Origin of the sequence: Bacillus litorisediminis (assembly GCF_022808645.1) — a bacterium.
Taxonomy (GTDB): domain Bacteria; phylum Bacillota; class Bacilli; order Bacillales; family JC228; genus Bacillus_BF; species Bacillus_BF litorisediminis.
In genome coordinates this window covers 57,672-115,342 of sequence record NZ_JAKZKT010000004.1, presented here as the reverse complement: position 1 = coordinate 115,342, position 57,671 = coordinate 57,672, and the positions used below count along the sequence as shown (strand labels likewise).

The 57,671-nt window shown below is 38.2% G+C and carries 65 protein-coding genes and 1 riboswitch (1 of these 66 only partly in view); of the genes, 62 read left to right on the top strand and 3 right to left on the bottom strand.

Annotation, left to right across the window (positions count from 1 at the left end; genetic code table 11):
* Window positions 1-100: 100 nt before the first annotated feature.
* The 18 genes from MLE14_RS03345 (at window position 101) to MLE14_RS03260 (ending at window position 17,223) form a co-directional block, all read left to right on the top strand.
* The gene (locus MLE14_RS03345) at window positions 101-835 is read left to right on the top strand and encodes a segregation/condensation protein A (protein ID WP_243296886.1); all 735 of its coding nucleotides are present in this window, start codon (window positions 101-103) and stop codon (window positions 833-835) included.
* Window positions 836-848: 13 nt separating this feature from the next.
* Window positions 849-1,433: an SMC-Scp complex subunit ScpB gene (gene scpB, locus MLE14_RS03340; protein WP_243296885.1), complete on the top strand. Its 585-nt coding sequence runs from the start codon at window positions 849-851 to the stop codon at window positions 1,431-1,433.
* 87 nt (window positions 1,434-1,520) lie between these two features.
* On the top strand, window positions 1,521-1,937 hold the full coding sequence (locus tag MLE14_RS03335) for a hypothetical protein (protein ID WP_243296884.1): 417 nt from the start codon (window positions 1,521-1,523) through the stop codon (window positions 1,935-1,937).
* 25 nt (window positions 1,938-1,962) lie between these two features.
* The gene (locus MLE14_RS03330) at window positions 1,963-2,451 is read left to right on the top strand and encodes a YpuI family protein (protein ID WP_243296883.1); all 489 of its coding nucleotides are present in this window, start codon (window positions 1,963-1,965) and stop codon (window positions 2,449-2,451) included.
* 142 nt (window positions 2,452-2,593) lie between these two features.
* Window positions 2,594-3,478 carry a superoxide dismutase gene (locus MLE14_RS03325; protein WP_243296952.1) on the top strand — a complete coding sequence of 295 codons (885 nt, stop codon included), beginning with the start codon at window positions 2,594-2,596 and terminating at the stop codon, window positions 3,476-3,478.
* A 183-nt stretch (window positions 3,479-3,661) separates the two neighbouring features.
* Complete coding sequence (locus tag MLE14_RS03320) at window positions 3,662-4,810, top strand: D-alanyl-D-alanine carboxypeptidase family protein (protein ID WP_243296882.1); 1,149 nt, start codon at window positions 3,662-3,664, stop codon at window positions 4,808-4,810.
* Window positions 4,803-5,399, top strand: a complete 597-nt coding sequence (locus tag MLE14_RS03315) for a nucleoside recognition domain-containing protein (protein WP_243296881.1) — start codon at window positions 4,803-4,805, stop codon at window positions 5,397-5,399. The genes MLE14_RS03320 and MLE14_RS03315 overlap by 8 nt, the downstream gene beginning before the upstream one ends.
* On the top strand, window positions 5,399-5,932 hold the full coding sequence (locus tag MLE14_RS03310) for a spore maturation protein (RefSeq protein WP_243296880.1): 534 nt from the start codon (window positions 5,399-5,401) through the stop codon (window positions 5,930-5,932). Before MLE14_RS03315 ends, MLE14_RS03310 begins: the two co-directional genes overlap by 1 nt.
* Before the next feature lie 175 nt (window positions 5,933-6,107).
* Entirely contained in the window at window positions 6,108-6,839 is a 732-nt protein-coding gene (locus MLE14_RS03305) for a pseudouridine synthase (RefSeq protein ID WP_243296879.1), read from the top strand.
* Between the two features lie 94 nt (window positions 6,840-6,933).
* Window positions 6,934-7,467, top strand: coding sequence for a thiol-disulfide oxidoreductase ResA (gene resA / locus MLE14_RS03300; protein ID WP_243296878.1), 534 nt, complete (start codon window positions 6,934-6,936; stop codon window positions 7,465-7,467).
* An 18-nt stretch (window positions 7,468-7,485) separates the two neighbouring features.
* On the top strand, window positions 7,486-9,123 hold the full coding sequence (resB, locus tag MLE14_RS03295; RefSeq protein WP_279326755.1) for a cytochrome c biogenesis protein ResB: 1,638 nt from the start codon (window positions 7,486-7,488) through the stop codon (window positions 9,121-9,123).
* 15 nt (window positions 9,124-9,138) lie between these two features.
* Entirely contained in the window at window positions 9,139-10,326 is a 1,188-nt protein-coding gene (gene ccsB, locus MLE14_RS03290; RefSeq protein WP_243296877.1) for a c-type cytochrome biogenesis protein CcsB, read from the top strand.
* A gap of 107 nt (window positions 10,327-10,433) precedes the next feature.
* Window positions 10,434-11,153: a response regulator transcription factor gene (locus MLE14_RS03285; protein WP_243296876.1), complete on the top strand. Its 720-nt coding sequence runs from the start codon at window positions 10,434-10,436 to the stop codon at window positions 11,151-11,153.
* Window positions 11,150-12,937 carry an ATP-binding protein gene (locus MLE14_RS03280; RefSeq protein ID WP_243296875.1) on the top strand — a complete coding sequence of 596 codons (1,788 nt, stop codon included), beginning with the start codon at window positions 11,150-11,152 and terminating at the stop codon, window positions 12,935-12,937. Before MLE14_RS03285 ends, MLE14_RS03280 begins: the two co-directional genes overlap by 4 nt.
* A gap of 161 nt (window positions 12,938-13,098) precedes the next feature.
* The gene (sigX, locus tag MLE14_RS03275; protein ID WP_243296874.1) at window positions 13,099-13,650 is read left to right on the top strand and encodes an RNA polymerase sigma factor SigX; all 552 of its coding nucleotides are present in this window, start codon (window positions 13,099-13,101) and stop codon (window positions 13,648-13,650) included.
* Complete coding sequence (locus MLE14_RS03270) at window positions 13,625-14,857, top strand: hypothetical protein (protein WP_243296873.1); 1,233 nt, start codon at window positions 13,625-13,627, stop codon at window positions 14,855-14,857. The genes sigX and MLE14_RS03270 overlap by 26 nt, the downstream gene beginning before the upstream one ends.
* Window positions 14,858-15,049: 192 nt before the next feature.
* Window positions 15,050-16,171 (top strand): M23 family metallopeptidase, encoded by a 1,122-nt coding sequence (locus MLE14_RS03265; protein ID WP_243296872.1) that lies wholly within the window; start codon window positions 15,050-15,052, stop codon window positions 16,169-16,171.
* A gap of 95 nt (window positions 16,172-16,266) precedes the next feature.
* A riboswitch (FMN riboswitch) is annotated at window positions 16,267-16,414 on the top strand.
* Window positions 16,415-16,647: 233 nt separating this feature from the next.
* Window positions 16,648-17,223, top strand: a complete 576-nt coding sequence (locus MLE14_RS03260; RefSeq protein WP_243296871.1) for an ECF transporter S component — start codon at window positions 16,648-16,650, stop codon at window positions 17,221-17,223.
* Between the two features lie 55 nt (window positions 17,224-17,278).
* On the opposite strand, the gene MLE14_RS03255 is transcribed toward MLE14_RS03260, so the two are convergent.
* Window positions 17,279-17,527, bottom strand: coding sequence for a ferredoxin (locus MLE14_RS03255; RefSeq protein WP_243296870.1), 249 nt, complete (start codon window positions 17,525-17,527; stop codon window positions 17,279-17,281).
* Window positions 17,528-17,780: 253 nt separating this feature from the next.
* Here MLE14_RS03255 and MLE14_RS03250 point away from each other — a divergent pair, with 253 nt between their 5' ends.
* The 11 genes from MLE14_RS03250 to MLE14_RS03200 all read left to right on the top strand — a co-directional run bounded on the left by MLE14_RS03250 (window position 17,781) and on the right by MLE14_RS03200 (window position 26,967).
* Window positions 17,781-18,854: a helix-turn-helix domain-containing protein gene (locus tag MLE14_RS03250; protein WP_243296869.1), complete on the top strand. Its 1,074-nt coding sequence runs from the start codon at window positions 17,781-17,783 to the stop codon at window positions 18,852-18,854.
* Window positions 18,844-20,328, top strand: a complete 1,485-nt coding sequence (locus MLE14_RS03245; RefSeq protein WP_243296868.1) for a RecQ family ATP-dependent DNA helicase — start codon at window positions 18,844-18,846, stop codon at window positions 20,326-20,328. The genes MLE14_RS03250 and MLE14_RS03245 overlap by 11 nt, the downstream gene beginning before the upstream one ends.
* Window positions 20,325-20,936, top strand: coding sequence for a CPBP family intramembrane glutamic endopeptidase (locus MLE14_RS03240; RefSeq protein ID WP_243296867.1), 612 nt, complete (start codon window positions 20,325-20,327; stop codon window positions 20,934-20,936). The genes MLE14_RS03245 and MLE14_RS03240 overlap by 4 nt, the downstream gene beginning before the upstream one ends.
* Window positions 20,920-21,252, top strand: a complete 333-nt coding sequence (locus tag MLE14_RS03235; RefSeq protein WP_243296866.1) for a hypothetical protein — start codon at window positions 20,920-20,922, stop codon at window positions 21,250-21,252. Before MLE14_RS03240 ends, MLE14_RS03235 begins: the two co-directional genes overlap by 17 nt.
* Window positions 21,253-21,329: 77 nt before the next feature.
* Window positions 21,330-21,788: a YpbF family protein gene (locus MLE14_RS03230; RefSeq protein WP_243296865.1), complete on the top strand. Its 459-nt coding sequence runs from the start codon at window positions 21,330-21,332 to the stop codon at window positions 21,786-21,788.
* Window positions 21,789-21,913: 125 nt separating this feature from the next.
* Window positions 21,914-22,549, top strand: coding sequence for a CBS domain-containing protein (locus MLE14_RS03225; protein ID WP_243296950.1), 636 nt, complete (start codon window positions 21,914-21,916; stop codon window positions 22,547-22,549).
* Between the two features lie 48 nt (window positions 22,550-22,597).
* Entirely contained in the window at window positions 22,598-22,972 is a 375-nt protein-coding gene (locus MLE14_RS03220) for a hypothetical protein (protein ID WP_243296864.1), read from the top strand.
* A 5-nt stretch (window positions 22,973-22,977) separates the two neighbouring features.
* The gene (locus MLE14_RS03215) at window positions 22,978-23,754 is read left to right on the top strand and encodes a metallophosphoesterase (protein WP_243296863.1); all 777 of its coding nucleotides are present in this window, start codon (window positions 22,978-22,980) and stop codon (window positions 23,752-23,754) included.
* A 77-nt stretch (window positions 23,755-23,831) separates the two neighbouring features.
* Window positions 23,832-24,371: an adaptor protein MecA gene (locus MLE14_RS03210; RefSeq protein WP_243296862.1), complete on the top strand. Its 540-nt coding sequence runs from the start codon at window positions 23,832-23,834 to the stop codon at window positions 24,369-24,371.
* Window positions 24,372-24,588: 217 nt separating this feature from the next.
* Entirely contained in the window at window positions 24,589-25,866 is a 1,278-nt protein-coding gene (locus MLE14_RS03205) for a Glu/Leu/Phe/Val family dehydrogenase (RefSeq protein ID WP_243296861.1), read from the top strand.
* 129 nt (window positions 25,867-25,995) lie between these two features.
* Window positions 25,996-26,967: a YpdA family putative bacillithiol disulfide reductase gene (locus MLE14_RS03200; protein WP_243296860.1), complete on the top strand. Its 972-nt coding sequence runs from the start codon at window positions 25,996-25,998 to the stop codon at window positions 26,965-26,967.
* 82 nt (window positions 26,968-27,049) lie between these two features.
* Here MLE14_RS03200 and MLE14_RS03195 read toward each other — a convergent pair whose 3' ends face one another.
* Window positions 27,050-28,036 (bottom strand): asparaginase, encoded by a 987-nt coding sequence (locus tag MLE14_RS03195; protein WP_279326195.1) that lies wholly within the window; start codon window positions 28,034-28,036, stop codon window positions 27,050-27,052.
* 107 nt (window positions 28,037-28,143) lie between these two features.
* Between MLE14_RS03195 and prsW the strand changes: the two genes are divergently transcribed.
* The 9 genes from prsW (at window position 28,144) to fni (ending at window position 35,980) form a co-directional block, all read left to right on the top strand.
* Entirely contained in the window at window positions 28,144-28,824 is a 681-nt protein-coding gene (gene prsW, locus MLE14_RS03190; protein ID WP_243296859.1) for a glutamic-type intramembrane protease PrsW, read from the top strand.
* Window positions 28,825-29,003: 179 nt separating this feature from the next.
* Window positions 29,004-29,825, top strand: coding sequence for a spore cortex-lytic enzyme (gene sleB / locus MLE14_RS03185; RefSeq protein WP_390628135.1), 822 nt, complete (start codon window positions 29,004-29,006; stop codon window positions 29,823-29,825).
* A 10-nt stretch (window positions 29,826-29,835) separates the two neighbouring features.
* A complete protein-coding gene (gene ypeB / locus MLE14_RS03180) occupies window positions 29,836-31,170 on the top strand; it encodes a germination protein YpeB (RefSeq protein ID WP_243296857.1) in 1,335 nt (444 codons plus the stop codon).
* A 165-nt stretch (window positions 31,171-31,335) separates the two neighbouring features.
* Window positions 31,336-31,995, top strand: a complete 660-nt coding sequence (locus MLE14_RS03175; RefSeq protein WP_243296856.1) for a flagellar brake protein — start codon at window positions 31,336-31,338, stop codon at window positions 31,993-31,995.
* Window positions 31,996-32,061: 66 nt separating this feature from the next.
* Window positions 32,062-32,241, top strand: coding sequence for a YpfB family protein (locus MLE14_RS03170; protein ID WP_243296855.1), 180 nt, complete (start codon window positions 32,062-32,064; stop codon window positions 32,239-32,241).
* An 86-nt stretch (window positions 32,242-32,327) separates the two neighbouring features.
* Window positions 32,328-32,990 (top strand): (d)CMP kinase, encoded by a 663-nt coding sequence (cmk, locus tag MLE14_RS03165; protein ID WP_243296854.1) that lies wholly within the window; start codon window positions 32,328-32,330, stop codon window positions 32,988-32,990.
* 2 nt (window positions 32,991-32,992) lie between these two features.
* Window positions 32,993-33,589, top strand: a complete 597-nt coding sequence (locus MLE14_RS03160) for a lysophospholipid acyltransferase family protein (RefSeq protein WP_243296853.1) — start codon at window positions 32,993-32,995, stop codon at window positions 33,587-33,589.
* Between the two features lie 181 nt (window positions 33,590-33,770).
* Window positions 33,771-34,904, top strand: a complete 1,134-nt coding sequence (gene rpsA / locus MLE14_RS03155) for a 30S ribosomal protein S1 (RefSeq protein ID WP_243296852.1) — start codon at window positions 33,771-33,773, stop codon at window positions 34,902-34,904.
* 17 nt (window positions 34,905-34,921) lie between these two features.
* A complete protein-coding gene (gene fni, locus MLE14_RS03150; RefSeq protein WP_243296851.1) occupies window positions 34,922-35,980 on the top strand; it encodes a type 2 isopentenyl-diphosphate Delta-isomerase in 1,059 nt (352 codons plus the stop codon).
* Window positions 35,981-36,039: 59 nt separating this feature from the next.
* Here fni and MLE14_RS03145 read toward each other — a convergent pair whose 3' ends face one another.
* Window positions 36,040-36,189 carry a YpzI family protein gene (locus MLE14_RS03145; protein ID WP_243296850.1) on the bottom strand — a complete coding sequence of 50 codons (150 nt, stop codon included), beginning with the start codon at window positions 36,187-36,189 and terminating at the stop codon, window positions 36,040-36,042.
* A gap of 115 nt (window positions 36,190-36,304) precedes the next feature.
* Here MLE14_RS03145 and MLE14_RS03140 point away from each other — a divergent pair, with 115 nt between their 5' ends.
* The 24 genes from MLE14_RS03140 to MLE14_RS03025 form a co-directional block, all read left to right on the top strand.
* Window positions 36,305-36,922: a YphA family membrane protein gene (locus tag MLE14_RS03140; RefSeq protein WP_243296849.1), complete on the top strand. Its 618-nt coding sequence runs from the start codon at window positions 36,305-36,307 to the stop codon at window positions 36,920-36,922.
* On the top strand, window positions 36,919-37,818 hold the full coding sequence (locus MLE14_RS03135) for a YIEGIA family protein (RefSeq protein WP_243296848.1): 900 nt from the start codon (window positions 36,919-36,921) through the stop codon (window positions 37,816-37,818). The genes MLE14_RS03140 and MLE14_RS03135 overlap by 4 nt, the downstream gene beginning before the upstream one ends.
* Window positions 37,815-38,000, top strand: a complete 186-nt coding sequence (locus MLE14_RS03130; RefSeq protein ID WP_243296847.1) for a capping complex subunit for YIEGIA — start codon at window positions 37,815-37,817, stop codon at window positions 37,998-38,000. Before MLE14_RS03135 ends, MLE14_RS03130 begins: the two co-directional genes overlap by 4 nt.
* 176 nt (window positions 38,001-38,176) lie before the next feature.
* Complete coding sequence (gene der / locus MLE14_RS03125) at window positions 38,177-39,487, top strand: ribosome biogenesis GTPase Der (protein ID WP_243296846.1); 1,311 nt, start codon at window positions 38,177-38,179, stop codon at window positions 39,485-39,487.
* Between the two features lie 18 nt (window positions 39,488-39,505).
* Window positions 39,506-40,552, top strand: a complete 1,047-nt coding sequence (locus MLE14_RS03120) for an NAD(P)H-dependent glycerol-3-phosphate dehydrogenase (RefSeq protein ID WP_243296845.1) — start codon at window positions 39,506-39,508, stop codon at window positions 40,550-40,552.
* 175 nt (window positions 40,553-40,727) lie between these two features.
* The gene (locus tag MLE14_RS03115; RefSeq protein WP_243296844.1) at window positions 40,728-40,928 is read left to right on the top strand and encodes a DUF2768 domain-containing protein; all 201 of its coding nucleotides are present in this window, start codon (window positions 40,728-40,730) and stop codon (window positions 40,926-40,928) included.
* A 12-nt stretch (window positions 40,929-40,940) separates the two neighbouring features.
* A complete protein-coding gene (locus tag MLE14_RS03110) occupies window positions 40,941-41,663 on the top strand; it encodes a hypothetical protein (protein ID WP_243296843.1) in 723 nt (240 codons plus the stop codon).
* Window positions 41,664-41,936: 273 nt separating this feature from the next.
* Window positions 41,937-43,415, top strand: coding sequence for a stage IV sporulation protein A (spoIVA, locus tag MLE14_RS03105; RefSeq protein WP_243296842.1), 1,479 nt, complete (start codon window positions 41,937-41,939; stop codon window positions 43,413-43,415).
* A gap of 311 nt (window positions 43,416-43,726) precedes the next feature.
* A complete protein-coding gene (locus MLE14_RS03100) occupies window positions 43,727-43,999 on the top strand; it encodes an HU family DNA-binding protein (RefSeq protein WP_243296841.1) in 273 nt (90 codons plus the stop codon).
* A gap of 333 nt (window positions 44,000-44,332) precedes the next feature.
* Entirely contained in the window at window positions 44,333-44,896 is a 564-nt protein-coding gene (folE, locus tag MLE14_RS03095) for a GTP cyclohydrolase I FolE (RefSeq protein WP_243296840.1), read from the top strand.
* Between the two features lie 51 nt (window positions 44,897-44,947).
* A complete protein-coding gene (gene mtrB, locus MLE14_RS03090; RefSeq protein WP_243296948.1) occupies window positions 44,948-45,172 on the top strand; it encodes a trp RNA-binding attenuation protein MtrB in 225 nt (74 codons plus the stop codon).
* 98 nt (window positions 45,173-45,270) lie between these two features.
* A complete protein-coding gene (locus MLE14_RS03085) occupies window positions 45,271-46,080 on the top strand; it encodes a heptaprenyl diphosphate synthase component 1 (protein ID WP_243296839.1) in 810 nt (269 codons plus the stop codon).
* Window positions 46,081-46,082: 2 nt separating this feature from the next.
* The gene (locus MLE14_RS03080) at window positions 46,083-46,787 is read left to right on the top strand and encodes a demethylmenaquinone methyltransferase (protein WP_243296838.1); all 705 of its coding nucleotides are present in this window, start codon (window positions 46,083-46,085) and stop codon (window positions 46,785-46,787) included.
* 20 nt (window positions 46,788-46,807) lie between these two features.
* On the top strand, window positions 46,808-47,770 hold the full coding sequence (gene hepT / locus MLE14_RS03075; protein WP_243296837.1) for a heptaprenyl diphosphate synthase component II: 963 nt from the start codon (window positions 46,808-46,810) through the stop codon (window positions 47,768-47,770).
* 125 nt (window positions 47,771-47,895) lie between these two features.
* Complete coding sequence (ndk, locus tag MLE14_RS03070) at window positions 47,896-48,342, top strand: nucleoside-diphosphate kinase (RefSeq protein ID WP_243296836.1); 447 nt, start codon at window positions 47,896-47,898, stop codon at window positions 48,340-48,342.
* Between the two features lie 81 nt (window positions 48,343-48,423).
* Window positions 48,424-49,197 carry a CheR family methyltransferase gene (locus tag MLE14_RS03065; RefSeq protein WP_243296835.1) on the top strand — a complete coding sequence of 258 codons (774 nt, stop codon included), beginning with the start codon at window positions 48,424-48,426 and terminating at the stop codon, window positions 49,195-49,197.
* A gap of 174 nt (window positions 49,198-49,371) precedes the next feature.
* Window positions 49,372-50,544: a chorismate synthase gene (gene aroC / locus MLE14_RS03060; RefSeq protein ID WP_243296834.1), complete on the top strand. Its 1,173-nt coding sequence runs from the start codon at window positions 49,372-49,374 to the stop codon at window positions 50,542-50,544.
* Window positions 50,544-51,623: a 3-dehydroquinate synthase gene (aroB, locus tag MLE14_RS03055; RefSeq protein WP_243296833.1), complete on the top strand. Its 1,080-nt coding sequence runs from the start codon at window positions 50,544-50,546 to the stop codon at window positions 51,621-51,623. Before aroC ends, aroB begins: the two co-directional genes overlap by 1 nt.
* Window positions 51,624-51,667: 44 nt before the next feature.
* Entirely contained in the window at window positions 51,668-52,753 is a 1,086-nt protein-coding gene (gene hisC, locus MLE14_RS03050; RefSeq protein WP_243296832.1) for a histidinol-phosphate transaminase, read from the top strand.
* A gap of 23 nt (window positions 52,754-52,776) precedes the next feature.
* Window positions 52,777-53,892, top strand: coding sequence for a prephenate dehydrogenase (locus MLE14_RS03045; RefSeq protein WP_243296831.1), 1,116 nt, complete (start codon window positions 52,777-52,779; stop codon window positions 53,890-53,892).
* A gap of 29 nt (window positions 53,893-53,921) precedes the next feature.
* Complete coding sequence (aroA, locus tag MLE14_RS03040) at window positions 53,922-55,211, top strand: 3-phosphoshikimate 1-carboxyvinyltransferase (protein ID WP_243296830.1); 1,290 nt, start codon at window positions 53,922-53,924, stop codon at window positions 55,209-55,211.
* 114 nt (window positions 55,212-55,325) lie between these two features.
* Complete coding sequence (locus MLE14_RS03035) at window positions 55,326-56,216, top strand: hypothetical protein (protein WP_243296829.1); 891 nt, start codon at window positions 55,326-55,328, stop codon at window positions 56,214-56,216.
* 16 nt (window positions 56,217-56,232) lie between these two features.
* Complete coding sequence (locus MLE14_RS03030) at window positions 56,233-57,489, top strand: tetratricopeptide repeat protein (RefSeq protein WP_243296828.1); 1,257 nt, start codon at window positions 56,233-56,235, stop codon at window positions 57,487-57,489.
* Window positions 57,490-57,520: 31 nt separating this feature from the next.
* Window positions 57,521-57,671 carry the 5' end (the start) of a ReoY family proteolytic degradation factor gene (locus tag MLE14_RS03025; protein ID WP_243296827.1) on the top strand. It continues 395 nt past the right edge of the window, so the window shows 151 of its 546 coding nt (coding positions 1-151); the start codon lies at window positions 57,521-57,523; its stop codon lies off the right edge, out of view.

Here is a 57,671-nt window from a genome sequence, read left to right as displayed (position 1 = left end):
GGAAATCTTTAATTGAATCAATTTTTTATTGGAGTAAAGGGAAGAATCCTCTATACTTAAGGGTAGTTTCTTTTGAAATATACAAGTAGGCGTGAGTATAATGGAATATTTAGTGAAAATTGATGCTTTTGAAGGACCTCTTGATTTATTATTACATTTAATTCAAAAGCTAGAAATTGATATATATGATATCCCGATGAAAGAAATAACAGAACAATACATGTCTTATATTCATACGATGCAAGAGCTTCAATTGGATGTGGCAAGTGAATATTTAGTGATGGCAGCAACCCTGCTTGCCATTAAAAGTAAAATGCTGCTCCCGAAACAAGATCCGGAATTGCTGATAGACGATGAATATCAGTACGAAGAAGATCCGCGGGAAGAATTAGTTGAACGCCTGATCGAATATAAAAAATATAAAGAAGTGGCTAAGGAGCTTAAAGACCGAGAAGAGGAAAGAAGTCTTATGTTTACAAGGCCGCCTATCGATTTATCTCAATACGAGAAAACAGAAATTACGGCTACAGCGGATTTGAATGTCAGTGTGTATGATATGATTGCAGCCTTTCAAAAATTATTAAGACGAAAACGGCTGCAGCGGCCGCTTTCAACAAGAATTACAAGACAAGATATTTCAATTGAGCAAAGAATGGATGACATCAGAGCATTGCTGCATCCATCTTTTCAAAAGCCGTTCAGTGAATTGTTTCCGTATTCCGATAAATCTCAAGTGGTTGTTACTTTTTTAGCTTTATTGGAACTGTTAAAACGAAATGAAATTACCGTCCAGCAGCAGGATAATTTTTCGGAATTATTTATTTTAGCTGTGTAAGGTGGGGTGAAGGATGATGTTTGTGAATTGGCATGGAATTATTGAAAGTCTTTTGTTTGCTGCAGGGGACGAAGGACTGACTTGTAAACAGATTGCTTCAGTTCTTGAAAAGCCCGAATCTGAAATTCGAACCTTTATCCAAGAGATGAAAAGGGAATATGACGAGTCCAATGGCGGCCTTACCATTGTACAATTTGGCGATACATATGAGTTAGTAACGAAAAAGGAATTTGCGGATTATTTAAAGAAGTTAGTGGAATCTCCAAGTCAACATTCTCTTTCGCAGGCTGCACTTGAGACACTCGCTATTATCGCCTATCGGCAGCCTATCACAAGGGTTGAAATTGAAGAAATTCGGGGAGTTAAAACAGAACGTCCTATACAAACACTAATGGCTAAAGGATTAATAGAAGAATGCGGCAGAGCAGAAGGAACCGGACGAGCCTATCTATATGGGACAACCAAGACATTTTTAGATGTTTTCGGTTTAAAGGATTTAAACGAACTGCCTAAACTTCCAGATGATATTGATGATCAAGATGTTCAAAATGAAGCTGATCTCTTTTTTGAAACCTTCCAAGAAAGATTAGATGTTTGATTTTTCAGACAAAAATATTTTTTCTTATGGTAGAATAGGATAAAGTACCAAGATGATAGTTCTGTCTGCCTGGAAGGAGGAATTGGTTTGGATATTGTAGCTCTTAGCGGGGTGGAATTGGAAAAGGCTCTACCTAATTCCCCAGAGGATGGCTTTTCAAGAAGTATAGTAACGTACATAGACAATAATAAGGAAAATACTTTTCAATTGCTTTATGTGAGGTACTTCGAAGAGATAATCATAGAAGAAATACCTTATTCTGGACAGCCCTTATTTATTTCAGGGAACACACCTTGTTATATTCGTGATCTTGCTGCTTGGATTTATTTAATGGCAAATCCAGAGGCAATCGGGAAAAAAGAAGTGTATCTCCATGACGATACCCCTTTAGTAGAAGCATTCAGACAAACAAACTGGGAGCAAGTCGAAAAAATGTTTAGTGAATTTTGTACAAATAAGAAAGCAACCGTCCGTTCTCCCATATTATTTATAAAACAGCCATGAAATCATTCATTTAGGAGGAATTAGTGTGGCTCATTCTTTAGTAAAGATACAAATTGAGAACGCAAATACATTCTTGCAAGAGTCTGTAGCAAGGATAGAGGAATTTTTAAATTCGACAACCCTTCAATCACTGCAGGGAGAAAAAGATGGGGATCCAGTTTTCTATAAAGGGATAGCATCAAACCTGCGAAGGTTATGCGTTTTTTGTGAAGAAAGCTTGGATACATGTCAATTGCTTTTAAACAAAGAAGATTTTTCAAAGCAGGCAGCTGAAAAAACACTTTACAGAATCTACCATCAATGTATTGAGGAATTTTTCTCGCCAAAATCTGACCTTTGGTATGAAGATAGCCGTTCTGCATATACAGGAAAGAATAGTATTAAATTTAGAAAAAGTGTCCCTTCATCTGTGGAACAATTAATGAGAGACTTAGAGCAGCCGTTTCAAAAAATGAGAGAAGAATTAGAGTACTATGAAACGGATTACGCTACAAAGATAACCCAAAATAAGTAAAGTGCAAGAAAGCAGACCAGTCAATCTGGTCTGCTTTTTTTCCGGTACAATCTCTGTAATTTTAAATATTTATTGGAAAAGGTAAATAGGATAGCCTCTTCTCATATGATAGGGATGAAAAAGAAGGAGAAGAGGGATGTATGTGACTAAAAACGAAGATTATGTGCAGGAAGCGAAAAAGTGGCTTGAAGAAGTTAGGGAATGGATTGATACTAATGACATTAGAGATGAACATATTGACCAGTACATTACTCTGATTCATAGTGAAACGGACCGTGAAGATGATGGAGAGGACCATGAATTCAGAGTGGGATCCATCCAAAATGCAGTTTGGCAATTGGATCATCTTCTGCAATCCGTATGGCATACGATCAGAAATGAATCGATGAGACAGCAAAATGCTGTTCCGCCCGGCAGACATGTTTTGCCGCCGCTCCCCTATTCCTATGATGCACTCGAGCCCTATATATCCCAACGGATTATGAGGCTGCACCATACGAAACATCATCAATCCTATGTGGATGGATTAAATAAAGCGGAAACAAAGCTTGAAGAAGCCCGAAGAACCAATAATTTTAAATTGGTTAAACATTGGGAAAGAGAATTGGCTTTCCACGGATCTGGACATTATTTACACACCATTTTTTGGAACAATATGACCCCTCGTGGCGGAGGCAGACCAAGAGGAGAGCTTGCTAGAGATATAGATGCCTATTTTGGTTCCTTTGATGCTTTTAAAAAACATTTCTCAGAAGCTGCCAAACAAGTAGAAGGGGTGGGATGGGCCATATTGGTATGGTCTCCAAGGTCGAGGCATCTAGAAATCCTCCAATCAGAGCGTCACATGATATTAACACAATGGGATACAATCCCTCTACTTGTACTTGATGTTTGGGAACATGCCTATTACCTTCAGTACGAAAACCGAAAAGCCGAATACGTAGATGCCTGGTGGAATGTGGTGAACTGGAGAGATGTTGAAAAGCGGTATGAAGAAGCTAAAAAGATAGTCTGGAAGCCATTTTAAAGAGATTAGCGTAATTCTAGTCTCTTTTTATTTTGCCTGTTTTCGCGGAAGATCTATAAAAACAACAAAGTATGCGGAAACAGCCTTTATTTTTGTTTAAAAGGCGGAATCTAAGAGCTTCTGTTCATATATGGACAGGTCCTGCATAAACTTGTACAAAGTAACAATAAAGGAGAAGAGAGAATGTACAAGTTAAAAAAAGTCTTGTTACTTATGTTCTGTTTCGTCTTCCTCATGAACATCTACCCAAATAAAGCTAAAGCTTTATCTGTCAGTGCATATAGTGCCATTTTAATAGATCAGGATACCGGTCGCGTTTTGTATGAAAAAAGGGCTCATGAAAAAAGGCGGATTGCTTCTATAACGAAAATAATGACAGCTATCATAGCGATAGAGTCAGGAAAGCTGGATGAGAATGTAACGGTTAGTGAACAGGCCGTCAGGACTGAGGGGTCTTCTCTTTATTTGAAAGCTGGAGAAAAAATTAAATTGCAAGATTTAGTATATGGACTCATGCTGCGCTCGGGAAATGATGCAGCCGTAGCTATTGCTGAGCACGTTGGGGGAAGTCTGGAGGGTTTTGTATTTTTAATGAACCAAAAAGCAGCAGAGCTGGGCATGAGGAATACTCATTTCGCCAACCCGCACGGATTAGATGATTCAGACGATCATTATTCAACCGCTTATGATATGGCGATTTTAACAAGTTATGCGATGAAAAACGAAGCGTATAAGAAAATTGCCGGTACAAAAGTGTATCGGGCTCCGAACCCTTATGAAAAGTGGGACAGGGTTTGGAGAAATAAGAACAAGCTGCTGACCAGATTATACGAACACAGTACGGGAGGGAAAACTGGCTATACAAAATTGGCGGGCAGAACGCTTGTGTCAACAGCTTCCCTTGATAATATGAATCTGGTCGCTGTTACATTGAATGCTCCTAGTGATTGGAATGACCATATCAACATGTTTGAATATGCGTTTGATACTTTCGAAAATATAACACTTGTACATAAAGGAGAAGTTACTGAATTAGATGATAGTTTTTATGAAGGAAAAGCTACAATTAAACATCCGTTTTCCTATCCGGTAAAGGAGGAAGAGATAGAAGACTTTCGGGTTGAGTATCGAATGATTGAACCAAAAAAACAGTGGGAAAGACATCCGGAAGAAATACCGGAAGTTGTCGGGAAGGCAATTGTCTATTTTCATGAAGACATTATAAAAGAATTGCCGATCTATTATAGTACGGGATCAAAAGACGAAGAATCTTGGTTTGATTTGTTTAAGGGAATATTTACTGCATTCGTGGGCGTCGATCTATATGGTTAATTATATTTGGGTATCTCTCACTATAATAGGGATTGTATTTGCCATCATTAATGGGAAAATGGATGAAGTGAATAAAGCTTTATTTGATGGAGCAAAAGAAGCTGTTACGATTTCAATTGGTCTCATTAGTATTTTAGTATTTTGGCTGGGGATCATGAGAATTGCACAAGAAGCAGGACTGCTAAATTTATTTGGCCGGATTTTTAAACCGATTGTTAAGCGATTGTTCCCCGAAGTGCCTCCTGAACATCCGGCGATGGGCTATATTCTTTCTAATATGATGGCAAATATGTTTGGTCTGGGGAATGCTGCAACCCCATTAGGGATAAAGGCTATGGAGCAACTAAAGGAATTAAACGGGAATAAGCCGATAGCAAGCAGATCAATGATTACTTTTTTAGCGATTAATACTTCCAGTTTAACCTTAATTCCGACCACTGTTTTAGCAATAAGGATGAATTATCATTCAGCTAATCCGACAGAAATTGTATTTCCAACGATTATTGCAACGATTTGCTCTACTCTAGGGGCTATCATGATTGACCGCTATTATTATTGGCGGCGGATTAAAAAGGGGAGGGATCTTTAATGGAGCTGATTAGCACGATCTCTCTTTGGCTAATTCCGCTGATTGTCGGTGGAATTCTTATTTATGGAACCTGGAAAAGGGTACCCACTTACGAGACATTTGTCGAAGGCGGCAAAGATGGAATCCAAATTGCATTTTCAATTATTCCTTATTTAGTAGGAATGCTGGTAGCAATCACCGTCTTTCGTGCGTCCGGCGCCCTTGAATATTTCATGGGTTTATTGGAACCGTTACTGCTTCTGATAGGAATTCCGCCAGAAGTAGTTCCACTTGCCATCATCAGGCCAATTTCAGGAACAGCAGCTTTAGGCATGACAAGTGATTTAATAGCTACATATGGACCTGATTCCTTTATAGGAAGATTGGCATCCACTCTTCAGGGAAGTACGGATACTACGTTTTATGTCTTGACTGTCTATTTTGGTGCAGTCGGCATTAAAAAGATGGGAGATGCTTTAAAGGTAGGTCTTTGGGCAGATCTAGTCGGAATTGTCGCTTCAATTGTGATTGTAACCTTAGTGTTTGGAAAATAAAATATAGGGTTTAAAGAAAGACATGACCTTTTAAGGCATGTCTTTTTTTGATGAACTTGCCATTAAAAATTCCTATATTCGGAAAGAATGAAAATACGACAAATATTTAGGTACGATAATTGTTTTGCTTGTCTAGGCGCATAATTACAGGTAATATGATGGAGGGGTGAAAACGATGGAACGCCTGCAAAAAGTAATTGCACAAGCTGGAGTAGCATCAAGACGAAAAGCGGAAGAATTAATTACTTCTGGTAAAGTAAAAGTAAATGGACAAGTGGTCCTCGAACTTGGTACAAAGGTAAAACCGTCTGATGAAATAGAAGTAAATGGGATTCCGCTTGAAAAGGAAGAGCCTGTTTATTTTTTGTTTTATAAACCAAGAGGAGTTATTTCAAGTGTAAAGGATGATAAGGGAAGAAAGGTAGTTACGGACTTTTTTCCAGAACTTAAAGAAAGAATATTCCCTGTTGGGCGACTAGATTATGATACATCAGGGCTTCTTTTGATGACGAATGACGGGGAGTTCACAAATCAGATGACACACCCGCGTTATCATATCCCCAAAACATATATTGCAAAGGTAAAGGGGATACCAAGCAAGACTCAGATCATACAGCTTCAAAAAGGTATAAAACTCGAAGATGGTATGACTGCACCCGCTAAGGTGAAAATGCTATCGTTGGATAAACGAAAGAATAGTTCTATTTTTGAATTAACAATTTATGAGGGGAAAAACAGGCAGGTACGGCGTATGTTTGAAGCGATTGGACATCCTGTTTTAAAATTAAAAAGGGAGCGCTTTGCTTTTTTGACTTTGGATGGATTAAGTCCTGGAGATTCACGAGAGCTGACCCCGCATGAAGTAAAACAATTAAGACACCTGTCGCAAAACGGCAATCAGCGATAAGTGTCACATAACCTTCAAATTCTGATGCAAAGAGAGTCATTGAAAGTGCTATAATATCAATGATATAAAGGTCCCATAAGGAGGCAGCAATCCTATGGAAAAAAAGAAAAATAGACTCATTCTTCGAACTATTATATTAGTATTACTATTTTCAGCTGTTGGGTATTCACTATATTCAAATCTGACACAAGCTGATCGGGAAACGATTGGAGTAGGTGATAAAGCACCCAATTTTGCTTTAAAAGATATGGAAGGCAATATACATAAACTTTCAGATTATAAGGGACAAGGTGTTTTCTTGAATTTTTGGGGAACATGGTGTGAACCTTGTAAAGTAGAAATGCCTTATATGGAAAATCAATATTCTTATTATAAGGATGAAGGAGTTACGATTTTAGCTGTTAATGTCGGCGAATCGACAATGGCCATTGAAAATTTTGTGAAGGAATATAACATGAGTTTCCCGGTATTAAGAGACACAAAAAGCTCTGAGGTCCAGCGGGCATATAATATTTCTCCGCTTCCAACTACTATTTTAATTAACCCGGACGGGGTAATTGAAGAAATCATTACAACAACTATGACAGAAGAAAAAGTTCGTGAATCAATGGAGAAAATCAAACCTTGATTCTAGGGAGTTTTTATAATGAATCACGTAAAATGTGAATGTGGCCACGTGAATCCTCATGGAACTGTTCTGTGTGAATCATGTGGCAAAATTTTAGTAGAAGCAGAAGAAAAGAAAAAACTGGTAGATATGCGTTATGAGGGGAGTGCCAGAAGATCTCAAACATACAAAAAAACGGTGGTTGATCGGATCTGGAACTTCTTTTCTTCTGTAAAAGTAGGAATATGGTTAATTGTTGTTACTCTTAGTGTATCAGCCATAGGTACAATCCTGCCGCAAGAAGAATTTATCCCGCAAAATGTGCCTGCGGGTGATTATTATGAGAGTGAATACGGCTGGTTTGGACGATTATATTATTTATTGGGTTTCCATGATCTCTATGGTTCGTGGGTTTATCTTTTATTAATAGCATCAATAGGAGTTTCGCTGGTTATTTGCAGTCTTGACCGTGTCGTACCTCTTTACCGTGCACTGAAGCGCCAAAGTGTTATCAAGCACGAAGGCTTTATGAAGAGACAGCGCCTTTATACTATCGCACCAGGGGAAGCTTCTAAGCTTGAAGACACATTCGATCGTATTAAACAAAATTTAAAGAAAAAGAGATATCAGATTCGTGAAGAAAACGGAAGTTTATTGGCAGAAAAGGGACGGTTTTCCCGTTGGGGCCCTTATATTAATCATATCGGACTTATTATATTTTTAATCGGATGCATGCTGCGGTTTATTCCAGGAATGTACGTAGATCAGCAGCTTTGGATTGAAGAAGGAGAGATTAGTCCGATTCCAGGCACAAACCGTGAGTATTATCTAGGAAACAATCAATTTATAATTGATGTATATGATGGTTCGGAACGAAACGGTGTATTCGAGGAATCATTAGAGAGATCCAATGGAGATGTTGTAAGTAATTATCAAACAAATGTTACGCTCTATAAGCGATCCTCTGATACAGTTTTAGGGCAAACACCTGAATTGGAAAAAATAAAAGATTTTTCGATTCAGGTCAATAAACCTCTGCAATTTGAAGGATATTCCCTTTACCAAATGTCCTTTAATCAGGGTGAGTTTAAAGCCATGACCTTTACCCTCATCAATCAGGAAACTGGGGAAGCTTACGGTGACATAAGAATTGATTTAGAAGAGCCTCAACAAGTGTATGATTTAGGAAACGGATACAAAGTTGAAATTGTACGTTATTATCCGGATGTTGAATTTGATGAAAACTTAATTCCCAAAAATACATCACCTTATCCAAGGAATCCTGCTTTTATCTTTAATGTGATCTCTCCTGAAAATCAAGAAGGAGAATTAAGTATCGTTGCGATTCAGCAGACGTATGATCCATCCGGGCAGAACAAATACAAAATGAAGTTTTCGACGATGGAAAGCAAAGAGGTTTCTGGACTCACTGTTCGTAAAGATAACACAATCTGGATATTGGCGCTCGGTGGCCTGATTTTTATGATTGGTGTTGTTCAGGGAGCTTATTGGAACCATAGAAGGATTTGGATACAAAAACAAAAGGATCATGTATTAATAGCTGCCCATACCAATAAAAATTGGTACGGATTAAAGAGAGAATTAGAAAAAGTTTTCGAAGAAACCCCTCAATTTATTCCAGAGGATCAAATGGACAAGAATGAGGGCTCCGAATAGGGAGGTAGCCATTTCATGGTTGAATTAAGCGGAAATCTACTTTTTATAGCATTTATTCTTTATCTGTTAGGAACCTTCATTTTTGCAGGTTCCATCAGACAAAAGAAAAATATGGAAGTGCAAAAGAAGCCTGAGAGATGGTCTAAAGTCGGAATTATTGTGACCATCCTTGGTTTTATCGCCCAACTTGGGTATTTTATTACGAGATGGATTGCAGCAGGACATGCTCCAGTAAGTAATTTATTTGAATTTATCACATTCTTTGGCATGATGCTTGTTGCTGCTTTTATCGTTATCTTTTTTATTTATCGCAATGCCGTTCTGGGCTTGTTTTCTTTGCCGATTGCATTACTGATCATTGCATATGCAAGTATGTTTCCCAATGAAATCTCTCCTTTAGTGCCATCTTTAAAAAGCTACTGGCTTCATATTCACGTAACAACTGCTGCTACCGGTGAGGCTGTGCTGGCCATCAGTTTTGCAGCAGGTTTAATATACTTAATTAAGTCTATTGATCAAACCAAAAGCTCCAAGTCAAGCTTTTGGTTAGAAATTGTATTGTTTAGTTTGATTTCAGTACTAGGTTTTATTTTAACAACCTCAGCATTTGCCATTGCTGATTATGAAAGCCAATTTATTTATATCGATAAAGATGGAAAAACTGCAGAAACAACTTATACCCTGCCTGCACTGGTTGGTCCTCATGAAGGAGAACTGGCAACAGAAGGGCATATCGAACCTTTTGTTCAGGTTCCCGCTATTATTAATGCTAAGAAATTGAACACTGTTATATGGTCGCTTGGGGCAGGTGCTCTTCTCTATCTGCTAATTCGATTATTGACTAGAAGGAGAATTGGGGCTTTATTAAAGCCACTTACAAAGAATTCTAAATTAGAGCTATTAGATGAAATTGGCTATCGCTCTGTTTTAATAGGTTTTCCTATTTTTACTTTAGGTGCTCTTATCTTTGCGATGATTTGGGCACAGCTTGCCTGGAGCCGATTTTGGGGATGGGACCCGAAAGAGGTTTGGGCTTTGATTACCTGGTTATTTTATGCGGCCTTCTTGCATTTGCGTCTTTCAAGAGGATGGCATGGTGAAAAATCAGCATGGCTGGCAGTGATTGGATTTGCTATAATAATGTTTAATCTTATTGTTGTTAATCTTGTTATCGCAGGACTTCATTCTTACGCTGGTGTTTAACATAACGAGAAAGAAGGAGTTTTCAACCTTAGTATGACCTTCACAGAAAACTGTGAAGGTTTTTATACATGTACTACATTTTCAAAGTTTAGGGAGTGATTTTGGTGATGAACGAACAGGATTATACCATCCTAGTAGTAGATGATGAAGAACGGATTCGCCGCTTGCTGAAGATGTACCTAGAACGGGAAGGGTTTAAGATTGAAGAAGCACAAGACGGTGCAGAAGCTTTAGCAAAAGCATTTGCAACCGATTACGACTTAATTTTATTAGATTTAATGATGCCAGAGGTGGATGGGATTGAGGTAACCCGCCGTTTGCGTGAGAAGAAATCAACACCAATCATTATGTTAACGGCCAAAGGCGAAGAGGCTAATAGGGTCCAAGGCTTTGAGGTTGGAACAGACGATTACATTGTTAAACCTTTCAGTCCCCGCGAAGTCGTTTTGCGGGTTAAAGCTTTATTAAGACGTGCGTCCAAAACAACATATTTGAATACAGAAACATCAGCCAAGAATGTAATCGTTTTCCCGCATCTTACCATTGATCATGATGCTCACCGGGTAACAGCGGATGGAAAAGAAGTAAGTTTAACACCAAAAGAATACGAATTGTTATATTTTCTTGCAAAAACGCCTGATAAAGTGTACGACAGGGAACATCTGTTAAAAGAAGTTTGGCAGTATGAATTTTTTGGGGATTTGCGCACAGTGGACACTCATATTAAACGTTTACGTGAGAAACTCAGCAAGGTATCCGAACAAGCTGCGAAAATGATTGTGACTGTTTGGGGTGTCGGCTATAAGTTCGAGGTTGGAACTGAATGATTTGGAAAAGCGTAGTCGGAAAGCTTTGGGCTACCATTCTTTTACTTGTCGGCTTCGTACTATTTGTATTAACGATGTTTCTGCTTCAGTTTTTTCAGCAATATCATGTTGATGAAATTGAAGATGATTTGAGAAGAACCGCTGATAAAGTTTCGTTTATCATGGAAGAGCATCAAAATTTAGAGCTTGCCTTAGAAATTACAGGTGAACTGGTGGATGAAGCCACAAGGGTTATAGTTTTTATGGAAGAGGGAAACCAGTTTTATCTCCCTCATGACCGAGACGTGCATTTACCAATTGATATTTTCAAGGAAGATCATCTCTTACCCCATATACTAGCAACTGGGGAAAGTGTAGAGGTTGAAATCTCACCTCCTGGAGAGATCAACACTGATGAGTATTCAAATGTAAAGGTAGTTGGAACCCCTTTTATTACACAAGATGATGAGCATGGCGTAGCTTTTATTTATCAATCTTTAGAGGTGGTTCGTGATACAGCTAACCAAACGACAAAGTTAATTCTGCTTGCGGCGGGCATCGCATTTGTTTTAACAACGGTATTTGCCTTTTTCTTATCCACCAGAATTTCAGCGCCATTATTAAAAATGAGAGAAGCTGCCTTTGAAGTTGCCCGGGGAAAGTTTGATACAAAAGTGCCAATTCTGACGAATGATGAAATCGGTGAGCTCGCAACCGCCTTTAACCAAATGGGTAAACAACTAAAGTATAATATGAGTGCCTTAAGGCAGGAAAAGGAACAGCTATCCAGTATATTGAGTAGTATGGCAGATGGGGTTATTACGTTAAATAAGGACGGCACCATCCTAATGACAAATCCTCCTGCTGAGCGATTCCTGCAGTATTGGTATTATGATAAGTCTAATACAGAAATCATTGAAGGACTTCCGTCAAAAGTATATGACCTGTTTCAATCAGCTGTACTGACGGAACAGGAACAAACTGGGGAAATCTCCTTGCAAATGCGAACATGGACGGTTATCGTCAGCCCGCTATATAACCAGAGCTCTGTCCGCGGTGCTGTTGCAGTTGTCCGTGATATGACGGAAGAACGAAAGATGGATAAAATTCGTAAAGATTTTATTGCGAATGTTTCCCATGAACTGAGAACTCCGATATCCTTACTTCAAGGATACAGCGAAGCAATTGTAGATGATATTGCCAGTTCTGAAGAGGAAAAAAGAGAAATAGCTAAAGTAATTTATGATGAGACTCTGCGAATGGGCAGACTGGTCAACGACTTATTAGATCTCGCCAGTATAGAAGCAGGTCATATAACAGTTCATCATGAGAAAATCCAGCTATATTCATACCTTGACCGTGTACTGAAAAAGTTTTCCGGTATTGCGAAGGAAAAGGATATTGTTCTTGTTTTACGAGGAATTAAAGAAGATGACATATTTGAACTTGACGAGGATAAGATTGAACAGGTTCTGACAAATTTAATAGATAATGCAATCAGGCACACCAATGCAGGAGGAAAAGTACAGGTAAACGGAAAAGTGATGAATAACGGTCTCTTGTTAGAAGTATTGGATACTGGCTCTGGCATTCCAGAGGAAGATTTGCCTTTTGTTTTTGAACGGTTTTATAAAGGGGATAAATCGAGAACAAGAGGAAGATCAGGAACAGGATTAGGATTATCCATAGCAAAAAATATAATAGATGCACACCAGGGGCATATTTCTGTCCAAAGCCAAGTTGGACAAGGCACGACGTTTTCTATTTTCATTCCCCGAAAAAGCAGAGAAAATGGCATGTTATGACGATTTATCTTGTTTCATGAGAAACAAAATTCCATTTTCTCTTAATTTGAAACTTTTTAATGATACACGCTTTCAATTATTACCATAAAAGTCTATAGTTGAAGAGTGAAACTTTTTTTAATTAAATTCGACTAATATTATGAAAACGGGGAGGGGACGAAATGGACTCCGTTTTTCAACGCATCTATAATGACTATCACCAAGACCTATTTCAATTTCTATATTATATGGTACAAAATAGAGAACATGCTGAAGACTTAGTCCAAGAAGTGTACATTCGGGTTCTTAAGTCATACGACCGCTTCGAAGGAAAAAGCAGTGAAAAAACTTGGCTTTTTTCGATTGCCCGTAATGTAGCGATTGATTTTTTTCGAAAACAAAAAAGCTGGAAAAAAAGAATTTTAGATTCATTTGATTGGGGAGAAAATCAAATCAAGGACAAGGAGCCTATACCAGAGGATGTCGCCGTTCAAAATGAGGAAATTAAACTGATGTATGAATGTCTTCAAGAATGCTCGGTCGATCACAGGTTAGTTCTTGTCATGCGTTTTATTCAGTCCTTGTCAATCGCCGAAACAGCACAAAGCCTGGGTTGGACGGAAAGCAAAGTGAAAACAACACAGCATCGGGCCGTTAAGGCATTGAAAAAAGCGATGGAAACACGGTTGGTAAAGGAGGGAAAAGATGGTGAGCAATTCTTCATGGGACGATAAAAAGATTGAAAATCTTTTGAAACAAATGCCCAAAGTAGAGGATTCCCGCAGTCCAAACGAGATTTATTACAACGTCCAAAAACAATTGAAAAAAGACAAGAGAAAATATTGGTATATCCCTACTGCAGCTGTTGCAGCAGTGATTCTTTTATCGTTCATACTTTATCCATCCATTTTTCCTAGCAACCATGCTTCAGAAAGTAAATTATTTATGGCTACAAAAGATGCGGCTGATCAGGAAAACAGTTATGAGAATACTGAATCATTCGAAGCGCAGGCTGAGGATTCAGGAGAACAAACAGAGGTTATAGAAGAGGCTGCTGAAGATAAAGCTAATCCGGGAATTAGTTCAATTCAGGCAATTCCTGATCAATCCGCCCTCTATCCAGAACAAGTTACAGACAATATGACTGCTATTACGTATGCTGTTCCTGATATGCTAGGACAAAATGTCATACCTGTTACAATTACCGTTCCAAATAAAGCTAATGAAACTTGGTTAGATCAGTACCAGAATAATAAGGATCATATTCCTTTTGAAGAAATGGGCTTAAACAGTAAATTGCTTCCTCTTGCAGGTGATATAACGATTACAGGAAGTGATAACTCAGCAATTGAAATAGATTTTCCAAAAGATCATCCATATGCAGTTGGTTCAACCAATAGTAGATCCTTGGAAAATTCTTTGAACTATACTTTGTCTAATACCACTTTTAATAAAGTTTTATTTTACACAAATGGTACACCTGGAGTTAATCTGGGTAATATGGGTGAACAAAAAGAGCAATTGGTAAACAAACAGACTAAACAGCCTTATTTTATTCTGCAAACCGAAGGTGAAAGTGATGCTCTTCTTACACCATATTTAGATGGTTCATACGCTACTGTTCAAGAAGCCCTCGAAGCTATGAAGGCAGACATTGATACGCATTCTCTAAAAGGACCACTTAAAAATTTTGCAATTGTTTCTGTAACAGAGAATGGAAAAGAATTAGTCATTGATCTGGGTAATACCAAAGTTGAAGAAACGGATGAGAATATGCTGGCATTTGAGTCGATTATGCTGACTGCTAAAAACTTCGGTTTCGAGACAGTTAATTTCAGGCATTCATCCCAACAAAACTTTGTTAGCTTTCAATTTAATACCAGTATACAAGTTCCTGTAGCACCCAATTATCTAGAACAATATTCAATCTTTGAACGCTAATTCAACTGAATTAGCGTTTTTTTTTATTTTTTCAAGAAGGAAATGACAAAATTGAATAGAAACAATAAGTAGATAGAAAATTAAGAAAACTTTACATTTTAATTACATCTGCATTCCTTTGGGTACTTTCTGTTCTATCGAGGGACTTGTTTTCATATTTCTAGTAAAAAGACAAGTAAGGGGGGAAGAGCTATGAAGGACTATATAAAGCGATTATTAATCGTTGCCTTAATGGCTTTTTTCATCTCACTCTTATTCTTAGGCGGGACAACCAATGCTGCATCTGAAGTTGATAAAGATGTGTGGCTTTGGCCGGCTGATGGCGTCATTTCTGACGAGTTTGGGACAAGGAATGGCCATCATTATGGCATAGACATCGCAGGCGAGTGGAATTCAAATGTTCATGCTGTATATGAGGGCAGAGTTGTTAAATCGTATTATTCCTATAGCTATGGACATGTAATTTTCATTGAGCATCCAAATGGGTATGAAACGGTGTATGCACATTTACATAAAAGATTAAAGGATGTTGGAGAATGGGTGAAAAGCGGTGAACTGATAGGAACCATGGGAACAACCGGAGGGTCAAGCGGGGTTCACCTTCACTTTGAGGTTCATATCTCTGACTGGAATTTTGCTAAATCGAATGTAATAAATCCTGAGGCTATCTATGGACAGATTCACATCGGACAGGAAAAAACATTCCAATCCAGATGGCTCTATGTGCAAAATATTTTACATCATCGAAAAGAAGAAAAATTAGAGAAAGATGGTTTATGGAAAAATCTTGAGGATTCAGAAAGCGTAAAAGAATGGCTGGATACAAAGATGGAACCATTTGCTGCCAAACGGGTTCAGTCTGTCCGTAATATCCCAATTAATACAGGAGTCTTTCTCACTGAATATGATAATCCCATTTCATCAACGATTGATTTTTCAGGAATCTTTTTACTTGCTGGATTACATAGAAGAAGAAAAGCTAATTTTGAATCAATGACGACGCTTTTGGTAAGTCAGGTAAAATGCAAATTAGTTTATATAATTTTGCCTAATCCCGAAAGACAGGTTATGGCTGTTTATCGTAAAAGACACGCTTACCATTCTATAATCAATCAAAAACTTTTATTTCTGTTAGCCCGATATAAAGCAAGAATCCGGTTATGGAAGTTTGGTTTTGAATCGTCGAAACGTTATATCCTCTTCCATATCAAACAATGTCAAATGAAGTTTCAGGCATTAAAATGTCGGATAATTCCTTTTATATCATGGGAAGATAAAATGCTTGAATTCAGAGTCATAATAAACGGAACATAGCAATAATTAAAGGAATCATCTTTGGATACTTATTTCTTCACAAAATCATTGGTTTCCGCTAATATAAAAGAGGAAATATTAAAAAAATGTTTATGATCTATCTTCGGGGCAGGGTGAAATTCCCGACCGGCGGTGATAAGCATTTGCTTTCAGCCCGTGACCCGTTTGGATGCATATCATCTAAACGGTGGATTTGGTGAAATTCCAAAGCCGACAGTATAGTCTGGATGGGAGAAGATGGGGGTTTCGAAAAGCGTTCAAGCTCTAAAAATGAACGTTTATTTGAGCTTTCACAAAAAGGGCTAGTCCTAAATGGACCTTGTCTCCTCCCAATCCATTTGAACTTGAACACAAATAAAGTTCAATAGAATGATGGATGGGAAGAGAAAGGGAAATTTACGGCAGCCCTTTCGTTTTGCTCAATTTCGAAAGCCTTCTTTTTCTTGAGGTAGGTCTACTTCGAGGAGGAAGAAGAAATGAGAGGTTCAAAGATTCAAAAGATGGCAGGAATTGGTGTGCTGTCGAGTATTGCGTATATTTTAATGCTGCTCAATTTTCCGCTGCCTGGTTTTCCAACGTTTTTAAAAATTGATTTTAGTGATATCCCTGCTTTACTCGCAACCCTTTTAATGGGTCCAGCTGCAGGAATCTTGGTTGAATTCATTAAATGCGGTTTAGATTACATTATTACTGGAAGTGAAACGGCAATCCCTATTGGGCAGCTGGCTAATTTTATTGCTGGTGTTATGCTTATTATGCCTGCGTACTTCATTTATAAAAAGATGCAATCAAAACTGGGTCTATCTGTTGGATTAGTTTCTGGAACATTGATAATGACCTTTGTGATGAGTTTGTTAAATTACTTTGTATTATTACCAGCTTATACGTTATTACTAAACTTTCCTGCCATGTCAACGGCAGAAATGAAATCGCTGATTACTGCAGCTATTATTCCGTTCAATATGATTAAAGGACTTATTGTAGCCGGTGTATTTTTGATTATTTTTACCCGTTTACAAAGCTGGATCCAAAAACAAAGTTTGAGTATGTAAGGTTATTTCATAATAAATATGAAAGAGACAGCAATGCTGCTGTCTCTTTCATGTTCTATTCAAATTTAGTTGGGTCCCCATCAAAAGGTTCGTCAGCCACTTTGATTGAATCAGTAGGACAACCTTCGAAAGCGTCCATCATATCATCCAGTAAAATGTCCGGTACTTCTACGACTCCTGTGTTATCATCAAGGGTCACATACGCGATTCCCTCGTCATCATAATCATAAATATCTGGAGCGGCTGCACCACAAGCGCCGCAGGCTATACATGTTTCTTTATCTACGATTGTATATTTTGCCATTATTATCCCTCCCGCAATCAACGCAATTATGTCTATGTGGTTATTCAATATTTGCAAGACATCAATCTGTCCATGTTTATAATTGTATATTTCGTTCCAAGACTTTTCAATAAAATTGTTTGTATACCCGGTTAACAATCCATAACAAATTCACCTGTTAACAGTAAGTAAGCCCATTTTCTTTCCACTCTATTTACTTCAAATCATGATACAATAGAGACGAGAATGACTTTCGTGTATAGGGTGATTTCCATTGGACCGAGATACGTATATAAAGGGTCTGTTGCTTTATTGTTTAAATAAGATTCAGGGGGAGCGTTCTATTTACGCGATCTACCATATATTAAAGGGGAAAAAATCTTCCCAAACCATTCAAGATTGCAGGTTATTTCAATTAGAATCCCTGTTTAACTGCTATCGTTCCCTAAAAAGAATGGATTTAGACAATTACATAGAACAGCTTATTGGATCACATGAAATTGAAACCGTGCATATTGAAAAAAAGCATTATGTCCTTACTCCTTATGGCAGCCAATCATTAGATAGATGGGAAACAGAGCTTGGATTGCCTCCTCATCTGAACGGAGCCTATTACGCTTTGTATGAGGACATTTTTTGGAAAAGACTCTCGCTAACGTTTCAAGTATTGTCAAATTTAGCCCATAACTGCAAACAATATATCCCGATTACAAGAGACGATCAGATTTTAAACTTTGCAAAAAAATGGTTGAAACAGCAAACATCTATTTCATCAACAATCGCTTATTTGTATCAGGAACTATATGACATGCTGAATCATCTTGATGACCTGCAGGCTACCATCTTTGTACATAAATTAACAGGATACAAAAAAATTGGGAAAACCGTTTTTCAATTAAGTGAAGCTTTACATATTAACTCTTTTTATGGTCAGCTTTCTTTTGTAAGTACCCTGCACTATCTTTTGGGAACGATTCTTAAGAATAAGCAAGCATATCCTGTCTTATTTAGTTTAATTGCTGATTTAGCGAAAGGAACTTCTTTTACGGATTCCACGTCTAAAACATACACACTCTTACAAAAAGGCTATTCAATTGAAGAAATTGCTGTAATCAGAGAGCTAAAACCAAATACAATTGAAGACCACATTGTAGAAATTGCATTGATAGATAAAACCTTTCCGGTTTGGTCATTTATTTCACCAGAGCTAGAAGAAAAAATAAAAAATTCGGTCGAACAATTACAGACAAAAAAATTGAAACTTTTAAAGGAGAAACATCCGGAAGCGAGTTATTTCCAAATACGCCTTGTTTTAGCAAGACAAGGGAGGACTATAAATGAAGCTTGATGAAAAGCTAAAGGAATATTTTGGCTTTACCCATTTTAGAAAAGGACAAAAAGAAGTTATTGAATCTGTTTTAAATGGATTTGATACGCTGGCGGTTTTACCAACAGGTAATGGAAAATCTCTTTGCTATCAGCTCGCCGGTTATATTTTGGGAGGACCAGTTGTTATCATTTCTCCATTATTATCTTTAATGCAGGATCAAGTCGAATCGATTCGGTACAGAGGAGAAAAAAAAGTGGCAGCGTATAACTCGTTTCTTACTAAGGAGGAAAAACAGGAGTTTTGGAAACGGATTGGACAATATCGTTTTATATTTTTCTCTCCTGAGATGATTACGTCGGACTATGTTCAAGCCCAACTGGCGAATTTACCGATATCTTTACTCGTTGTAGATGAAGCTCATTGTATTTCCCAATGGGGGTATGATTTCCGTCCGGATTATTTGCAGCTTGGCAGCGTTCGGAAAGCACTTGGTCATCCAACTGTTTTAGCGCTCACGGCAACCGCAACTCCAGAGGTTCAAGACGATATAAAACAAAAATTATTATTTAAAGAGAGACACAAAACTTTTAATGCAGGTATAAATCGCCCTAATTTACTTTTTCATGTTGAGCACACAGCTGGCATTCAAGAAAAATTTGAGTACACACTCACGTTTGCTAATCGTTTGCCTAAACCAGGAATTATTTATTTTTCCAGCAAAAGAATGGCTGAAGAGGTTTGTGACTGGCTCAAAGCGAATGGGCATGAAAAGACTAGCTTTTATCATGCTGATTTAGAATCGGATGATCGAATTTTAATACAGCAGCAGTTTTTGAAAAATGAATTAGATATCATTTGTGCCACTAGCGCATTTGGAATGGGAGTAAACAAAGAAGATGTAAGGTTTGTCATCCATTTTCAGCCCCCTTTACAACTAGAGTCCTATGTACAGGAAATTGGCAGGGCTGGAAGAGATGGAACAGAGAGCTATTGCGTCATGTTGTATGCTTCGCTAGACGAACAATTGCAGCATCAGCTTATAGATTACGAATTACCTTCAGAAAATGAAGTTGTATACTTTTTTGAATGTATAGAAAAAGGACAAGATCCAAAAGGAATGTTAGATGATAATGTTTTGCATGAAACACATGTAAGAATTTTATCCTTCCTGTACAAGAATATCCAGTTCAAGGACAGCAAAGAAGCGATTTCTAAGATTTTAAAATGGGTAGAGCAAAGACGAAAATTGAAAATTGAAAAAGCTAGAGCCATGATGAACTTTATTCATTCTAATCAGTGCAGACGAGAATTTATGATCCGATATTTTAAAGAGACGGCCATTGCACATCAGGAAGTATGCTGTGATAATTGCGGATGGTCTATTTTCTCAGCAGAACCTCAGCCTAGGCAAATCCAGCAAAGTGATACGTTTGATTGGAAGGCAGAATTAGCAAAAATGCTCGGGCAGCGGGAAGGATCATATATAAAATGAAAAAACAATCAGAAATTATTAAATCCTTGACAGACCGGCAACTGCTGTTAAATTTATACGTAACTCAAATAATTTTACTTATCATTACCATGATTCTGTCCTTTATTTTTTATGGGAACTTATCTACACTTTTTTCATTGATCCAATGGAATGATGGTTATGCTTATGTAATTGGTTTTACAGCTGGTGTTTTGGTAGTTGGTATAGATGTACTTTTGACCAAGCTTCTTCCGCCTGAATTTTATGATGATGGCGGAATAAATGAAAGAATTTTTCTGAAACGGCATCCTCTCCATATCCTTTTTTTAGCTATTATTATTGGCATAAGTGAGGAGCTGCTATTTCGGGGAATCCTGCAAAACACAGTAGGCTGGTTTTGGGCTAGTGTTATTTTTGCACTTATTCATTTTCGGTATTTAAGTCATTGGTATTTATCTTTAAATATTACAGTTTTAAGCTTTTTCATCGGATATGTTTATATTCTTTCCGAAAATTTAATTGCACCGATTATATTGCATATAACAGTTGATTTTTTGCTGGGGTTATTTTTAAAAATCCAAAAAAAACGGGAAAAAGAAGGTGTCATGAACATTGGAAATGGAACATAGACATCCAGAAGGCGTTGTAAAATCTGGGGGGAGCCTGCCACCCAGAAGTGTTGTTCATAAAAATAAGAGAAAAAATAAAAAAGTAAAAATGAAAGAGGAGAAACAGGAAAACAGGGCAGCGGATCAAGATGAGGAATCCAAAAAGAGAAAGCTGCAATATCCGCTAATTCGTCTGCTGGTTTTTCTTTTTATCTTATTGCCGCTTACCATTATTTATTTGTATTCCTATTGGATCAGTGAAAGGCACACAGAAAATCCAGCTTCACAAGAAATATATTTTGAACCAATTGAACTGAATGGTTCTAATGAGGAATAACATAGGCTCTAATATTCATACTCTTCGGGACGGGCTCATATATTTTTAATGAGTATTCGGATATGAGGAGGAGAATAATGGAGCCTTCAATATTAAATATTGGCGATTGGACGGATCAGGCGACAAAGCAGTTACTCCAATTAGCAGTTAATAAAAAAAGAAAGTTTGATAAATTTAAGAAGTATCATTTATTTTTTGTCTGGTGGACAGTTATTACAGCTTTTCTTTTTCTATATTACATCAATGAAACAGTGATTGAACCTTATGCAGATTCTTTTCAGCTGATGATATCTGCATTTGTTGATAACCCTATTCACTTATATATGGTATTAGTTGTAGGGGGCTCATTTGGCGGAATGAATGTGTTGAAAAAGAAAAGGACGAAAGCTGAGGATGAGTACCACGAATTAAGAAGGGAAATCGTGGATCGCAGTAAGGATTTGTGGAAATATGAAGATGCATGGAAGAAGCGCCATCTTGTTTTAGACATGATGAAAAAAGAATTTAATATAAATCTATACCATGAAACGAAATAAAAGCCTGATTGCAAGGCTTTTTTCATTTTTATGAAAATTTAATACGAATAAATCGTATTTCGGAAGGAAAAATTTTCATGCATGTTGAATACATTCTGATATGAAAGTGAAAGAGGTGAAAAATGGTGTTTGTAAAAAGTATAATGCTGCCAAAGCATAAATGTTTTACAGTGTCTAAAGACGAAAGTTTACAAGTCGCCTTAAAAAGATTAGAGGAACATGGTGTAGACGGGTTACCCGTATTAGACGGCAATAAATATGTTGGTATTATCACCAGATATTCAATTTATTCAAATTTCTTTACATCTAATTTAGACAAAAAAGTATTTTTATCAGAGACAACTGCAGAACAGGTAGCTAGCCATCAGGAGCAATATTTGGAAGGAAATGAGATATTTGAACATACCTTGTTAGCTCTGAAGGATTTTCCTTTATTAGCAGTTGTTGATCATGAGAAAAACTTTTTAGGGATCGTAACGCGGTTTGATGTCCTCGAACAATTCCAAAGTGCCTTTGGTATGAAGCGAAAAGGAGTACGTATTGCCTTTACCTCTGTTGAAACAGAAGGAAGGATTGCACGATTGTCAGAAATCGCCAGACAATTTCATGAATCCATTATCTCTCTTGTTACGTTTGATGAAACGGATAAGCTTGTCAGAAGAATTGTGATGAAAATCGAGAAAAAAGATAATATCAATAAGTTTATTCAAAAATTAGAGGATTCGGGTTTCCGCGTTTTAGATATTAACGAAGATGAGTAAACTTTACCAATTCCTTTCATAAACATAGGTTATGGGAGGAATTTTTTTATGCTTTCATTACTATTTAAAGGTCTTGCAGCTTTTTTATCTGCTTATACATTTATCCTCTTGTTTCCTGCTCCTTCCCCATTTCGGGTAGAAGAGTTTATCGGAGAATGCATTTTGAATCCTTCCGATTTTTTAGCCTCTATGATTGCTTTCTTAATCGGCTTCCTCTGTCTGGGTACATTGATTACAGAATTTATTACAATGTGCCGTTACAAAATCAAGAGAAAAAGTAAAGAGATGATGCTGCTCATTCTCTCCATCCTTTCCATTTTGTTTTTATTACAAATTGGATTTTGGCAGATTGTCATATTTTACGGCTTTGGAATTATCTATGGTATGATGTCTTTGAGAGAAAAGTCTGTTCAGGGAGGATAAAATGGATGCTCTCCTTTTTTATTATCATCATCATGATTGCCATTTTAATGGTTTTATATATGCTAAGAGAAGGTTTTGCGAATAGGGTTAAAAGGCATGCGCTTGAATTTACGGACTTTCCGCAAGGACAACAGATGCGGATCTTTTTTATATCAGATATTCATAAAAGGAGGATAACCGATAAATTAATTCGCTTGATAAAAGAGGAGATTGACGCAGTGGTGATTGGCGGAGACCTGGCAGAACAAGGCGTGTCATTTCAACAGGTGGAAAAAAATATAAAAGAATTAAAAAGATTAGGCCCGGTTTATTTTGTTTGGGGAAATAATGATTACGAAGTTGATTATCAAATTTTAGACGCCCTGCTCTTGCATTTAGGAGTCATTATTTTAGATAACAGGGCCATTCAGCTGGAATTTGAAGATGGGGGAAAGGTCTTGATGCTGGGGGTAGATGATATGAATGGCCGTAAAGACCGTTTAGATCAAGCTCTTAAAGAGGCGGATGAACTTGGTGAAGGCTTTCGAATTTTAATAAGCCATAACCCCAGAATTCTGTATAAACTACAGGAAAAGGATAAAATACGTCTGGTTTTAAGCGGGCATACGCATGGAGGACAAATCAGGCTGTTTGGATGGGGACTATATAGGAAAGGGAGAATTCATGAAAAAAATGGAGTCATTCAGCTTATTAGTAACGGCTATGGCACCACTAAAATCCCTTTACGATTGGGGGCTAAAGCTGAGACCCATATTCTTACCTTAAAGCGGCGAGAGCAATAAAAAACGAGACAATGTACCGTTTTATAAACTGTTCATACACTGTGTTAGAAGTCCGGTTTGGTTGGGAGGCTTCCTACATGCAGATTGAACAGCTTAGTACAAGTCAGTTTAGGGTATTTATTTCGAAAGAAGAACTTGAAGAAAGAGAGATCTCTTGTGATGAACTAGATAATTCTCGGGACGACTGGCATGACCATTTTTATGAACTGCTAGAGGAGGCATGTGATACGTTAGGAGTGGAAACGTTTCACCATGTATCCGTTGAGTTATATTCATTACAGCCACATGGGATCTTTTTAATGATTACGCTATTAGATGATGAGATCGTTAATCCTGTCGATGAGTCTTATATGACCAGCAGGGTACTTCAATTTCAAAACTTCGAAGATGTGGTTGATTTAGCCAGGAGATTCCCGGTTTCAAAACGTGTAAAGTCAGCCTTATATCAAATGAATGAGTTTTATTGGATTATACTTCACACCGAAAATATTGGCTTATTTGCACTGGCATATGAATATGGAAAGCCTTCACACATTACTGAATATGTATTAGAAGAATACGGAAAAAAAATAATGGGTGAAGATGCAATTGAACAGCTTAAATATTGGTTTTGCTAAACAGATTCATTAGCTCGCTTGTCAGCGAGTTTTTTTAATGTGAAAGATTTAAGGAATGGTGAAAAATCGAGGATTATGCAGAATACAGGGAATTGTTTGAAATGAAACGCTTTAAATTGTTCTTGCATAAAAATATTGAAGGTGTATACTAAGTCTTGATGGAAAGATTTCCTCATTTCAGATTATTAACATAGTGATTTCTTTAGGAGGATTACAAATGGTAGCCGACAAAGCTAACAAAAATACAGAGAACGACGATAAACTTGATGTTCTAAAATCCACACAAACAGTTATTCATCAGGCATTAGAAAAATTGGGTTATCCAGAGGAAGTATATGAGCTTTTAAAGGAACCTTTACGGATGTTAACTGTTAAAATTCCAGTACGGATGGATGACGGATCAGTTAAGGTATTCACTGGCTACCGTGCTCAACATAATGATGCTGTTGGGCCAACAAAGGGCGGAATAAGATTTCATCCGGAAGTTACAGAAAACGAAGTGAAAGCGCTCTCTATTTGGATGAGCTTAAAATGTGGAATTGTAGATTTACCTTACGGCGGCGGAAAAGGCGGTATAGTTTGTGACCCAAGAGAAATGTCTTTCCGTGAGCTTGAAAAATTAAGCCGCGGCTATGTTAGAGCAATTAGTCAGATAGTAGGTCCAAACAAAGATATTCCTGCGCCAGATGTCTTTACAAACTCTCAAATAATGGCTTGGATGATGGACGAGTATAGCCGCATTGATGAATTTAATAACCCTGGTTTTATTACAGGCAAGCCATTGGTTCTTGGCGGATCACATGGCCGGGAATCTGCTACCGCAAAAGGTGTTACAATCTGTATAAATGAAGCAGCAAAGAAAAAAGGCATTAACCTTCAGGGAGCTAAGGTAGTCGTGCAAGGATTTGGAAATGCCGGAAGCTTTTTATCTAAATTTATGCATGATGCTGGAGCGAAGGTTATTGGAATTTCGGATGCGTATGGTGCGCTCTACGACCCAAATGGATTAGATATCGATTACTTACTCGATCGCCGTGACAGTTTTGGAACGGTAACGAAATTGTTTAAAAATACGATCACCAACAAAGAACTACTTGAGCTAGACTGTGATATATTGGTGCCGGCTGCTATTGAAAACCAAATAACAGAAGAAAATGCTCATAATATTAAAGCAAAAATCGTAGTAGAAGCAGCGAATGGACCAACAACATTAGAAGCTACTAAAATCCTCACAGAAAGAGGAATTCTGCTTGTACCTGACGTATTGGCGTCTGCCGGAGGAGTAACCGTATCTTATTTTGAATGGGTTCAAAACAACCAAGGGTATTATTGGTCAGAAGAAGAAGTAGAGGAAAAATTGGAAAAGGTTATGGTTCGTTCATTTAATAATGTTTATGAAACCGCACAAACCCGCAGAGTCGACATGAGATTGGCTGCCTATATGGTAGGCGTCCGTAAAATGGCAGAAGCAAGCCGTTTCCGCGGCTGGATTTAATAGAAGACACCGAGTGTATAAATTGAAACATGATAATAAATCCCCTATCATAAAAGGTAGGGGATTTTCTTTGCCTCCGTATCAGGCAACGTAAGAAATGAGAACCTAAGATTTTAGGAGTGAACTTTTGTGGAACAAGAAAAAATTATCATCGTTGGCGGAGGTCCTTGCGGGTTAGCTGCAGCCATCGCATTACAAGAAAAAGGATTTAATCCGCTTGTTATAGAAAAGGGAAATATTGTTAATTCAATTTATAACTATCCAACACACCAAACTTTTTTCTCCTCTAGTGAAAAATTAGAAATTGGAAATGTACCTTTTATTATAGAGGGGCATAAACCAAAACGAAACCAGGCTTTAGCCTATTACAGAGAAGTCGTAAAAAGAAAAAAACCGCGAATCCATATGTTTGAAAAAGTATTGGAAGTATCAAAAGAGGGTTCTATGTTTACAGTTAAGACAGATAAAAGAGATTATATGACCCAGTTTGTGGTGATTGCTACAGGATACTACGACCACCCGAATTATATGGGGGTTCCGGGAGAAAATCTTCCGAAGGTGTTTCATTATTTTAAAGAAGCTCACCCCTATTTTGATACAGACGTTGTCGTGATTGGCGGGAAAAATTCGAGCGTGGATGCAAGTCTAGAACTGGCTAAGGCAGGTGCGCGGGTAACCGTTTTATATAGAGGACATGAGTACTCGCCTAGCATTAAGCCGTGGATTCTGCCTGAATTTGACGCGCAAATCAGAAATGGACTTATTAAAATGGTGTTTAATGCGCATGTCGAAGAGATTACAGAAACTGCGGTAAAATATAGAGTGAATGATGATTCGTACAGTATAAAAAATGATTTTGTTTTCGCGATGACGGGTTATCACCCGGACCATAGTTTTTTGACGAAAATGGGAGTTACGATTGATTCCGAGACGGGAAGACCAAGTTTTAATGAAGAGACGATGGAAACAAATGTAAATGGCATATTTATTGCCGGAGTGATTGCTGCAGGCAATAATGCTAATGAAATCTTTATTGAAAATGGCCGTTTTCACGGAGATAAAATAGCAGTGACAATTCACAGCAGGGAAAATGAGAGGTAATCAATTCTGGAAAAAAGAGACAGCCGCCAAATGGGGACTTAATAGATTTTGTCCAATTGGAAGCTGTCTTTTTCTATTATGGTTATGCTAAAGGATTAAAAAGTAATTCCAATTTTTCATGGTCCCACTCGTTTAGCGCCTCTAGAACAGCCAAAAGCTTGATCCGCGCCTTTTGGCCGTTTAAACTGTTAGCAAAAATAACCCCTAAATCTCTAAGGTGTTTTCCCCCGCCTTCGTATCCATAAACTGGATCTGCTGTCCCGTTAAAACAGCGTGAAACTATCACAATCGGGATGTTTTTTGACAGAAGATGTTTAATCCCATCGATAGCCTGAGGCGGAACATTTCCTTGCCCTAAAGCCTCTAACACTACGCCGTCATATTTAGCCTCACTAAGGGCATACAGCAGGGTGGAATCAAAACCAGCATGAACTTTTAATAAGGCGACTTTTTTGTTGACTGTGTGAACCTCAAATGTTTCTTTAAAATTAGGCGTGTGGTGAAAAATAACACCCCGTTTGGAGACAATTCCAAGCGGCCCATATTGAGGGCTTTGGAAGGTTGAGACATTAGAAGCATGTGTTTTGGTAACATTAAGGGCAGAATGAATTTCATCATTTAAAACAACAAGGACCCCTTTTCCTTTTGCACTGTCACAGGAAGCAGTCCGTATTGCTGAAATCAAATTATAAAGGCCATCTGATCCGATTTCGTTAATCGATCTCATCGCCCCTGTTAAAACGATTGGAATTTCCGTTTTTACTGTTAAATCTAAAAAGTAAGCGGTTTCTTCTAATGTGTCAGTTCCGTGGGTAATGACAACTCCATCAATTGCCTCCTGCTCAATACTTTCCTCCACCATCCGTTTTAGAATGAGCATTTCCTTTGGTGTTATCTGTGGGGATGGAAGCTGGAAAGGTTCTTTTATAATAAAGTTTCCCAATCCTTCAATTAGAGAGGCATGCTCTAGCAGCGGATTTGAATCACCAGGAGCAACAGTACCTGTTTTTACATCTTCTCTCATGGAGATTGTTCCGCCTGTATGAAGCAAAAGTATATTTTTTTTCAATGAGATGACTCCTCTCTCTGGAAAATAGTAATAATGTCTTACTTTATATTTTCATACTGTTATTTTAATGATACGATTAAATAAAACAACTGAAAAGGGGTCAACCTATGTTGGTCATTATGTCAGCCGGGATTGCTCCTGGTTTGGCATTACTAAGTTACTTCTATTTAAAAGATGAATTCGATTCAGAGCCGCTTCATTTAGTGTTTAGGTCGTTTTTATTCGGGGCTCTGCTTGTTTTTCCAATTATGTTTGTTCAATATGTTTTTATGACTGAAGAGGTCATTGTGTCAAACTTGGCTAATGCCTTTATTTCCAGTGCTTTGCTTGAAGAGTTTTTTAAATGGTTTATGCTGTTTCAAACGATTTATTTGCACAGCGAATTCGACGAGCCATATGATGGAATTGTTTATGGAACAAGCATTTCACTAGGATTTGCTACCGTAGAAAATATACTTTATTTAATTGGGAATGGAGTAGAATATGCGCTTGGAAGAGCTCTGCTCCCCGTATCGAGCCATGCCCTATTCGGGGTATTAATGGGGTACTATTTTGGGAAAGGTAAGTTTTCCCAAGATAACAGTAAAAAACGTCTCTTTATCTCATATGCTTTAATTGTGCCGTTACTTTTGCATGGATTTTATGATTATATTCTGCTCACCTTTGATAAATGGATTCTTTGGATTGTCCCATTTATGACGTTTTTATGGTGGCTTGGTTTAAAAAAAGTGAAGAGAGCTAGAAAAATGACTGAGGTTCATATACTGCAAAAACAAATATCTTCATAATCCTGCTCGAGCTTACAGAGGGTGCCAGACAATAGGTCGGATTGGTCAATTTTGGACTGATACGAGGTCTGGCACTTTTTATTTGTGAATAAAAAGTGCCATTCTACAAAAAATAGGCTTAATGCTAAACCATAACAACGGAGGGTATATGCATGAAGCGATATTTAGTAGTGGTTAAAATGGTAGCGATTATCGTGATTTGTATAGGCTCGTTTATTTCCTACCAGGGCGAAGATTATGCTCGAGCATTTTCAAATCAGGTGATTCAACATGGGGCGGTTGGTGACGATGTTATTGAATTACAAAGTAGATTGCAATATTTAGGTTTTTATAATGGCGAAATTGATGGTGTTTTTGGTTGGGGAACTTATTGGGCATTAAGAAATTTTCAATATGAATTTGGGTTAAAGGTAGATGGACTAGCTGGTGCAGAGACTAAACAAAAACTGGTTAATGCATCCCGTTATAATGAGGAATTTGTTAAGAGAAATATTAGACAGGGGAGGGAATTCACACATTATGGTAATACCCCGTTAGAACAACAGCAGGCGCCTGCGAGAAATCAAGGCGGTGGCGGCGGTGGCGGCAGACAAGCTGCTCCAGCCCCAAGACAAGCACCAACTGCTGTCAACACTCCAGCAGGATTTTCTCAAAATGACATTCAACTGATGGCTAACGCGGTCTATGGAGAGGCAAGAGGAGAGCCGTATGAAGGTCAGGTAGCAGTAGCTGCAGTTATCCTAAATAGAGTCCAAAGCCCTACATTTCCAAATACTGTGTCTGGCGTTATTTTTGAACCAGGTGCCTTTACGGCAGTAGCCGATGGACAAATTTGGCTGACTCCAAATGAAAAAGCGAGAGAGGCAGTTCTTGATGCGATAAATGGATGGGACCCAACGGGAGAAGCTTTATATTATTTTAACCCGAATACCGCAACAAGTTCTTGGATATGGAGAAGACCACAAATTAAACGAATAGGAAAACACATTTTCTGTAAATGAGGTGATTGGATTGATTCGCGGAATTATTATTGCGGTCTTATCAGTAGCCGTCATTGGTACGGCCTACTGGGGATACCAAGAGCACCAAGAGAAGAATGCTATATTAATCAATGCGGAAAATAACTATCAGCGGGCTTTTCATGAATTAACGTACGATGTCGATTTATTGCATGATAAAATTGGGACCACTTTAGCTATGAATAGCCGGAATTCCATCTCACCAGCATTAGCTGAGGTATGGAGAGTTACTTCTGAAGCGCATAATGAGGTGGGACATCTTCCGCTTACATTGCTTCCTTTCAATAAAACCGAAGAATTTTTAGCAAAAATCGGGGATTTTAGCTATAAAACGGCAATCAGAGATTTAGAAAAAGAACCGTTGACGGAAGAAGAATATCAAACCCTTCAAAGTCTATACGAACAATCAGCAGATATTCAGAATGAACTAAGAAAGGTTCAGCACATAGTCCTTGATAATAATTTACGCTGGATGGATGTAGAACTAGCTTTAGCCAATAATGATGAACCTTCAGATAATACGATTATAGATGGATTTAAAACGGTAGAAAAAAAAGTTGAAGGTTATTCAGAGTCCAATCTTGCAGAAGTGACAACTGGACCGCTACGAGACTTTTCCCATTTAAAGGGGGAAGAATTAACAAAGGAACAAGCATTAGAAAAGGCAAAGGATTTTATTAAAATTAAAAATAATCAAGACGTTCTTATCACCGAAAACGGCGAAGGATCAGATTATGGGTTTTATTCAATTACAGTCCGTAATGGCAAAACTCAGGCCAATCTAGATATTACCAAAGTAGGCGGACATCCGTTATATCTTATTCAAAATCGTGAAGTTAAAAAAGCAAAGCTTAGCCTAAACGATGGCTATAATAAAGCAGCGCAGTTTTTAAATAAGCACGGATTTGAAAATATGACTTTATTTGAAAGCGCCCAATACGATAATACAGGTGTATACGTATTTGTATCTGAAGAGAATGGAGTCAGAATTTATCCGGACGCGATCCGCATGAAAGTCGCATTAGACGACGGAAGTGTACTTGCCTTCTCAGCTGAGGATTATTTAAGCTTCCATAAAAAAAGAGAGATTGCAAAACCGTCTATTTCCGCTGAAGAAGCAAAGTCTAAACTCAATCCAAACCTCCAGGTGATGGATCAAAATGTAGCTTTAATTGTAAATGATGTAAATGAAGAGGTTCTTTGTTATGAATTTTTAGGAACGATTAATCAAGATACCTATCGAATTTATATTAATGCCGAAAATGGTGACGAAGAAAAAGTTGAAAAACTGCAAAACGCAGAACCTATTTACGAAGAAGTCGTTTAAATAAAACTGGCAGCATTTGCTGCCAGTTTTATTAATTCCGGTTGGAGACGCGCAGACAAGCAAGCTTTTGCTTTAGGTATAGCCAAACTTATTAATTCATGTAATAATGAAGAAAAAGCCTCGTACATAAACAAAACATAGAAAGAAAAAGCAGGTGTTGAATCTTTGTTTAAATTGGGGAGCCAGCTAAAATTATCACAAACCAAAGATAATTACACAGAAGAATTTGAATGTGCAATTATGGATTTTAGTGAAAATGAAGTAGTAGTAGATATTCCTGTTCACGCTAATCAGGAAGTCCGCTTTGATGCAAGCATAAACACCGATTACCAGGCAAAATACATAAATGATGAGGGACAGCTTTTTTTATTTAATGTCACTGTAGCTGGGAAAAAAATCGATCAAATTCCACTGATTGTGTTAAGTCACTCTGGAAAGAAGGATTTTGTTAAGATTGATCAACGTCAGTTTCTCCGTGTAGACACTAAACTGGATGTTGCCGTTCATCCTGTCCAGCAAGAATTCCGTCCCTTTACCACTATAACAAAGGATATTAGTGCGGGCGGAGCAGCAATCTATGTCCCTAATGATGTTTTCCTATACAAAGGGATGGAAATTGATTGCTGGCTAGTTCTTCATATGCAATCAGGTCAAATTCAATATTTGAAGCTAAGAAGCGAGGTTGTTCTTGTTCGCGAAAATTTAAATAATAAAAAGTCGTCTATTATATCTGTAAGCTTTCGGCATAAACACGAACATGAAAAACAATTATTAGTTCGGTATTGTTTTGAAAGACAGCTTGTCCTTAAGAAGAAAATATATTAAAAAGCGTGCTTGTTGTATAAATCTCTTTTCATTCTTCCCATAATAGAATAAATGGGAGGTATCGTGATGAAACGTGGAGAAGGGATTCTTATCAAGCTCGTTATTATTCAGGCTATTGCACTATTGTTTTTTCAAATCATTTTTCATTATTCTGATGCGTTTCCGGAATTAAAAAGGCTTACCATGTATGAAGGAGTAAGCAATGATAATTTCACAAAAGTCATCGAAACATTTAAACTTCCTTAAAGCAGGTCAATGCCTGCTTTCTTTTATGGTAAAATGAAGGTTATGAGTATGCAGGCAGGAAATAACGTTTTCGAGGTGTATAGTAAATGAGGAAAAAAATATCAATTGCAATTGATGGTCCGGCTGCTGCAGGAAAAAGCACAGTGGCTAAAATGATTGCGAAAGAGCTATCTTATATCTATATTGATACGGGAGCGATGTACAGGACTTTAACATATAAAGCTCTTAAGAATGATATAAATATAGAAAATGAAGAACAATTAGTACAACTATTAAACGCTACCGACATACAACTATCTCACCAAAAAGTCCTAATGGACGGGGAAGATGTAACGGATAAAATTCGGAGTAATGAAGTAACCCGTAATGTTTCCGCTGTGTCCAAACATAAAGGTGTCCGTCAAGAAATGGTGCGAAGACAACAGGAAATGGGGCAAAAAGGCGGGGTAGTTATGGACGGGCGTGATATTGGAACTCATGTTCTTCCTCATGCTGAAGTCAAGATTTTTTTATTAGCAAGTGTCGAGGAAAGAGCCAAAAGAAGACACGCCGAGAATATCCAAAAAAACATTCCATCTGATTTTGAACAAATAAAGAAAGACATTGCCTATCGTGATAAGCTGGATTCAGAGAGAGAAGTGGCTCCCCTTCAAAAAGCTCGTGATGCGATTGAATTAGATACAACGCATCTGACCATTGAAGAAGTGGCTTCTGAAATATTGAGGATTGTGAAGGAAAGGATCGAGTAGACGTGAGTTTTTACCATTTTGCAAAAACAGCAGTTTCAGTATTGTTATTTCCAGCTTATAGAATTCAAGTTATTGGCAAAGAAAATATTCCTAAAGAAGGAGGGGTACTTCTTTGCAGTAACCATATTAGTAATTTAGACCCGCCTGTAGTAGGAATTACTTGCCCGCGCCCAATTTCTTTTATGGCAAAAGCAGAATTATTTGATGCGCCAATTTTTGGGACAATCCTGAAAAAAGTTCACGCATTCCCTGTCAAGCGCGGGATGAGTGACCGGGAAGCTTTAAGAACCGGGTTAAAAGCTTTAAAGGATGGACATGTATTAGGTCTTTTTCCTGAAGGGACACGCAGTAAAACTGGTGAATTAGGAAAAGGATTAGCGGGTGCTGGGTTTTTTGCAATGCGGACCGATGCAAAAGTGGTTCCTTGTGCTATTATTGGTGAGTATAAATTTTTTAGAAAAATAAAGGTTGTCTATGGCAAACCAATCGATTTTGATGAAATGCGGGAAAATAAAGCATCAGCTGAAGAGGCAACTGACCATATTATGAGTGCTATTAAGGCGTTGATAGATACCCATAATCAAGGAAGTAAAGCTTGACAAAAAATAAAAATTATTAGAAGTTATTGTAAAGGGAAAAATCTGAAAGTATTGATGAATACTATTATGTATACGGGCATCTTCTTTTAGACTATAAACGCTCTAGTCGTTTTAGTATGTTCCGATAATGAACATATGTTATATTGTTATTGTGGAGCAGTCAGGTTAAGGAGGAGTACATATGGTAGAAGACATGAATCAAGTAGAAGTGAAAGTATTTCAAGTTGGTGATCTCGTAAAGGGTCGGGTTACAAAAGTAGAAGAAAAACAAGTAATTGTTGATCTTGAGGGAAGCAAACTTGATGGGATTATTCCTATCAGTGAATTATCAAGCCTTCACGTTGAAAAAGCGAGTGATATTGTTTCAGAAGGGCAAGAGCTCACTCTTGAGGTAACGAAGGTTGAAGATGAAGCCGTTATACTTTCAAAACGTAAGGCGGAAGCAGGAGAGGCTTGGAAAAGACTTCAGGCATCATTTGAACGTGGTGAAACGATTGAAGCAGAAATTAAAGAAGTGGTTAAAGGCGGCTTAGTCGTTGATTTGGGTGTAAGAGGCTTTGTTCCTGCTTCACTAGTTGAAGACCATTTTGTTGAGGATTTTACTGATTATAAAGGGAAAACGCTTACCTTTAAAATAGTAGAACTGGATGTTGAAAAAAATCGCCTGATTCTATCTCATCGTGCTGTATTGGAAGAAGAAAAAAGCAAAATGAGAAAGGAAAGCCTAGAGAAAATCGAAGTTGGACAAGTTTTGGAAGGAACAGTTCAACGAATTACCGATTTTGGAGCATTTGTTGATATAGGCGGTGTGGATGGTCTCGTTCACGTTTCTCAGCTCGCTTACGAGCATGTCGAAAAACCTTCTGATGTTGTCGAAGTAGGACAAAAGGTAAAAGTAAAGGTACTTTCAGTAGATCGTGATAATGAAAGGATCTCACTTTCTATTAAAGAAACTCAGCCTGGACCTTGGACAAATATCAGTGAGAAAGCACCAAAAGGGTCTGTTCTTACTGGAACTGTTAAAAGATTAGTATCCTACGGGGCATTTGTGGAAGTTTTCCCTGGTGTCGAAGGTCTTGTTCATATTTCCCAAATTTCTCACAAACATATTGCTACTCCTCATGAAGTTCTAAAAGAAGGGCAAACTATTCAGGTAAAAGTTCTTGAAGCAAATGAACAAGAACAGCGTTTATCACTAAGCATTAAAGATCTTTTAGAAAAAGAAGAAGAAGTTAAAGATTATGAACTTCCTGAGGAATCTAAAGGATTCCAATTGGGAGAAATGATCGGAGATAAACTAAAAGATTTAAAATAATTGAAGTGGTGATCAGTTTGAGTCGGACACATCGCAAGCTTGAGCATATCCAGTTAGCATTATCTGCTGGGCAACTGAATCAATCCGGAATGGATGATATTCAAATCATTCACCAGTCACTTCCAGACTCATCATTGTCTAAAGTCTCACTTCATACAGGAATAGGCGAACTGAATCTTAGTTCGCCTATTTTTATAAATGCAATGACGGGCGGCGGCGGCGCGGAAACAGAAAAAATAAATTCTGAACTAGCTGTTGCGGCCAGGGAAACAGGGTTAGCGATTGCAGTCGGTTCGCAAATGTCTGCTATTAAGAATAAAGAAGAAAGAAAAACATATGAAATTGTAAGAAAAAACCATCCGAATGGAATTATTTTTGCGAATCTTGGCAGTGAGGCAACAATTGAACAGGCGAACATAGCGGTTGAGATGATCGAAGCAAATGGTCTGCAAATTCATTTAAATGTAATTCAAGAATTGACCATGCCAGAAGGAGACAGAGCCTTTGAAGGGGCATTGGAACGGATTGAAAGGATATCCGAAGAACTGCCGGTCCCAGTAATCGTTAAAGAAGTTGGCTTTGGAATGGGATATGAAACGGTGAAAAAACTCACAGCAACTCCAATCTGCGCAATTGACATTGGCGGATTTGGAGGCACCAATTTCGCAAAAATTGAAAATGAAAGAAGACGGGATGAATTTTCATTTTTTAATCACTGGGGCATCCCGACAAGCGTTTCACTTGTGGAGGCGTGTGAAGTGTCTGATCATGTACAGGTTCTTGCATCAGGCGGGATTCATTCAAGCCTCGATATAGTTAAATCATTAATTATTGGAGCTTCAGCTGTCGGTATGGCTGGTTCTTTATTAAAAATTCTAAAAGAAAAAGGTATCTCAAGCTTAATTTCACAGATTCAGACGATGCATCAAGATATCGCAAATATGATGACCGCTCTTGGTTGTCATACAATCAAAGAGCTTCAAACTATTCCAATTCTCTTTACAGGAATGACACATCATTGGTTAAACGAAAGGGGTATAAATACCTCAGCATACAGCCAGCGCATGCGCTTATAGCAAAAAAAGCCGTAATCTTTAGATGTTTCCTAAGGATTACGGCTTTTTATAATAGATCTTTATACAGACCCATGTTCATGTTTATTTTCTTTTCTTGCCTCTTCGGCATTATCCAGTCGGGTTGCCCCTTTATAATGAAGTGCCTGATCTCGGTCACTTTCAACAATTTTTTGTTCCTTAAGCTTCTGTTCTTGTCGGTCACGTCCCATTTATTTCACCCCTAATAGCAGTCTTACTGATAATATCTCCCTGACAATCTTGCGGTATGCACGGATAAACTACATAAGAATGTCCATAATGGAAATAATAGGGGGGAGAAAGAAAGTGGATGGCTGGTTCTTTTATTATAGTCTATGGTCATATTGGGTAGTTGTAACGTTTATTGTTCCAAAACACTGCCATTACAGGACTTATTTGAGCAATTTTATTTTAATCAGTATTATTTTGTCCGTGTATAAGGTTCCGATATGGTATTGGGATGTCAATGTAACCATCCTGATATGGATAATCTGCTGTATGGCCATCATTGCCGCTCTTCCCTTTTCTAAAAAATTTTATCAGATTTGTGTTTCATTTATCGTGATGCTTGTGTATGTCGTGTTCCTGCTTTTTGAACTTTATGACCCTATCTGGGTAATTGTGGATAGAAGATGGTTTCTGACTTTTCTAATCGGAACGATTGCTATCCTATTGAATGCTAAAATAATAGATCGAATTACCAGCACGATAACCGGGCTGGTGATGGGAGAATTCTTATTTGCTTTCGTATTATTTGCAACGGGTATTAAGCTTGAAATCACACTCCCTTACTTTTTGGATCTCTGCTCATACACATGTATGCTCATTCTTTTATGGAGCTGCTTTGAATCATTTGTTTATTCCTTAAGAAAAACCTATACCCCTCCATCTCAAATTGAAAAGGAGAAACATAAACCAGGATGAATGAATACTTGTACCCTGTTATTTATGGACTAGCAACAGGAATTTTAGCCAGACTTTATATGCTGCGGACTGATTACAGGCAATATCCTACATATTTGCACGGGAAAATTATCCATATTGCACTGGGTGTGATTGCATCTGGTCTGGGAACCATTGCGATTCCTGCATTGTTAGAAGAAGAATATACAGCGATTACTTTTTTAACAGTAGCTGCCTCTCAATTTCGTGAAGTGAGGAATATGGAGAGAAATACACTGACTGAACTGGATACATATGAGTTAGTTCCAAGAGGAAAGACGTATATCGAAGGGATTGCGGTAACCTTTGAGAGCAGAAACTATCTTGTCATTTTAGCTTCGATGCTGTCAACCCTCATCTACGTTTTATTTGGTTTTTATGCTGCTATTGGAGCTACCATCCTAATTATGATTGGCTGTAAAATATGGATGGACGGCGGCAGGTTAGGGGAGATTGTGGAAATTGAATTTTCCCAGCCTCATTTCAAGGGTGCTGGCCTATATGTTGGGGATATTTATATCATGAACATTGGAATTCCCGAAAAACAGGAACTTATTCTTAAATACGGCATGGGATTTATTTTAACACCAAAAGATTTTAATGCGATGACAACCATCGCGAATATTGGCCAAAGGCAGGCGATACTCCATGATGTCTCAACAGCGTTAGGCGTATTCAGTGATACAGGTGAACCGTCACTCGTACCTTTGGCAAAAAGAAATTTAGACGATGGCAGGCTAGGGGTTTTTGTGCTGCCGCAGGTAAAAAATATTGAAGCAGCCATTAAGATCATAGAAGTTGTTCCAATATTAGAAAATTCAATAAGAATGCCCACTAAACGGCATGTTGAAGAAGAAGAAAGGCGTACAAATTTATGACGATAGAAAAATTTGTATTAGCAGCAATTACAACCAATCCAAAAAAGGCTCCAAGCGGAGTAGCTGTATTTCATTGTGATAATAAAGAGGAATTGCTAACTGTTGCGCGAAATTTAGAAGCTATTTTAGATGGAATTGCTCATGCACTAACAGAGGAATTGTATATTGTGGTAAGACACTAGAAAATGGTCTTCCTTCTAAATTCACAATTAAAGATGCAGAGGGCATTCTTTTTTGTTAAAATACTGTATGGACTGACCAGCGGACCTTGAACAGGTTTGCAAACGACTAGGTCAGTCTTTTTACATAACATTAGCCAGAGTAAAATGTTTACATATATTTGAGAGAGGTGATAGGAATGGTGAAGCCTGTCGTTGCAATAGTTGGACGACCTAATGTCGGAAAGTCGACCATCTTTAATCGGATTGTAGGAGAAAGGATTTCCATCGTAGAAGATATTCCTGGAGTTACGAGAGATCGCATTTATAGTACAGGGGATTGGCTGAATTATGAGTTTAATGTGATTGATACGGGTGGTATAGAAATTGGGGACGAGCCTTTTCTTGAACAAATCCGCGGTCAAGCAGAAATCGCTATAGATGAAGCAGATGTTATTATTTTTATTACAAACGGAAGGGAAGGTGTTACTGCTGCAGATGAGGAAGTGGCTAAAATGCTGTACCGTTCAAAAAAACCGGTCGTTTTAGCGGTAAATAAGGTTGATAACCCAGAAATGAGAAGTCAAATTTATGATTTTTATGCTCTTGGGTTTGGAGAACCTTTTCCGATATCAGGAACACATGGGTTAGGACTAGGTGACCTTCTGGACGAAGTTGTGAAACATTTCCCTAAACAAGATGTAGAAGACTATGAAGAAGATGTGATAAAGTTTAGCTTAATAGGGCGCCCAAATGTAGGGAAATCTTCATTAGTTAATGCGATTCTTGGCGAGGAACGGGTTATCGTCAGTGAGGTAGCGGGAACAACTCGGGACGCAATCGATACGTTTTACACGGCAGATGGACAAGATTATGTCATTATTGATACCGCTGGAATGCGAAAAAAAGGAAAAGTATATGAAAGTGTTGAAAAGTATAGTGTACTGCGGGCGTTACGTGCCATTGAGCGTTCGGATGTAGTTTTAGTTGTATTAAATGGAGAGGAAGGCATTATTGAACAGGACAAAAAAATCGCCGGTTATGCACATGAAGCGGGCAAAGCTGTTGTAATTGTCGTAAATAAATGGGATGCTGTCGAAAAAGATGAAAAAACAATGAAAAAGTTTGAAAAAAATATTCGAGATCACTTTTTATTTTTAGACTACGCACCCATTGTCTTTTTATCAGCCAAGACTAAACAAAGACTGCATACACTTTTCCCGATGATTCAGCTTGCAAGCGAAAATCATACGATGAGAGTAGAGACAAGCGTGTTAAATGATGTAATCATGGATGCAGTTGCTATGAATCCGACTCCAACACATCAGGGAAAACGCTTAAAGATATTTTATACAACTCAAGTATCGGTAAAGCCTCCTACATTTGTAGTCTTTGTCAATGATCCTGAGCTCTTACATTTTTCATATGAGAGATTTTTAGAAAATAGAATCCGTGAAGCATTTGGCTTCATTGGAACTCCAATTAAAATCTTTGCAAGGCAGAGGAGTTAATTACCTTGAGGTGATAAGATGAAAAAAACAAATATCACTGTTCTGGGGGCTGGAAGCTGGGGAACAGCCTTGGCACTTGTACTAGCCGATAATGGCCATAACGTTCGTCTCTGGGGCCATACAAAAGAACATATTGACAGCATCAATGAAACAAGAATGAATCAAAAATATTTGCCAAATATCAAATTGCCTGAAAAAGTAAAAGGGTATTATTCATTAGCAGATGCATTAAGAGATATAAACATAATCGTCTTAGCTGTTCCTACTAAAGCTGTAAGAGAAGTATTAACCGAGATTCAAACTTATTTGGCAGAACCTGTTCTGATTATCCATGTAAGTAAAGGAATTGAACCCGATACATTAAAAAGGATTTCGGAAATGATTAAAGAGGAAATGGATCCCCGTATGCTTGAAAATGTGGTCGTCCTCTCTGGCCCAAGTCATGCTGAAGAAGTCAGCTTAAGACACCCTACTACAGTTACCGTCGCATCAGAATCGATAGAGGCAGCAGAAACGGCACAGGATTTATTTATGAATCAGAACTTTAGAGTTTATACCAACACTGATGTGATTGGTGTCGAGTTGGGCGGAGCTCTAAAAAATATCATTGCGTTAGCCGCAGGAATTTCAGATGGATTAGGTTATGGCGACAATGCTAAAGCAGCTCTTATTACAAGAGGATTAGCTGAGATTGTCCGATTGGGGATTAAAATGGGGGCAAATCCTTTAACCTTTTCAGGGCTAACCGGAATTGGCGATTTAATAGTTACTTGTACCAGTGTCCATTCAAGGAACTGGCGGGCAGGTAATATGCTTGGAAAAGGAAAAGATTTAGAGGAAGTCTTAACAAGCATGGGGATGGTAGTGGAAGGAGTAAGAACTACAAAAGCTGCCTATCAGCTCGCAAGGCATTATGATGTAGATATGCCAATCACAACCGCTTTATATCGCGTTTTGTTTGAAAATATTAACCCTAAGGATGCAGTGGATTCATTAATGGCAAGAACGAAAACACATGAAATGGAAGATACAGTGAACTTCCTTGATGGACGTGTTGAGGAATAGTAACTTCGATAGCTGAAGAGGCGTTTCTGCCTCCTCAGCTTTTTCTTTTGGCAAGAAAGAAGGTAAAATATGCTTATCGGTGAAATAACTGTGTGGATCAATTGATTTTACATGTTACCTATTTATGAAACCCTATGTTATAATTTCTGATGGACAACGTATAGGAGTGATAGGTATGTCACCAGCATTAATGAAAATGTGGTTTTCGTTCGGCTCAATGGGCCTTATGTTTCTAGCAATCGTATCGATTTATTTTAGTAGATTTAAATTAAAAGGTTTTTTTAAATGGCTGACAGCGATTATAGCCTATCTTTTTATGATTGTGGCAGGTTTAATCATGATTTTCGTTGTATTTAGCGGACCGACCCCGTCATAAAGGAGGCTAATCATGATTAAAATTATTGGAAAACTTACGGCGATCATCATGGCAGCGTTTTTTCTCTCTGGCTGTCTCTATCCAGACAGTGAACGAAGCCAAAACCAAATTCCTTACATAGAGCAGCTCGAGTCTGTTCAAAAAGCAGTAGATCAATTTCGGACTGATCAGGGCGGACTTCTTCCGATAAAAACGAAAGAAGGAGATACCCCTATTTATCAAAAGTACCTTATTGACTTTGGTAAATTGGTTCCAAAATATTTGCCTGAAGCTCCTGGTAATTCTTTCGAAAATGGGGGAGTCTATCAGTACGTTTTAGTGAATGTTGAAGAAGATCCGGAAGTAAAGGTATTTGACTTGCGGATAGCAGAACAGATTAATGAAATAACCTTAAGAATCCGGGCAAATGGGTATCCTCCTTATAAAGAAGCATTAGCGAATAATGTATATTCGCTTGATTTTAAGCAAATCGGATACACAGAGCCCCCTACTGTCAAAAGTCCATTTACGGGGTTAGAACTGCCTTTTGTAATAAATGGTCAGGGTCAACTGTTTGTCGACTATCGAACCGATTTATACCAAGCTTTAAAAAATCAATCATCTCATGTTAAACCAGGGGAAGATATCAGGTCCATTTTGCTAGAGGATTCTGTTTTTGTTCCTGCCTACTCCTTACCTTATACGATTGAAGCTAATTCAGATGAACCGATCTTTATGACTGATGAAAAGTCATAAAGATCGGTTTTTTATATAGAGGCCATTCCAGAAAGAAAGATTTCATCGTTCTTCATGTCATAAGCTAGTTATTTAAAAATATATTGTAAGAGAGGTCCTTTTTCTTCTTATGTAATAGACCGGGAAGTTAACACGGTTTCTATAAATGTTTGCAAAAGGAGGAATTTTTCATTAAAAATAGTCATAAACATTTCGGACAACATCATAAACATATATTGTCCAAAAGAATCATACTCGGAACATCCCAGCAAAAAATGGTCGGGAGGGGATCACTTGGAAAAGGTAGATATTTTTAAAGATATTGCTGAACGTACAGGAGGCGATATTTACTTAGGTGTCGTAGGTGCAGTTCGAACTGGGAAGTCAACATTTATAAAGAAATTTATGGAACTGGTTGTGTTGCCTAACATCGGAAACGAGTCAGATCGGGCAAGAGCACAAGACGAGCTTCCTCAAAGTGCCGCTGGCAAAACGATTATGACAACTGAACCAAAGTTTGTGCCTAATCAAGCGGTAACAGTACATGTAGATGAAGGATTAGAAGTAAGAGTAAGACTCGTGGATTGTGTTGGCTATACGGTGCCAGGTGCAAAAGGCTATGAGGATGAAAATGGACCGCGTATGATTAACACACCTTGGTACGAAGAACCCATCCCGTTCCATGAAGCTGCAGAAATTGGAACGAGAAAGGTTATTCAAGAGCATTCAACCATTGGTGTTGTAATTACTACAGACGGATCGATTGGAGAAATTCCGCGCTCCGATTATGTAGAAGCAGAAGAAAGAGTCATTGAAGAATTAAAAGAAGTTGGCAAGCCGTTTATTATGGTCATTAACTCAGTTCGGCCACATCACCCAGAAACTGAGCAATTAAGGAAGCAATTATGTGAAAAATATGATATTCCAGTCGTTGCAATGAGCGTTGAGAGCATGCGTGAAGGGGATGTACTAAATGTCCTCAAGGAAGCCCTTTACGAATTCCCGGTATTAGAAGTCAATGTAAATTTACCAAGCTGGGTTATGGTCTTAAAAGATGAACACTGGTTAAGAGAGAGTTACCAGGAAGCCGTAAAGGAAACAGTAAAAGATATTAAACGGCTTCGCGACGTAGATCGAGTCGTTCATCAGTTTGCCGAATATGAGTATATCGAAAGAGCAGGATTGGCTGGAATTGAAATGGGTCAAGGGGTTGCAGAAATTGACCTTTATGCCCCAGACGACTTATACGATGAAATCTTAAAAGAAATTGTTGGTGTAGAAATTAGGGGAAGAGACCACCTCTTAGAGCTGATGCAGGATTTTGCGCATGCAAAGCGGGAATATGACCAGGTTGCCGAAGCCTTGAAAATGGTGAAACAAACTGGCTATGGCATTGCAGCTCCAACTTTATCAGATATGAGCTTAGATGAGCCTGAAATTATAAGGCAGGGAGCACGATTCGGAGTTCGGCTAAAAGCCGTTGCACCATCTATCCATATGATTAAGGTGGATGTGGAATCTGAATTTGCACCAATCATTGGTACTGAAAAGCAAAGTGAAGAGTTAGTGCGTTACCTCATGCAAGATTTTGAGGATGACCCATTATCCATTTGGAATTCAGATATTTTTGGCAGGTCTTTAAGCAATATTGTGAGGGAAGGTATTCAAGCTAAGCTTTCTTTAATGCCAGAGAATGCACGCTACAAATTAAAAGAGACCCTGGAACGGATCATAAACGAAGGTTCAGGCGGATTAATAGCAATTATCTTATAATTAGAAAGACTCCGATACATGGGGTCTTTTTCTTTTTTAGCAGCAAAATGCTCCATTTTTTTGCGTGTTCATCTCCCAAAAGTACTATTTATATGCAAAAGATAAGAAAAGATTCCCATTATTTCTAGAAATAATCTTGCTAAGATGTGGTGATTGTGATAATCTTTTAACAGAATTAACCGCGTAAACCTAAGGTATTCCGCGGTTTCTTCGGAGGTACATGTATATATTCTGGTAAATTTGTCAGTAATGTATATAGCGGTATTTATTTTTCCGAAGATAGTCTCCAATTTTGGGAGGAGGTGAATGGCATGAACAAAACAGACTTAATTAGTGCTGTCGCTGAAGCAAGTGAGCTTTCTAAAAAGGATGCAACTAAGGCAGTTGATGCTGTCTTCGATTCAATCTTAGGAGCTTTACAAAAAGGTGAAAAAGTACAATTAATCGGATTTGGAAACTTTGAAGTTCGTGAGCGTGCTGCACGTAAAGGGCGCAACCCACAAACTGGTGATGAAATCGAAATCGCAGCGAGCAAAGTTCCTGCATTCAAGCCTGGAAAAGCTCTTAAGGATGCTGTGAAGTAATTACATATTCATTTACAGGCTAATGGGGACTGATTTGATCAGTCCCCATTTTATTTTTATAAAAGCTCTGTAATCGAAAAAAGCTGGTTTTAATTTAAAATGAAAAGAGCCGAAATCAACTAATCAACTATTGAGTTTTAGCAGGGACTTTATAAAAACAGTACATATGTAGAGCAGATGTACTTTTGATAGGAAGAAAACATTAGGGCAAAATAAAAAAGCAGTTTTTAGCATAAGGGTTCTTCTTTGCTCTGCTTTTATACGGTATGCTAGTATGAGAATGTAGTGCAACAGATACATATATTATCGATTAGGCCTCTAGGAGGAGAACTTATGAACGAAACAAACCTTGAACAAATTGAACAGGCTGTCAGATTAATTTTAGAAGCAATAGGTGAGGACCCCAATCGTGAAGGTTTATTAGATACCCCTAAACGGGTTGCTAAAATGTATAAAGAAGTATTCAGCGGACTTAATGAGGATCCGAAAAGCTATTTTGATACAATTTTCTCAGAAGAACATGAAGAACTAGTGTTGGTAAAGGATATTCCGTTTTATTCAATGTGTGAACATCATCTGGTTCCGTTTTTTGGACATGCTCATGTTGCTTATATACCCAAAGGCGGAAAAGTTACTGGGCTAAGCAAGCTGGCAAGAGCTGTTGAAGCCGTTGCAAAAAGACCGCAGCTGCAAGAACGACTAACCTCGACAATTGCAGATGCCATTTTCGAAAAATTAGAGCCGTTTGGTGTTATGGTTGTTGTAGAAGGGGAACATATGTGTATGTCGATGAGAGGCGTGAAAAAGCCTGGTTCTAAAACGGTTACTACATCAGTAAGAGGTGTTTTTGCAGAAGATCAGCAAAAAAGAGCAGAAGTATTATCTTTAATTAAATAAGGCCACGATTTGGCCAAACGTGAAATTTTAGCAGAAAAGAGTGAATTCATTTTGCAAAAAAATCCGATTTCTGATTATGTCATAATAAAAGCTGAACAAGATGGTGTCCAAGTGATTGGATTAACGCGTGGAACTGATACTAGGTTTCATCACTCCGAAAAATTAGATGAGGGTGAAGTGATGATTGCCCAATTTACGGAGCATACTTCTGCAATTAAAGTAAGGGGCAAGGCTAGAATTTACTCATCCTTTGGAGAAGTGGAATCTGGAAAGTGAGGAATAAATAGAGATAACAGTCTACATTTTGATATCATTATGTTATAATGTAGTCTGTTTTAAGGCAGAAAAAAGTGGTTGGAATGAAGGGTGATGGCATGAGTATAATACATCGATTAACAACAGAAATAAAAGAGCAGTTTATTGAAAAAACGAACGATTCGTTTGTCCAATCGATTATTAATCACCCTGCTTTTAACGAAGAAGCAGCATACATATTAACAGCGTGTTTAGTGTCAAAAGGTTTCCCTGAAGAGGAAATTCAATATAAAATTTTAGCCACTTTGCTAATCCAGACGGCTCTGAATACACATGATCAGGTCGGTAATGAAGATGAACTGCAGCCACTCATTAATAAACAGCTAACCGTCCTGGCTGGTGATTTTTATTCCGGATTGTATTATAAAATCCTCGCAGACCAAAATGATATTGGATTTATCCGTATGATTGCTAAAGGTACTCAGGAAGTAAATGAAAATAAAATCCGCTTTATTCAAATGGATTACAATCATATTGATGAATTTATTGATATTATCAGGAACATAGAGACCTCCATTGCTCAAAAAGTTTGTGATTTTGTACAGGCTGCTCCGTGGAAGCCCTTAATCAGTAATTTACTGTTATTTATCAGACTTCTTACAGAAAAAAGGAATTGGGTACATTCACAAATATCCACCATATTTGATAGCTTCCGTAAATTACTTTTTTCAATGGAAACTAGTCAATTGACACAACATCAGGATAAGTATGTTTTGGATGCATATGACCGTATGCTAACGAATGTGCAAAAATTAGTTGAGGCAGGTTTGAAACAAATCCCGAATCTGGATAAAGATGTTGTACAGAAGGTACAGTCCATCCTTTGTCTGCATGAGGGTGTAACCATTTCGTTTGTGGAAGAAGGGTAGTTATGACTGCATCTAAAGAAGAACGTGTCCATAAAGTATTTGAGAAAATATCTGATCAATATGATCGGATGAATTCTGTTATCAGTTTTCAGCAGCATATCCGCTGGAGAAAAGATACCATGAACCGACTAAATGTCTTTCCAGGGGCTAAAGCTCTCGATGTGTGCTGCGGAACGGGAGATTGGACTATTTCTTTAGCTAAAGCGGCAGGACCAACCGGGAAAGTAATTGGACTTGACTTTAGCGAAAATATGTTAAAAGTGGGTCGGGAAAAAGTCAAGTCATTCTCTAACACTGAACTTATTCATGGAAATGCGATGGATTTGCCGTTTCCTGATGAACAATTTGATTTTGTAACGATTGGATTTGGATTAAGAAATGTGCCAGATTATATGCAAGTTTTAAAGGAAATGAACAGAGTTTTAAAACCTGGAGGGAAAATTGCATGTTTGGAAACTTCGCAACCGACTCTGATAGGGTTTAAACAGCTATATTATTTCTATTTTCGGTTTATTATGCCTTTATTTGGGAAACTTTTCGCGAAAAGCTATCAAGAATATTCATGGCTGCAAGAATCTGCCCGTGAATTTCCTGGGATGAAGGAATTAAAAAGTATGTTTGAGGCGGCTGGCTTCGAAAATGTCTTTTACAAGCCATATAGTGGTGGAGTTGCAGCTGTTCATATTGGGCAAAAACCGAAGGATTAGACCAAAATGGGTGAAAAAATATGAAATTAATGCCTCTCTACTCTTTTTTGCAGGGAGATTTATCAAAAATTGAAAAAGCGTTAGAACAAGCGGTGCAGTCACGATCTTCATTAATAGAAGAATCTTCACTTCATCTACTTCAAGCAGGGGGAAAACGGATTCGCCCTGTTTTTGTGTTACTATCCGGACAATTCGGCAGCTATAATAGTGAAAAGATGAGAAATGCCGCAGTAGCACTCGAAATGATTCATATGGCTTCTTTAGTTCATGATGATGTTATTGATGAGGCACATGTCAGAAGGGGAAGACCGACGATCAAAGCGAAGTGGGATAATCGTGTAGCTATGTATGTAGGCGATTATATGTTTGCACGCTCATTAGATATCTATACACTTATTAATGATCCGCTAGCACATAAGATCCTTGCTAACACAATGGTTGAGCTGGTAGTTGGAGAAATTAAACAAATTGAAGCCAAGTATAGATTTGATCAGCACCTAAAAGATTACTTTAGAAGGATTAAGCGGAAAACAGCACTGCTGATTGCGGCAAGCTGCCAAATAGGTGCGATTGTCGGAAATGTGGAACCAGACATTCATCGTAAGCTTTACCGATTTGGATATTATGTAGGAATGGCCTACCAAATAACCGACGACATTTTGGACTTTACTGGCACAGAAGAACAGCTGGGTAAACCAGCTGGCGGAGATTTGCTTCAAGGAAATATAACCTTACCTGTATTGCTGGCTACTAAAGATCAAAATTTCCGTTCAAAACTAGAAAGAGTTCATGAAGGAATGGATCCCTCAGAACTAAATGATATAATTACTTATATTCAGACCAACGGCTCTATTGAAAAATCCTGGGAAATCAGCAACCGTTATTTGCAAAAAGCACTGCAAGTACTTGATGAGCTTCCCAAAAACAAGGCAAACAAAGCATTAAGAAATATTGCCCTTTATATTGGGAAACGGGACCATTAATATTAAAGTGTTTTTAAGCAAATCAACATCAAACTTAATGAAGGCGTTGCCATAATAAAAAAATAATGGTAGTATTTTGAAGGATAATAAATCATATACATAGCAAAGTAGGAGTGGACAAACTAATGGAAAAGACATTCTTAATGGTAAAACCAGATGGAGTACAGAGAAACTTAATCGGAGAAATTGTAGCTCGTTTTGAGAAAAAAGGCTTTCAATTAGTCGGAGCTAAATTAATGAGCATACCTAGAGAATTAGCTGAAACTCACTATGGCGAACATAAAGAGCGCCCATTCTTTGGTGAATTAGTAGATTTCATTACTTCTGGTCCTGTATTTGCAATGGTATGGCAAGGGGAAAATGTAATCGCTACTGCACGTCAAATGATGGGGTCAACGAACCCAAAAGATGCTGCACCTGGAACAGTTCGCGGCGATTTCGGAGTAACTGTTGGAAAGAATATTATTCATGGTTCTGACTCTCCTGCAAGTGCAGAAAGAGAAATTTCGATTTTCTTTAAACCAGAGGAACTAGTAGACTATACAAAAATAAATAATGAGTGGATCTATTAAGAAAAAGTGACAAATGCTGCATCCTTTGGATGTAGCGTTTTTTCTATTGTTGCTCAAATAGGGAGTGGGGAGCGCTATTCAATGAAGAATGATTATGAAAAATTTACTCAATCCTTTTATCAATTATCAGGCATTGACTTATCACAATATAAAGAAGCACAAATGAAAAGGAGACTTACCTCTTTTTATGAAAGAAAAGGCTTTGACTGTTTTTTAGGTTTATTGGAAGCTATCAAAAAGGATCCCGAGGTGTTAGAAGAGCTATTAGATAAAATGACGATTAATGTGTCAGAATTTTACCGGAATGGAGCACGGTGGGATATATTAAAGCAGCAAATATTGCCTGGTCTCCTCCAGTCAAACAGCTCGCTAAAAGTTTGGAGTGCCGCCTGTTCAACCGGTGAAGAACCTTATACGCTTGCTATGATATTGAGAGAATTTCTCCTCCCTCTTCAATTTCGAATATTGGCAACGGACATTGATGAAGGAGCCATGGCTAAAGCGAAGGAAGGACTTTACCACGAACGTTCAATCCAGGAACTGCCCGATTATTATCGGGAAAAATGGCTGATTCAACAGGATCAATGGTATGCAGTAAAAGACGAACTAAAAAAAAGAATTGAGTTTAAAAAGCATAACTTATTAGATGACCCATATCCGCAGAATTTGGACTTAATTGTTTGCCGTAATGTTTTAATTTACTTTACAGAAGAGGCAAAGCACAAACTGTATAAGAAATTTGCCTCCTCCTTAAAAATAGGCGGAGTTCTTTTCGTGGGCAGCACCGAACAAATTTTCAGACCAGATGAATTTAATTTAAAAGTGGTATCTCCCTTTTTTTATAAAAAGATATAACTGCTCGTGAGACCGTGTGAATGGGTCTTTTTTTATACATCCTAAGGGATCACGGATATAAACCATTACATTGAAAACAACATTAAGAAATTCTAAATATTTTTCTAACAATTCTAACTTAACATATGGTATAGTGGAACATAATCCTTTAATGAGTTGAAGGGAGAAAGAGTCATGAGATATTTAACAGCAGGCGAATCGCACGGCCCTAAATTAACAGCGATTGTAGAGGGGTTACCCGCAGGTCTGTCCTTAACAGCAGAAGATATTAACGAAGAATTAGCGAGGAGACAAAAGGGGTATGGGCGTGGCCGAAGGATGCAAATTGAAAAGGATCAGGTTGAGATTTCTTCTGGAGTCCGCCACGGATACACAATAGGATCTCCAGTCACATTAACTGTGGAAAATAAAGATTGGAAGCATTGGACCAAAATTATGGGGATTGAACCGATTTCTGAAGAAAAAGAAAGTGAAGTAAAACGAAAAATTACACGCCCCCGTCCAGGTCATGCCGATTTAAACGGAGGCATTAAATATGGTCATCGTGATCTGCGAAATGTACTCGAAAGATCATCTGCCCGGGAAACAACGGTCCGAGTAGCTGTTGGGGCAGTAGCCAAAAAATTATTAAAAGAACTCGGAATCGAAATTGTGGGACATGTTAGGGAAATTGCAGGTATTAAAGCTACTGTTCCAGAGGGGCTAAGTGTTTCAAAGCTGAAAGAAATAACAGAGGAGTCCCCTGTCCGAGTGTATGACCCTGAGGCCTCACAGAAGATGATGGAAGCAATCGATGAAGCAAAAAAGAATGGCGATTCAATCGGTGGAGTGGTTGAGGTTATTGCTGAAGGGATGCCGGCTGGAATCGGAAGTTATGTGCATTACGACCGAAAGCTTGATGCAAAAATAGCAGGTGCTGTCATGAGTATCAACGCTTTTAAAGGCGTCGAATTTGGTTTGGGCTTTGAAATGGCAAGATTGCCTGGTAGCCAAGTGCATGATGAAATTATTTGGAATGAGGCCGAGGGCTACAAAAGAAAAACAAATCGCTTAGGCGGTTTTGAAGGCGGTATGACGACAGGAATGCCGATAGTTGTGAAAGGGGTTATGAAGCCGATACCGACCCTTTACAAGCCGTTGCAAAGCGTTGATATCCAAACTAAAGAACCTTTTAGTGCAAGTATTGAGCGCTCTGACAGCTGTGCAGTACCTGCTGCCGCTGTTGTGATGGAGCATGTGGTTGCATGGGAACTGGCCGCAAGTTTACTTGAACACTTTTCGAGCGATCAAATGAAACTTTTACAAAAGAGCATAGAAGAATATCGAAAGTATGCGAGGGACTTCTGATGAGAAAAGTTAGAGTCCAGGCTGATTCCTTTCAATACGATATTTGGATCGGGGCGAATCTGACTGAAACCATTGTGGAAGACATGGCAACAAAATTTTCTAACGTCACTAAAGTTATGGTGATCTGTGATCAGACGATTTCCCGACTATATCTTGATTCATTTGTAACTAGCTTAAGCAAATGGAAAGAACCTATCTGCAAAACAGTTCCAAATGGAGAAGAGGCCAAATCACTCGATGTTTATCAGGAATGCATGGAAACAGCCATTGAAGGAGAGTTAGACCGTCATTCATTAATCATCGCTTTTGGCGGTGGGGCCGTAGGTGATTTAGCAGGATTTGTAGCTGCTACTTTTATGCGAGGAATTCCATATGTTCAAGTTCCTACCACTCTTCTCGCACATGATAGTTCAGTCGGGGGGAAAACGGCTGTTAACCACCCTTTAGGAAAAAATATGATTGGCGCTTTTCATCAGCCGAAAGCTGTTTATTACGACATTCAATATTTGCATTCTTTACCGGAACGTGAAAGGTTATCTGGTTTTGCAGAACTTATTAAACATGGTTTGATTGGTGATCGGAAATTATTGCAGCAATTAATGCTTCATGTGGATCAAGTTGATTTTCAGGATCTGTCATTTTGGGAAGAAGTACTGGAGCGGGGAATTAAGGTAAAAGTCAAGATTGTAGAGCAGGATGCAAAAGAACAAAATATTCGGGCGTTTTTAAATTTCGGGCATACATTAGGACATGCAATTGAGAATTTATCACATTACACTATCACGCATGGTGAATGTGTCTTAATCGGCATGAATTTTGCTTTACTGATCAGCGAAAAGAGAAACCCTCTTTCGGTTTCGAGACCTGCATTGACAGAATGGTTTAAACGCATTGGCTATCAGATAGAGGTTCCAAAGGAACTGTCCATTGATCAGCTTATTGAACAAATGAGAAGAGATAAAAAGACGATTGGCGGATTGATTCAATATGTTTTATTACGAGATATAGAACAGCCGTATACTATTTCAATCCAAGATGAAGAACTCATTTTCTATTTAAAAGAATTCGGAGTATCATAGGGTACAAATAAAGTTTTTCTAAAGTCAAAGGAGAGGGACTTAGAATGAAATGGATTAAACAATTAGATCAATTGAAAGCCTATCAGCCCGGGAAAACGATTGATGAAGTGAAGAAGGAATTTGGGCTAGACACTATTATCAAACTAGCCTCTAATGAAAACCCATATGGACATTCCAAAAAAGTAGATGAGCTTTTTCAAAATACTAAATTTCAGCATATGTTTTATCCAGATGGTGCAGCTACCGAATTACGTCAGGCAGTAGCTGAACATTTCGGAATTGACCCAGCTAATTTAATATTTGGAAACGGATCCGATGAAATTATTCAAATTATCTCCAATTCTTTAATAGAACCTGGAATCAATACAGTTATGCCTGTTCCAAGTTTTTCTCAATATAAACATAATTGTTTTTTACAAGGCGGAGAGTCGAGAGAGATTCCGCTTATTAATGGTGAACATGATTTAAACGGAATGTTAGATGCGATTGACGAAAACACAAGTATCGTTTGGATTTGTAACCCGAATAATCCATCTGGCCGTTATATTCCAAAAGATGATTTATTTGCATTTTTAGAAAAAGTGCCGTCTCATGTTCTAGTAGTCATTGACCAAGCTTATCATGAATATGTAACAGCTCCTGATTATCCAGATTCATTGTCAATATTTAATGCTTTTGACAATGTGATGCTCCTTAGAACTTTCTCTAAAATTTACGGATTAGCCGGTTTTCGTGTTGGCTTTGGCATCGCCAGCAAAGAAATCATAGCAAAAATGGAGCCTGTGAGAGAGCCATTTAATGTGAATGCAATTGGACAATTAGCAGCTAAGGCCGCTCTTGCTGACCAAGAATTTGTAGAGTCATGCAAGTTGAAAAATGATAGAGAGAGAAAAAGATATTACGAATTTTGTGAGGAAAATGGGATTTCCTATTATCCGACAGAAGGGAATTTTATATTAATTAATGTCAGTGAAGACAGTCAGACAGCCTTCCAGTATTTCTTGCAAAATGGTGTAATTACTCGTTCAGGGGCTGCACTTGGATTCCCTGGCTGGCTCCGAATTACGATTGGAAAACCTGAAGAAAATGATAAAGTCTTTCAGCTGTTAAAAGAAAGAATTCAAAAATAAGAAAGTGTTCCGGGGGGAAGATCATGGAGGGGAACGTCCTCATCATAGGGTTAGGCTTAATTGGAGGTTCCGTCGCATTGGCCATTAAAAAGGAACATCCAGAGTGCATAATAAGCGGATATGATCTTAATCCCGATTCGATGAAGCTTGCACACATGCTCCAAGTGATTGATGAAGGAGTCGAAGATGATCAGCATCTGCTGCGGACTGCAAAAAATGCCGATTTGATTATTTTGGCCACACCCGTTCAGCAATCAGAACAATGGATTGAAAAGATCGCTTTATGGCAGCTTAAAAACGAAGCGATTGTAACGGATGTAGGCAGCACCAAACAAAAAATTATGGAAAAAGCGAGACTTTTAAAGAAACAAAATATCACTTTTATTGGCGGACATCCGATGGCAGGTTCGCATAAGAGTGGTGTTCAGGCGGCCAAGGCACTTCTATTTGAAAATGCCTTTTACTTGCTTACACCTTATGAGGGTGAAAATGAAATACAAGTGGAAACACTACAACATTGGCTAAAGGGCACCAGAGCCAAATTTCTCGTTTTATCTGCGAAGGAACATGACGAATTAACAGGTGTAGTTTCTCACCTTCCGCATATAGTAGCGGCATCTCTTGTACGTCAGGCCTTAAATAGTAAAGGAAATCAGGATTTGTTACAACGGTTAGCTGCTGGCGGATTTAGAGATATTACGAGAATTGCTTCAAGTAACCCGTATATGTGGCGGGATATCCTGATTCATAATAAAGAAGTTCTTCTTGACATGCTGCATCAGTGGAAAGAAGAAATGGAGCTCGTAACGAAAATGATTGAAGAAGAAGCTGAAGAGGAAATTCTCCAATATTTCCAAACTGCAAAAGATTATCGTGATAATCTGCCGACCAAGGCAAAAGGGGCCATTCCTGCCTTCTATGATTTATATGTTGATCTCCCTGATTATCCGGGTGTGATTTCCGAAATAACAGGGCTTTTAGCGAAAGAATCGATTAACATTATTAATATTCAAATTCTAGAAACTCGTGAAGATCTGTTTGGAGTTCTTGTGATATCCTTCCAGACCTATGAAGACCGCCTCAGGGCAAAAGCATGCATTAACGACAATACAAGCTATGAAACGTTTATTCCAGCATAATCCGGCAAAAATGGAAAGGGGTTAAAAGTGTGGCGACTCAAACTCTTCATTTTAAGAATCGAACCATTAAAGGTGTAATCGAAGTTCCTGGCGATAAATCAATCTCTCACCGGTCCATTATGTTTGGAGCAATTGCCGACGGAAAAACCCGTGTCTGGAACTTCTTAAAAGGGCAGGACTGCTTAAGCACGTGGGAATGCTTTCAAAAATTAGGGGTTCCAATTTCAGATCAAGGTCAATACCTTTTAATTGAAGGAAAAGGATTTGAAGGATTAAGAGAGCCATCCAGTATTTTAGACGTCGGCAACTCTGGAACAACCTCACGTCTTTTAATGGGTATTTTAGCAGGACGTCCTTTTCATTCTGTATTAATCGGAGACGAATCGATTGCTAAACGGCCAATGTCTAGGGTTACCGCTCCACTACGCTTAATGGGAGTGAAAATTGATGGCAGAATGAACGGTGAGTATACTCCAATTAGTATAAGAGGCGGAGAATTATCCTCTATAGATTATCAGATTCCTGTTGCCAGTGCGCAGGTCAAATCTGCTTTGCTATTCGCTGCGATGCAAGCGAGCGGAATAACAGAATTAACAGAAAAAGGAAATACACGCGACCATACAGAAAGAATGATCCAGTATTTTGGCGGGAAATTGGAGAAAAATGGTCTTACAATCCGGATTGATGGTTCAGCCCAGCTTGAAGGCAGAGACTTGGTTGTTCCAGGAGATATATCTTCAGCTGCCTTTTTTATCGCGGCTGCAATTTTAGCGCCCAATAGTGAACTCTTAATAAAAAATGTGGGACTGAACGAAACGCGTACAGGAATGATTACCGTTTTGGAAAGAATGGGAGCGAATCTTGAAATTATTCCACATTCTATTGATAGCTTTGAACCATACGGTGATATTTTAGTCAGAAGCTCGAAGCTTCAGGGTACAGAAATTGGGGGAGACCTTATCCCTAAACTCATAGATGAAATCCCAATTTTGGCGCTATTAGCGACTCAAGCAGAGGGAAGAACGGTTATTAAAAATGCGGAAGAATTAAAGGTCAAAGAAACAAATCGAATTGACACTGTAGCCAATGAATTAAATAAGCTGGGCTGTCAGATAACTCCAACAGCTGACGGGTTAATGATTGATGGAGTTTCGAGGTTAAAGGGAGGAATCGTTGACAGTCACGGCGACCATAGAATTGGAATGATGCTTGCAATTGCTTCATTAGTCGCTGAGGATTCAGTTCATGTTCAGAGCACCGAGGCTATTGATGTTTCATTCCCGAACTTTTTTAAAGCATTAACATCAACGATGAAATAACGATAAAGGAAGCTCATTCGAATGAGTTTCCTTTTCTTTTTCTCATTAGTTAATAATCATATATTAACTTTTTGCCTCATAGCTTGTCTTAAGAAGACTGATGGGGTGAAAAAAATGGCTTATATTTTGAAGGGTGTGCATTGTGAAAGAGAAGGGAACGTCAATCAGCTTAGTTTTTTTATTCAAAACAATAAAATAGTATCGATTCGCCATCACTTTCGATACACAAATTGTTACTATGTGGATTTAAGTCAATTTTTAATTGGTCCGTCTCATGTGGTTGCCGATTTGTCCTTTCCTAATTTAAACTTTAAAGACTTTAAACAGTATATGATTAGCGAGTTTTTGCTTAAAGGCTGTACAACTTTATTAGTTCCTTTTAGGGTTGAATATGAATTTAAATGGAAGGAACAGCTGCAAAAAATAAGAAAACAATTAGTAGGCAGTCCGATAGATTATGTACTTTCTGTTCGGATTCCTGCTCGCTTAGTTACTCCTTCCATAATAAGAAAATGTAAAAGAGAGAAAATAAGCAGTATTTTTGTAGAAATATCCGATGAAACAGATCTTTATAAAATCCAGTGGGGATGGATGAGGGAGGCGATGTTTCCATATCCGGTAACCTTAATTCCGCATGTTTTAATTGAGGATAAGAAAAAAAGACTCGAAAAATTAGAAATTTGGACAAGTATTTTAAGTCATGTAGGGATTCCTTATTTGGAAAAGCCGATTCCTTCCTTTACACCCATTTTAAAAGAAGAATTAATTAAACTTGGAGTCTATCCGCAAAAAGGATTTTTGCAGGTTGGTGGAGAAGTAAGTTACAATCTGTATTACTTGCCAAAAGCTAAAGATAAGACTAGCATTCTATATGACAGTCGTAATCTTTGTATTACCGTAGATAAAGGAAAGGTTATTCGGGCCGGAGATCATGTCTCTTATCTTTCTGGTGCAGGGAATGAGGTTCCGATACATGTCCCGCAATTTTTCCAAATCACTTCATAAGGAAAGGGTTTTATAAGTGTCAATCTCAGAAAAATGTCTCATTGCCTATGAAAATGGGGACTTTGATAAAGCAAATCAACTATACGAACAAATAGTAAAGTCAGGATTGCCAGAGGACCAACTTGAACTGGCGGATGGACTTCAACATCTAGGTTTTTTAGAAGAAGCTCTCTCATTATATGAATCGCTTCACATCCTGTTTCCTGATGAGGGTGAGATTAAGCTTGCTCTTGCGGAAACTCTTCAGGATTTAGGACGTGAGGATGAAGCCTTGATATACACCTCCTCCATTGAAGCCAATGATCCCGTTTATCCTCAAGCGTTACTGATGGAAGCGGATTTGTATCAGGCCAAAGGGCTGTTTGAAGTTAGTGAAGAAAAGCTATTACGTGCCAAAAAAATCCTACCGGACGAGCCGGTTATCGATTTTGCATTAGGGGAACTTTATGCAGCAGAAGGAAAGTGGCTTGAGGCGATTGAATGCTATGAGAGGGTTGAAAAAAATCCGAATAACGTCAATCTTGATATCAGTAAACCGCTAGCCCTAGCCTTAACATCAGCTGGCAGGTTTGAAGAAGCTCTAGAGTTTTATGAAAAAGCCTTAGACGAGAAAGTAGACTCTGATACTTTATTTGGCTACGGATTTGCAGCAGAAAAAGCAGGCTACAATCAAACAGCTATAGAAAAGTGGACAGAGCTAAAGACATTAGATCCGGATTATTTTTCCGTTCATCTATTACTGGCAAGAGTATACGAAAAAGAAGAGATGTTAAACGAAAGTTTGCTTGCTGTAAACGAAGGGATTGAAAAAGATCCGTTTCATAAAGAATTATTTTTCAGCGCAGGAAAACTCTCCTTAAAGCTTGGGAATGAAGAAGAGGCAGAGAGTTATTTAAGGGAAGCATTAGCGATTGATCCTTCTTATTTGGATGCTCTGCAAACCTACGTTAAACTTCTTATTCATCAAGAAAGATATGAGGATGCGGCAAGCGAGATTACAGCCTATCAGGGCGGGGATGAGGAACATCCGGAATTAACGTGGGACCTTGGTTATTGTCTTCACCATCTTGAACAGTATGAAGATGCATTAACTGAATACCAGCGTGCATATACTTACTTTAAGAATAACAAAGAGTTCCTATTAGACTATGGTGATTTCCTAATGGAATACGGTTTAAGGGATGATGCGGCTCGGATTTTCTCAGAGGCTTTAGCGATTGACCCTACAGATATAGAGGTAAGAGACATTCTAGAGCGATTAAGCGAAGAGTAATGCAATGGTATAGTGAGAGGAGGACAAAATCATGTCAACCCCTGTTTCTGTCCATGAAAAAAAAGATTTTATCCGATGGTTTTTGAACAATTACCAGCTTAAAAGAAGAGAGTGCGTGTGGATTCTTAATTATTTGATGAGTCACGATCAGCTAATGGCAAAGGTACACTTTGTTGACCAGG

Coding starts and splice junctions, on each gene's coding strand:
- MLE14_RS03320 (WP_243296882.1), top strand. CDS start 3,662: ATGTACAAGTTAAAAAAAGTCTTGTTACTTATGTTCTGTTTCGTCTTC.
- resB (WP_279326755.1), top strand. CDS start 7,486: ATGAATCACGTAAAATGTGAATGTGGCCACGTGAATCCTCATGGAACT.
- hepT (WP_243296837.1), top strand. CDS start 46,808: ATGAAATTAATGCCTCTCTACTCTTTTTTGCAGGGAGATTTATCAAAA.
- MLE14_RS03310 (WP_243296880.1), top strand. CDS start 5,399: ATGGAGCTGATTAGCACGATCTCTCTTTGGCTAATTCCGCTGATTGTC.
- der (WP_243296846.1), top strand. CDS start 38,177: ATGGTGAAGCCTGTCGTTGCAATAGTTGGACGACCTAATGTCGGAAAG.
- MLE14_RS03245 (WP_243296868.1), top strand. CDS start 18,844: ATGAAGCTTGATGAAAAGCTAAAGGAATATTTTGGCTTTACCCATTTT.
- MLE14_RS03205 (WP_243296861.1), top strand. CDS start 24,589: ATGGTAGCCGACAAAGCTAACAAAAATACAGAGAACGACGATAAACTT.
- MLE14_RS03100 (WP_243296841.1), top strand. CDS start 43,727: ATGAACAAAACAGACTTAATTAGTGCTGTCGCTGAAGCAAGTGAGCTT.
- MLE14_RS03345 (WP_243296886.1), top strand. CDS start 101: ATGGAATATTTAGTGAAAATTGATGCTTTTGAAGGACCTCTTGATTTA.
- MLE14_RS03210 (WP_243296862.1), top strand. CDS start 23,832: ATGCAGATTGAACAGCTTAGTACAAGTCAGTTTAGGGTATTTATTTCG.
- MLE14_RS03255 (WP_243296870.1), bottom strand. CDS start 17,527: ATGGCAAAATATACAATCGTAGATAAAGAAACATGTATAGCCTGCGGC.
- sleB (WP_390628135.1), top strand. CDS start 29,004: ATGGTAGCGATTATCGTGATTTGTATAGGCTCGTTTATTTCCTACCAG.
- MLE14_RS03065 (WP_243296835.1), top strand. CDS start 48,424: ATGAAGAATGATTATGAAAAATTTACTCAATCCTTTTATCAATTATCA.
- MLE14_RS03280 (WP_243296875.1), top strand. CDS start 11,150: ATGATTTGGAAAAGCGTAGTCGGAAAGCTTTGGGCTACCATTCTTTTA.
- MLE14_RS03135 (WP_243296848.1), top strand. CDS start 36,919: ATGAATGAATACTTGTACCCTGTTATTTATGGACTAGCAACAGGAATT.
- MLE14_RS03085 (WP_243296839.1), top strand. CDS start 45,271: ATGAGTATAATACATCGATTAACAACAGAAATAAAAGAGCAGTTTATT.
- rpsA (WP_243296852.1), top strand. CDS start 33,771: ATGGTAGAAGACATGAATCAAGTAGAAGTGAAAGTATTTCAAGTTGGT.
- ccsB (WP_243296877.1), top strand. CDS start 9,139: ATGGTTGAATTAAGCGGAAATCTACTTTTTATAGCATTTATTCTTTAT.
- ndk (WP_243296836.1), top strand. CDS start 47,896: ATGGAAAAGACATTCTTAATGGTAAAACCAGATGGAGTACAGAGAAAC.
- MLE14_RS03170 (WP_243296855.1), top strand. CDS start 32,062: ATGAAACGTGGAGAAGGGATTCTTATCAAGCTCGTTATTATTCAGGCT.
- resA (WP_243296878.1), top strand. CDS start 6,934: ATGGAAAAAAAGAAAAATAGACTCATTCTTCGAACTATTATATTAGTA.
- MLE14_RS03315 (WP_243296881.1), top strand. CDS start 4,803: ATGGTTAATTATATTTGGGTATCTCTCACTATAATAGGGATTGTATTT.
- MLE14_RS03080 (WP_243296838.1), top strand. CDS start 46,083: ATGACTGCATCTAAAGAAGAACGTGTCCATAAAGTATTTGAGAAAATA.
- cmk (WP_243296854.1), top strand. CDS start 32,328: ATGAGGAAAAAAATATCAATTGCAATTGATGGTCCGGCTGCTGCAGGA.
- hisC (WP_243296832.1), top strand. CDS start 51,668: ATGAAATGGATTAAACAATTAGATCAATTGAAAGCCTATCAGCCCGGG.
- MLE14_RS03230 (WP_243296865.1), top strand. CDS start 21,330: ATGGAGCCTTCAATATTAAATATTGGCGATTGGACGGATCAGGCGACA.
- MLE14_RS03260 (WP_243296871.1), top strand. CDS start 16,648: ATGAGAGGTTCAAAGATTCAAAAGATGGCAGGAATTGGTGTGCTGTCG.
- MLE14_RS03240 (WP_243296867.1), top strand. CDS start 20,325: ATGAAAAAACAATCAGAAATTATTAAATCCTTGACAGACCGGCAACTG.
- sigX (WP_243296874.1), top strand. CDS start 13,099: ATGGACTCCGTTTTTCAACGCATCTATAATGACTATCACCAAGACCTA.
- MLE14_RS03045 (WP_243296831.1), top strand. CDS start 52,777: ATGGAGGGGAACGTCCTCATCATAGGGTTAGGCTTAATTGGAGGTTCC.
- MLE14_RS03305 (WP_243296879.1), top strand. CDS start 6,108: ATGGAACGCCTGCAAAAAGTAATTGCACAAGCTGGAGTAGCATCAAGA.
- MLE14_RS03115 (WP_243296844.1), top strand. CDS start 40,728: ATGTCACCAGCATTAATGAAAATGTGGTTTTCGTTCGGCTCAATGGGC.
- aroC (WP_243296834.1), top strand. CDS start 49,372: ATGAGATATTTAACAGCAGGCGAATCGCACGGCCCTAAATTAACAGCG.
- scpB (WP_243296885.1), top strand. CDS start 849: ATGATGTTTGTGAATTGGCATGGAATTATTGAAAGTCTTTTGTTTGCT.
- aroB (WP_243296833.1), top strand. CDS start 50,544: ATGAGAAAAGTTAGAGTCCAGGCTGATTCCTTTCAATACGATATTTGG.
- prsW (WP_243296859.1), top strand. CDS start 28,144: ATGTTGGTCATTATGTCAGCCGGGATTGCTCCTGGTTTGGCATTACTA.
- MLE14_RS03035 (WP_243296829.1), top strand. CDS start 55,326: ATGGCTTATATTTTGAAGGGTGTGCATTGTGAAAGAGAAGGGAACGTC.
- MLE14_RS03285 (WP_243296876.1), top strand. CDS start 10,434: ATGAACGAACAGGATTATACCATCCTAGTAGTAGATGATGAAGAACGG.
- folE (WP_243296840.1), top strand. CDS start 44,333: ATGAACGAAACAAACCTTGAACAAATTGAACAGGCTGTCAGATTAATT.
- MLE14_RS03215 (WP_243296863.1), top strand. CDS start 22,978: ATGCTCTCCTTTTTTATTATCATCATCATGATTGCCATTTTAATGGTT.
- MLE14_RS03110 (WP_243296843.1), top strand. CDS start 40,941: ATGATTAAAATTATTGGAAAACTTACGGCGATCATCATGGCAGCGTTT.
- MLE14_RS03130 (WP_243296847.1), top strand. CDS start 37,815: ATGACGATAGAAAAATTTGTATTAGCAGCAATTACAACCAATCCAAAA.
- MLE14_RS03120 (WP_243296845.1), top strand. CDS start 39,506: ATGAAAAAAACAAATATCACTGTTCTGGGGGCTGGAAGCTGGGGAACA.
- MLE14_RS03145 (WP_243296850.1), bottom strand. CDS start 36,189: ATGGGACGTGACCGACAAGAACAGAAGCTTAAGGAACAAAAAATTGTT.
- MLE14_RS03265 (WP_243296872.1), top strand. CDS start 15,050: ATGAAGGACTATATAAAGCGATTATTAATCGTTGCCTTAATGGCTTTT.
- MLE14_RS03220 (WP_243296864.1), top strand. CDS start 22,598: ATGCTTTCATTACTATTTAAAGGTCTTGCAGCTTTTTTATCTGCTTAT.